This window comes from Serratia sp. DD3 (assembly GCF_000496755.2).
Genome location: NZ_AYKS02000014.1, coordinates 1 through 57,671, shown reverse-complemented (window position 1 = coordinate 57,671; position 57,671 = coordinate 1). Strand labels below are relative to the sequence as shown.

At 47.7% G+C, this 57,671-nt stretch carries 54 protein-coding genes and 1 pseudogene (1 of these 55 running past the window's edge); 30 read left to right on the top strand and 25 right to left on the bottom strand.

The annotated features are described in order from the left end of the window. The 5 genes from rssA to IO95_RS01475 form a co-directional block, all read left to right on the top strand. Positions 1–489: the 3' portion of a patatin-like phospholipase RssA gene (gene rssA, locus IO95_RS01495; RefSeq protein WP_023491639.1), read on the top strand. 426 nt of this gene lie to the left of the window's left edge; the window shows 489 of its 915 coding nt (coding positions 427–915); the start codon falls outside the window, past its left edge; its stop codon occupies positions 487–489. 104 nt (positions 490–593) lie between these two features. Continuing rightward, entirely contained in the window at positions 594–1,607 is a 1,014-nt protein-coding gene (rssB, locus tag IO95_RS01490; RefSeq protein ID WP_037383487.1) for a two-component system response regulator RssB, read from the top strand. 287 nt (positions 1,608–1,894) lie between these two features. After that, positions 1,895–2,812: a UTP--glucose-1-phosphate uridylyltransferase GalU gene (galU, locus tag IO95_RS01485; RefSeq protein WP_023491641.1), complete on the top strand. Its 918-nt coding sequence runs from the start codon at positions 1,895–1,897 to the stop codon at positions 2,810–2,812. A gap of 42 nt (positions 2,813–2,854) precedes the next feature. Further along, on the top strand, positions 2,855–4,198 hold the full coding sequence (locus tag IO95_RS01480) for a UDP-glucose/GDP-mannose dehydrogenase family protein (RefSeq protein WP_023491642.1): 1,344 nt from the start codon (positions 2,855–2,857) through the stop codon (positions 4,196–4,198). An 8-nt stretch (positions 4,199–4,206) separates the two neighbouring features. After that, positions 4,207–5,217 carry an NAD-dependent epimerase gene (locus tag IO95_RS01475; RefSeq protein WP_023491644.1) on the top strand — a complete coding sequence of 337 codons (1,011 nt, stop codon included), beginning with the start codon at positions 4,207–4,209 and terminating at the stop codon, positions 5,215–5,217. 140 nt (positions 5,218–5,357) lie between these two features. Here IO95_RS01475 and hns read toward each other — a convergent pair whose 3' ends face one another. Then, on the bottom strand, positions 5,358–5,765 hold the full coding sequence (hns, locus tag IO95_RS01470) for a histone-like nucleoid-structuring protein H-NS (protein WP_023491646.1): 408 nt from the start codon (positions 5,763–5,765) through the stop codon (positions 5,358–5,360). Between the two features lie 916 nt (positions 5,766–6,681). Here hns and IO95_RS01465 point away from each other — a divergent pair. The 4 genes from IO95_RS01465 (at position 6,682) to rluB (ending at position 9,969) form a co-directional block, all read left to right on the top strand. Then, positions 6,682–7,266: a thymidine kinase gene (locus IO95_RS01465; protein ID WP_037383473.1), complete on the top strand. Its 585-nt coding sequence runs from the start codon at positions 6,682–6,684 to the stop codon at positions 7,264–7,266. A 58-nt stretch (positions 7,267–7,324) separates the two neighbouring features. After that, positions 7,325–8,221: a PHP domain-containing protein gene (locus tag IO95_RS01460; protein WP_023491648.1), complete on the top strand. Its 897-nt coding sequence runs from the start codon at positions 7,325–7,327 to the stop codon at positions 8,219–8,221. 57 nt (positions 8,222–8,278) lie between these two features. Continuing rightward, positions 8,279–8,899, top strand: a complete 621-nt coding sequence (locus IO95_RS01455; protein WP_023491649.1) for an L-threonylcarbamoyladenylate synthase — start codon at positions 8,279–8,281, stop codon at positions 8,897–8,899. 173 nt (positions 8,900–9,072) lie between these two features. After that, positions 9,073–9,969, top strand: a complete 897-nt coding sequence (gene rluB / locus IO95_RS01450; protein WP_023491650.1) for a 23S rRNA pseudouridine(2605) synthase RluB — start codon at positions 9,073–9,075, stop codon at positions 9,967–9,969. 41 nt (positions 9,970–10,010) lie between these two features. On the opposite strand, the gene cobO is transcribed toward rluB, so the two are convergent. Further along, positions 10,011–10,601 (bottom strand): cob(I)yrinic acid a,c-diamide adenosyltransferase, encoded by a 591-nt coding sequence (gene cobO / locus IO95_RS01445; protein ID WP_023491651.1) that lies wholly within the window; start codon positions 10,599–10,601, stop codon positions 10,011–10,013. A 13-nt stretch (positions 10,602–10,614) separates the two neighbouring features. Further along, entirely contained in the window at positions 10,615–11,376 is a 762-nt protein-coding gene (locus IO95_RS01440) for a YciK family oxidoreductase (protein WP_023491652.1), read from the bottom strand. Positions 11,377–11,577: 201 nt separating this feature from the next. On the opposite strand from IO95_RS01440, the gene sohB reads away from it, so the two are divergent. After that, positions 11,578–12,624, top strand: a complete 1,047-nt coding sequence (gene sohB, locus IO95_RS01435; protein ID WP_023491653.1) for a protease SohB — start codon at positions 11,578–11,580, stop codon at positions 12,622–12,624. 90 nt (positions 12,625–12,714) lie between these two features. Here sohB and IO95_RS01430 read toward each other — a convergent pair whose 3' ends face one another. After that, positions 12,715–12,966: a YciN family protein gene (locus tag IO95_RS01430; RefSeq protein WP_023491654.1), complete on the bottom strand. Its 252-nt coding sequence runs from the start codon at positions 12,964–12,966 to the stop codon at positions 12,715–12,717. Between the two features lie 546 nt (positions 12,967–13,512). Here IO95_RS01430 and topA point away from each other — a divergent pair. Beyond that, entirely contained in the window at positions 13,513–16,110 is a 2,598-nt protein-coding gene (topA, locus tag IO95_RS01425; RefSeq protein ID WP_023491655.1) for a type I DNA topoisomerase, read from the top strand. A gap of 397 nt (positions 16,111–16,507) precedes the next feature. Beyond that, positions 16,508–17,482 (top strand): HTH-type transcriptional regulator CysB, encoded by a 975-nt coding sequence (cysB, locus tag IO95_RS01420; protein WP_023491656.1) that lies wholly within the window; start codon positions 16,508–16,510, stop codon positions 17,480–17,482. A gap of 94 nt (positions 17,483–17,576) precedes the next feature. Here the strand turns inward: cysB and ribA are convergent, their stop codons facing one another. Next, positions 17,577–18,170: a GTP cyclohydrolase II gene (ribA, locus tag IO95_RS01415; RefSeq protein WP_023491657.1), complete on the bottom strand. Its 594-nt coding sequence runs from the start codon at positions 18,168–18,170 to the stop codon at positions 17,577–17,579. 427 nt (positions 18,171–18,597) lie between these two features. Here ribA and pgpB point away from each other — a divergent pair, with 427 nt between their 5' ends. The 3 genes from pgpB to lapB all read left to right on the top strand — a co-directional run bounded on the left by pgpB (position 18,598) and on the right by lapB (position 21,049). Beyond that, entirely contained in the window at positions 18,598–19,383 is a 786-nt protein-coding gene (pgpB, locus tag IO95_RS01410; protein ID WP_023491658.1) for a phosphatidylglycerophosphatase B, read from the top strand. A 184-nt stretch (positions 19,384–19,567) separates the two neighbouring features. Beyond that, a complete protein-coding gene (locus IO95_RS01405; protein ID WP_023491659.1) occupies positions 19,568–19,870 on the top strand; it encodes a LapA family protein in 303 nt (100 codons plus the stop codon). 6 nt (positions 19,871–19,876) lie between these two features. Continuing rightward, the gene (lapB, locus tag IO95_RS01400; protein ID WP_023491660.1) at positions 19,877–21,049 is read left to right on the top strand and encodes a lipopolysaccharide assembly protein LapB; all 1,173 of its coding nucleotides are present in this window, start codon (positions 19,877–19,879) and stop codon (positions 21,047–21,049) included. A gap of 40 nt (positions 21,050–21,089) precedes the next feature. Here lapB and IO95_RS01395 read toward each other — a convergent pair whose 3' ends face one another. The 3 genes from IO95_RS01395 to IO95_RS01385 form a co-directional block, all read right to left on the bottom strand. Beyond that, positions 21,090–21,362 (bottom strand): Arc family DNA-binding protein, encoded by a 273-nt coding sequence (locus IO95_RS01395; RefSeq protein ID WP_023491661.1) that lies wholly within the window; start codon positions 21,360–21,362, stop codon positions 21,090–21,092. A 157-nt stretch (positions 21,363–21,519) separates the two neighbouring features. Beyond that, positions 21,520–21,780, bottom strand: coding sequence for a YdgH/BhsA/McbA-like domain containing protein (locus IO95_RS01390; protein ID WP_023491662.1), 261 nt, complete (start codon positions 21,778–21,780; stop codon positions 21,520–21,522). Positions 21,781–22,096: 316 nt separating this feature from the next. After that, positions 22,097–22,978 carry a LysR substrate-binding domain-containing protein gene (locus IO95_RS01385; RefSeq protein ID WP_023491663.1) on the bottom strand — a complete coding sequence of 294 codons (882 nt, stop codon included), beginning with the start codon at positions 22,976–22,978 and terminating at the stop codon, positions 22,097–22,099. A 105-nt stretch (positions 22,979–23,083) separates the two neighbouring features. Here IO95_RS01385 and IO95_RS01380 point away from each other — a divergent pair, with 105 nt between their 5' ends. From IO95_RS01380 to yciH, 3 genes are all read left to right on the top strand, one after another. Continuing rightward, the gene (locus IO95_RS01380; protein WP_023491664.1) at positions 23,084–24,499 is read left to right on the top strand and encodes a pyridoxal-dependent decarboxylase; all 1,416 of its coding nucleotides are present in this window, start codon (positions 23,084–23,086) and stop codon (positions 24,497–24,499) included. 235 nt (positions 24,500–24,734) lie between these two features. Then, on the top strand, positions 24,735–25,487 hold the full coding sequence (gene pyrF / locus IO95_RS01375) for an orotidine-5'-phosphate decarboxylase (protein ID WP_023491665.1): 753 nt from the start codon (positions 24,735–24,737) through the stop codon (positions 25,485–25,487). Then, entirely contained in the window at positions 25,474–25,800 is a 327-nt protein-coding gene (yciH, locus tag IO95_RS01370) for a stress response translation initiation inhibitor YciH (RefSeq protein ID WP_023491666.1), read from the top strand. The genes pyrF and yciH overlap by 14 nt, the downstream gene beginning before the upstream one ends. Before the next feature lie 86 nt (positions 25,801–25,886). Here yciH and osmB read toward each other — a convergent pair whose 3' ends face one another. The 5 genes from osmB to IO95_RS01345 all read right to left on the bottom strand — a co-directional run bounded on the left by osmB (position 25,887) and on the right by IO95_RS01345 (position 32,320). After that, positions 25,887–26,102, bottom strand: a complete 216-nt coding sequence (osmB, locus tag IO95_RS01365) for an osmotically-inducible lipoprotein OsmB (protein ID WP_023491667.1) — start codon at positions 26,100–26,102, stop codon at positions 25,887–25,889. Between the two features lie 208 nt (positions 26,103–26,310). Continuing rightward, on the bottom strand, positions 26,311–27,414 hold the full coding sequence (locus IO95_RS01360) for a hypothetical protein (RefSeq protein WP_023491668.1): 1,104 nt from the start codon (positions 27,412–27,414) through the stop codon (positions 26,311–26,313). A gap of 768 nt (positions 27,415–28,182) precedes the next feature. Then, positions 28,183–28,932 (bottom strand): DNA-binding transcriptional regulator YciT, encoded by a 750-nt coding sequence (locus IO95_RS01355; RefSeq protein WP_023491671.1) that lies wholly within the window; start codon positions 28,930–28,932, stop codon positions 28,183–28,185. 48 nt (positions 28,933–28,980) lie between these two features. Continuing rightward, entirely contained in the window at positions 28,981–31,413 is a 2,433-nt protein-coding gene (locus IO95_RS01350; protein ID WP_023491672.1) for a formate C-acetyltransferase/glycerol dehydratase family glycyl radical enzyme, read from the bottom strand. Between the two features lie 4 nt (positions 31,414–31,417). After that, complete coding sequence (locus IO95_RS01345) at positions 31,418–32,320, bottom strand: glycyl-radical enzyme activating protein (RefSeq protein WP_023491673.1); 903 nt, start codon at positions 32,318–32,320, stop codon at positions 31,418–31,420. Positions 32,321–32,477: 157 nt separating this feature from the next. Here IO95_RS01345 and fsa point away from each other — a divergent pair, with 157 nt between their 5' ends. Next, on the top strand, positions 32,478–33,143 hold the full coding sequence (gene fsa / locus IO95_RS01340) for a fructose-6-phosphate aldolase (protein WP_023491674.1): 666 nt from the start codon (positions 32,478–32,480) through the stop codon (positions 33,141–33,143). A 55-nt stretch (positions 33,144–33,198) separates the two neighbouring features. On the opposite strand, the gene IO95_RS01335 is transcribed toward fsa, so the two are convergent. From IO95_RS01335 to pspF, 7 genes are all read right to left on the bottom strand, one after another. Next, positions 33,199–35,133 (bottom strand): exoribonuclease II, encoded by a 1,935-nt coding sequence (locus IO95_RS01335; protein WP_023491675.1) that lies wholly within the window; start codon positions 35,131–35,133, stop codon positions 33,199–33,201. 184 nt (positions 35,134–35,317) lie between these two features. Next, a complete protein-coding gene (gene sapF, locus IO95_RS01330; protein ID WP_023491676.1) occupies positions 35,318–36,130 on the bottom strand; it encodes a putrescine export ABC transporter ATP-binding protein SapF in 813 nt (270 codons plus the stop codon). Between the two features lies 1 nt (position 36,131). Continuing rightward, a complete protein-coding gene (gene sapD, locus IO95_RS01325) occupies positions 36,132–37,124 on the bottom strand; it encodes a putrescine export ABC transporter ATP-binding protein SapD (RefSeq protein WP_023491677.1) in 993 nt (330 codons plus the stop codon). Beyond that, positions 37,124–38,014, bottom strand: a complete 891-nt coding sequence (sapC, locus tag IO95_RS01320; RefSeq protein WP_023491678.1) for a putrescine export ABC transporter permease SapC — start codon at positions 38,012–38,014, stop codon at positions 37,124–37,126. Before sapC ends, sapD begins: the two co-directional genes overlap by 1 nt. Further along, positions 38,001–38,966 carry a putrescine export ABC transporter permease SapB gene (sapB, locus tag IO95_RS01315; protein WP_023491679.1) on the bottom strand — a complete coding sequence of 322 codons (966 nt, stop codon included), beginning with the start codon at positions 38,964–38,966 and terminating at the stop codon, positions 38,001–38,003. The genes sapC and sapB overlap by 14 nt, the downstream gene beginning before the upstream one ends. Continuing rightward, on the bottom strand, positions 38,963–40,630 hold the full coding sequence (sapA, locus tag IO95_RS01310; RefSeq protein WP_023491680.1) for an ABC transporter substrate-binding protein SapA: 1,668 nt from the start codon (positions 40,628–40,630) through the stop codon (positions 38,963–38,965). The genes sapB and sapA overlap by 4 nt, the downstream gene beginning before the upstream one ends. Positions 40,631–40,772: 142 nt before the next feature. Beyond that, positions 40,773–41,774 carry a phage shock protein operon transcriptional activator gene (gene pspF, locus IO95_RS01305; RefSeq protein ID WP_023491681.1) on the bottom strand — a complete coding sequence of 334 codons (1,002 nt, stop codon included), beginning with the start codon at positions 41,772–41,774 and terminating at the stop codon, positions 40,773–40,775. A gap of 317 nt (positions 41,775–42,091) precedes the next feature. On the opposite strand from pspF, the gene pspA reads away from it, so the two are divergent. The 7 genes from pspA to ycjG all read left to right on the top strand — a co-directional run bounded on the left by pspA (position 42,092) and on the right by ycjG (position 48,785). Further along, positions 42,092–42,757: a phage shock protein PspA gene (gene pspA / locus IO95_RS01300; protein ID WP_023491683.1), complete on the top strand. Its 666-nt coding sequence runs from the start codon at positions 42,092–42,094 to the stop codon at positions 42,755–42,757. 59 nt (positions 42,758–42,816) lie between these two features. Next, on the top strand, positions 42,817–43,044 hold the full coding sequence (gene pspB, locus IO95_RS01295) for an envelope stress response membrane protein PspB (protein WP_023491684.1): 228 nt from the start codon (positions 42,817–42,819) through the stop codon (positions 43,042–43,044). Further along, on the top strand, positions 43,044–43,484 hold the full coding sequence (gene pspC, locus IO95_RS01290; RefSeq protein WP_023491685.1) for an envelope stress response membrane protein PspC: 441 nt from the start codon (positions 43,044–43,046) through the stop codon (positions 43,482–43,484). Before pspB ends, pspC begins: the two co-directional genes overlap by 1 nt. A gap of 148 nt (positions 43,485–43,632) precedes the next feature. Next, positions 43,633–45,030 (top strand): YcjX family protein, encoded by a 1,398-nt coding sequence (locus tag IO95_RS01285; protein WP_023491686.1) that lies wholly within the window; start codon positions 43,633–43,635, stop codon positions 45,028–45,030. Next, positions 45,027–46,088 carry a YcjF family protein gene (locus IO95_RS01280; protein WP_023491687.1) on the top strand — a complete coding sequence of 354 codons (1,062 nt, stop codon included), beginning with the start codon at positions 45,027–45,029 and terminating at the stop codon, positions 46,086–46,088. Before IO95_RS01285 ends, IO95_RS01280 begins: the two co-directional genes overlap by 4 nt. A 145-nt stretch (positions 46,089–46,233) precedes the next feature. Beyond that, positions 46,234–47,817 carry a transcriptional regulator TyrR gene (gene tyrR, locus IO95_RS01275; protein WP_023491689.1) on the top strand — a complete coding sequence of 528 codons (1,584 nt, stop codon included), beginning with the start codon at positions 46,234–46,236 and terminating at the stop codon, positions 47,815–47,817. A gap of 2 nt (positions 47,818–47,819) precedes the next feature. Next, on the top strand, positions 47,820–48,785 hold the full coding sequence (gene ycjG, locus IO95_RS01270; RefSeq protein ID WP_023491691.1) for an L-Ala-D/L-Glu epimerase: 966 nt from the start codon (positions 47,820–47,822) through the stop codon (positions 48,783–48,785). A gap of 22 nt (positions 48,786–48,807) precedes the next feature. Here the strand turns inward: ycjG and mpaA are convergent, their stop codons facing one another. After that, complete coding sequence (gene mpaA / locus IO95_RS01265) at positions 48,808–49,515, bottom strand: murein tripeptide amidase MpaA (RefSeq protein ID WP_023491692.1); 708 nt, start codon at positions 49,513–49,515, stop codon at positions 48,808–48,810. Positions 49,516–49,680: 165 nt separating this feature from the next. Here mpaA and IO95_RS01260 point away from each other — a divergent pair, with 165 nt between their 5' ends. From IO95_RS01260 to IO95_RS01245, 4 genes are all read left to right on the top strand, one after another. Then, on the top strand, positions 49,681–51,315 hold the full coding sequence (locus IO95_RS01260; RefSeq protein ID WP_037383461.1) for an ABC transporter substrate-binding protein: 1,635 nt from the start codon (positions 49,681–49,683) through the stop codon (positions 51,313–51,315). Positions 51,316–51,484: 169 nt separating this feature from the next. Next, positions 51,485–52,819, top strand: coding sequence for a VWA domain-containing protein (locus IO95_RS01255; protein ID WP_023491694.1), 1,335 nt, complete (start codon positions 51,485–51,487; stop codon positions 52,817–52,819). Positions 52,820–52,918: 99 nt separating this feature from the next. Then, the gene (locus IO95_RS01250) at positions 52,919–54,433 is read left to right on the top strand and encodes a cell wall metabolism sensor histidine kinase WalK (RefSeq protein WP_023491695.1); all 1,515 of its coding nucleotides are present in this window, start codon (positions 52,919–52,921) and stop codon (positions 54,431–54,433) included. A gap of 31 nt (positions 54,434–54,464) precedes the next feature. Then, the gene (locus IO95_RS01245; protein WP_023491696.1) at positions 54,465–55,166 is read left to right on the top strand and encodes a response regulator transcription factor; all 702 of its coding nucleotides are present in this window, start codon (positions 54,465–54,467) and stop codon (positions 55,164–55,166) included. A 148-nt stretch (positions 55,167–55,314) separates the two neighbouring features. Here the strand turns inward: IO95_RS01245 and IO95_RS01240 are convergent, their stop codons facing one another. From IO95_RS01240 to IO95_RS25490, 4 genes and pseudogenes are all read right to left on the bottom strand, one after another. Next, positions 55,315–55,539 (bottom strand): helix-turn-helix transcriptional regulator, encoded by a 225-nt coding sequence (locus IO95_RS01240; RefSeq protein WP_023491697.1) that lies wholly within the window; start codon positions 55,537–55,539, stop codon positions 55,315–55,317. Positions 55,540–55,549: 10 nt separating this feature from the next. Further along, positions 55,550–56,143: a DUF2975 domain-containing protein gene (locus tag IO95_RS01235; RefSeq protein ID WP_235186723.1), complete on the bottom strand. Its 594-nt coding sequence runs from the start codon at positions 56,141–56,143 to the stop codon at positions 55,550–55,552. Positions 56,144–56,783: 640 nt separating this feature from the next. Next, positions 56,784–57,191 carry a VOC family protein gene (locus IO95_RS01225; RefSeq protein WP_023491700.1) on the bottom strand — a complete coding sequence of 136 codons (408 nt, stop codon included), beginning with the start codon at positions 57,189–57,191 and terminating at the stop codon, positions 56,784–56,786. A gap of 234 nt (positions 57,192–57,425) precedes the next feature. Further along, positions 57,426–57,671 (bottom strand): annotated as a pseudogene (locus IO95_RS25490) (hypothetical protein); the annotation flags it as partial.

The following is a 57,671-nucleotide window of genomic DNA, read 5'->3' as shown; positions in this document are numbered from 1 at the left end:
TTATCACCGGTGTGGCTTGATGGCTATTGGTTGGTTGATGGTGCGCTGGTGAACCCGCTTCCCATTTCGCTGACCCGGGCGATGGGAGCCGATATCGTTATTGCTGTCGACTTACAGCATGATACACATTTGAGGAAGAATGAGCTGTTTTCAATGCATAGCGATAACCTAGAAACTGATAATATGGCTCATAACGATGAGGCAGGGAACTGGCGCGAACGTTTGCGTGAACGTATCAATAAAGTGACACAGAAAAAAGTCAATGTGACCCCCACTGTCATGGAGATCATGAGCGCGTCCCTCCAGATGCTGGAGAACCGGGTGAAGAGAACCCGTATGGCAAACGATCCCCCTGATGTGCTGATCCAACCTTATTGTCCACAAATCTCAACGTTGGATTTTCACCGCGCCAGTGAGGCGATAGAGGCGGGCAAGCTGGCGGTAGAAAAGCAGATAGAGATGTTGGCACCATTAATAAAAAATAAATAATTACCGGCCCTTGCGGTGGAATGGTGCTGTTTCGGATATTTCTGCAAGCACAAGTGACTATTATGAGCCACTATTACAATATGAAAAAGGAAGAGGCTCGGCCGATGGTACAACCACTGATTAACAAGCGCATCTTGATTGTTGAGGACGAGCAGGTGTTTCGTTCCGTGCTGGTTGGTTATCTTGAGTCTTTAGGCGCGCAGACCTATGAAGCGGAAAATGGTTTGCAGGCGTTGGCTGCTGTCGAAAAGGAAAAGCCAGAGCTGATACTCTGCGATCTTGCCATGCCCGAAATGGATGGCATTCAGTTCGTTGAACATTTACGTTTGCAAGGTATACAGACACCGGTGCTGGTCATCTCCGCGACCGATAAAATGGCGGATATTGCCAAGGTATTACGCTTGGGCGTTCAGGATGTCCTGTTGAAGCCCTTGAACGACCTAAATCGTTTGCGGGAAACGGTACTGGTGTGTCTCTATCCCAAGATGTTCACTTCTCAGGCTATTGAAGAAGCAGAATTATTTCACGACTGGGGCGTGCTGAGCCAAAATCCTTCTGAAGCGGCGAGATTGCTCAAACAGTTACAACCACCAGTACAGCAGAACATAGCGGGTTGCCGTATTAACTATCGCCAATTGACCGTCGGTGACAACCCGGGTTTAGTGTTGGATATTGCTGCATTGTCGGAGAAAGATCTGGCTTTTTATTGCCTGGATGTGACCCGTGCCGGTGAAAATGGTGTCATGGCTGCATTGTTATTGCGTGCTTTATTTAATGGTTTGTTGCGCGACCATCTGGCGAATCAGCAGCAGCGCCTACCGCAAATGTCAGCGTTATTGCGGCAGGTTAATCAGTTATTACACCAAAGTAAATTAGAAGGTCAATTTCCAATATTGGTTGGTTATTATCATGCAGAAGATAAGAACCTGGTTTTGATTTCTGCGGGTTTGCATGCCAATGTCAATACAGGTGATAACCAGATTCAATTAGCTAACGGTGTGCCCTTAGGAACATTGGAGTCGACTTACATGAATCAGATCAGTCAGCACTGTGAGGCTTGGCAATGCCAGGTTTGGGGGAGTGGCGGGCGGTTACGTCTGATGCTGACCAGTGAATGAGAAGTTAATAGTGTCACTGCCCCCCTATCAAAGGTGATCGCTCAGGCGGTCACCGAACTCAATGATAGTCGTCACTGTTTTTTCCTTCTGGTCGTGTGACTGTTTTTAAATAATCCATACCCTTAGAATTCGCGTTGTCCTCTTATTCAATTCTGTAACAATTTGCTGTGAGAGGAGGATATTTGCACTTAAGCTGATGCTCAATCGATTTAACCTGATATACTTCGCAGGTTTTTTTTGATTGCAGAATAAGCTCATCATTTGAGCTCGTATTGAGAGAGGAAGATATGTCTGCTTTAAATACCAAAGTCAGAAAAGCGGTTATCCCGGTTGCCGGCTTAGGAACAAGGATGTTACCTGCGACCAAAGCGATCCCCAAAGAGATGCTACCTTTGGTTGATAAACCGTTGATTCAGTATATAGTCAATGAGTGTATCGCTGCAGGGATCAATGAAATTATATTGGTCACCCATTCCTCTAAAAATTCTATTGAGAACCATTTTGACACCAGTTTTGAGCTTGAAGCGATCCTGGAAAAACGTGTGAAGCGTCAGTTGTTGGATGAGGTTCAATCTATTTGCCCGAAAGGTGTGACAGTGATGCAGGTACGCCAAGGGGTGGCTAAAGGGCTTGGTCACGCCATTCTCTGCGCTTATCCGCTGGTTGGGGATGAACCGGTTGCTGTCGTGTTACCTGATGTGATCCTTGATGCATACAGTGCGGATCTGGAAAAAGAGAATATGCATGAGATGTTGCAGCGCTTCCAACAGTCAGGCATCAGCCAGATTATGGTTGAACCGGTGCCGCATCATGATGTAGGAAATTACGGAGTCATTGATTGCCAAGGTTATGCGCTCCAGCCGGGTGAGAGTGCACCTATGGTGGGCGTGGTGGAAAAACCGTCGCCAGAACGAGCGCCTTCTAATTTAGCCATTGTTGGTCGTTATGTGCTTTCTGCCGATATCTGGCCCCTACTGGCCAAGACGCCAACTGGGGTAGGCGATGAAATTCAATTGACTGACGCTATTGATATGCTGATGCAGAAAAAGCCTGTTGAAGCCTACCATATTAAGGGTAAGAGCCACGATTGCGGGAATAAATTAGGCTATATGCAGGCTTTTGTTGAGTATGGCATGCGACACGCTACCCTGGGTAAAGATTTTTCTGCATGGCTGCAACAGTTATTGGCACGTAAAGAGAAGTAACTGCATAACCTTTTGTTAAATTTTTAGAGCTAGGATTATCTAATGAAAGTGACAGTTTTCGGTATAGGTTATGTTGGCCTGGTGCAAGCCGCCGTTCTGGCGGAAGTAGGGCATGATGTAATGTGTATAGATATTGATGAAAATAAGGTTGAAAATCTCAAAAAAGGCAATATCCCGATCTTCGAGCCAGGTTTGGTGCCATTGGTCCAGCAAAACTATGAAGCCGGCCGTTTACGTTTTACCACCGATGCCAAGCTGGGGGTTGCTCATGGCGCTATCCAGTTTATTGCTGTAGGAACACCACCGGATGAAGATGGTTCTGCAGATCTACAATATGTCACGGCGGTGGCGCGAACCATAGCCGAGTATATGACCGAGCCTAAAGTGGTCATCGATAAGTCCACTGTTCCGGTGGGTACAGCGGATAAAGTGCGTGAAGTGATGAGTGAAACACTGCGTAAGCGTGGCAGTAATATTACGTTTGATGTGGTTTCAAACCCTGAATTTCTTAAAGAAGGGGCCGCTGTTGCTGATTGCATGCGTCCTGAGCGAATTGTTATCGGTACCGATAATAAAGATGTTATTGAGCCATTGCGTGAATTGTACGAACCCTTTAACCGCAATCATGACCGCATGATCCTGATGGATATCCGCAGTGCCGAGCTAACCAAGTATGCCGCGAACTGTATGTTGGCGACAAAAATCAGCTTTATGAACGAAATTGCCAATCTGGCGGAGATGCTGGGGGCAGATATTGAAAAGGTTCGTAAGGGTATAGGTTCTGATTCGCGCATTGGTTACCACTTTATTTATCCTGGTTGTGGTTATGGTGGATCCTGTTTCCCGAAAGACGTCCAGGCGTTGATTCGAACTGCGGAGCATATCGGTTATCAACCGAAACTGTTGCAGGCGGTAGAGCAGGTTAATGCGCAACAGAAATACAAGCTGACTCAGTTTATCCAACATCATTTTTCTAATGATGTGAAAGGTAAAACCTTTGCCTTGTGGGGATTAGCGTTTAAGCCTAATACTGATGATATGCGCGAGGCTTCTAGCCGGGTGTTGATGGAAACCCTGTGGGAACTTGGGGCTAGTGTCCAGGCCTATGACCCTGAAGCCATGGCGGAAGCACAACGTATCTATGGTCAGCGTGCTGATCTAACATTGATGGGTACCAAGGAAGCCGCATTACAAGGCGCGGATGCCTTGGTGATTTGTACCGAATGGCAAAATTTCCGTGCCCCTGACTTTGATATCATCAAGCAATCACTAAGACATCCGGTGATTTTTGATGGGCGCAATCTGTATGATCCTGAACGCCTGAAAGCTCGTGGTTTTACTTATTACGGTATTGGCCGTGGTGCATCGATTAAGCCGGTTATTTAGAGGTGAGCATGAAATTCCTGGTTACAGGCGCTGCAGGATTTATTGGTTATCACGTAACGGAGCGTTTGTTGTCAGCCGGGCATCAAGTTGTTGGTATAGACAACCTTAATGATTATTATGATGTCAGGCTTAAGCTGGCTCGTCTCGATTTGCTGGCCAATAAGCCAGCATTTCAGTTTATAAAATTGGATTTAGCGGATAGTAATGGCATCGCGCAACTTTTTGTCGAGCACCAATTTGAGCGTGTTATTCATCTGGCCGCTCAAGCCGGGGTGCGTTACTCATTAGATCATCCTTTAGCTTATGCCGACTCGAACCTGATAGGCCATTTGAACATTCTTGAAGGGTGTCGGCGGAATAAAGTCGGACACTTGTTATACGCTTCTTCCAGTTCGGTATATGGTCTTAATCGTAAGTTGCCATTTTCGACGGAGGACTCGGTTGATCATCCCATTTCATTGTATGCCGCAACCAAGAAAGCCAATGAACTGATGTCTCACAGCTATTCACACTTATATGGCCTGCCGACCACCGGCTTGCGCTTTTTCACCGTATATGGCCCTTGGGGCCGTCCTGATATGGCGTTATTCAAGTTTACTAAAGCGATGTTAGCGGGTGAACAAATAGATGTATATAACTACGGTGAAATGTATCGTGATTTTACTTACATCGATGATATTGCCGAAGCTGTGGTGTTGTTACAAGCGATAGTGCCTAAACCTAATCCTCATTGGACTGTGGAACAGGGTTCTCCAGCGACAAGTTCTGCGCCGTACCGTATTTATAATATCGGTAATAGTACCCCAGTGAAACTAATGTCATATATTCATGCTCTCGAGGCTGCTCTTGGAATCATTGCTCATAAGAATATGTTGCCAATGCAACCTGGTGATGTAATGGATACTAATGCAGATACTGAAGAACTCTATCAAGCTATCGGCTTTAAGCCGGCAACGAGTGTGGAAGAGGGTGTTAAGCGTTTTGTTGAATGGTATAAGACATTTTATAATATTCTGTAAGTAAACGATTAAATCGGGGGCATGTTGCCCCCTTTCTGTGGTTGCCGTCCGCTGGTCGGATTATTTGAGCATTGTCAGGCGAGCTTTTGCTAGATGTAAAAAAGGCTCCGGTGGGAGCCTTTTGAGTAACCTAATAGCTATTACAGCAGGAAATCGTCAAGAGATTTGCCTTGCTCTTCGATAGCTTTTTTGATTACAGCTGGGGTACGGCCCTGGCCAGTCCAGGTTTTCATTTCACCGTTTTCATCTTTATATTGGTATTTTGCAGGGCGTGCAGCGCGCTTAGCTTTACCAGACACTTTAGTTGCCGCTATAGTTTGTAGCAACTCGTTCGGATCAATACCATCAGCAATTAGCATCTCACGGTATTGTTGCAGTTTGCGCGTACGCTCTTCAATTTCTGCTTGAGCTTGGGTATCTTCTTCACGACGCTCGTTAACAACTACTTCCAGTTTTTCGAGCATCTCTTCCAATGTTTCCAAGCTGCACTCTCTTGCTTGTGCACGCAGAGTACGGATGTTGTTCAAAATCTTTAATGCTTCGCTCATTGTCCTAGTCTCAAATTATATTAGTGGGGGGCATTAACGTAATAATAGAGTGCTATTTTCTTTTCTGCAATAGCCAAATGAACATCAGTTACTAAATTTATCTTTAAAAAAGCAATAATGATAACTGAACACCTAATATAGTCTGAGAATCTGACAATTCCTCGACATATTGTTGAGTCAAATTTACAACACTCAAGCGCAGGTGTGTTGTGGTAAAAGTCGTTTTGTTCGTACATCTCAATTCCATATACATATCATGTCGCAAGTAACATATGTGGTGTGACCTCTGCACAACAGGCTACGGGCTTTCCTTTGTACAGAGAAGGTGTTTTATGTGGTTCTAATATTAATCGTTATAGATTTAACTCACTATTTAACGAAATCACTATCCTGTTAGTCACCGGGGATTTGTTGCTCTCCTATTATACTTACAAATAATGGTTGTGGCCGGAAGGACACTGGCGGGTCATCCATTAGTGAAGGTTGGTAACAGAGTGCAGAACTGGCGGGGTGCAGTTAACAGGTAAGTCACTTGAGGTATGATAAGAATATACTCACGATGCCTAAGTTGTAGCTGTATCGACGCAATGTCCTCAAGTCAGCACATTGTTGTCTATGAGATTGAGCATTCATTAGATTCTTGCCTACTTGTGCCTCGAATTATTTAGAATATGCATAACTATTAATGAGTTTGATTAATCAATAGGAATTATTAGTTGTGACATGAGGACCAGGTCATCCTGAAAATAGTCGGGGGATGAGCTTGGATGATAAGGGCTTCTTCTGAAAATCTGATGAGTGACTAATGTGAAGATAATGAATGGGTCATAAGCTGAGTATATCAGTCAGATATGATAGACTATCGGTCTGTATCTTTGACCAATATCTCATATTTCTACTGCCGGGTTTCGATTTTATGGCTCAACTTTATTTTTACTACTCCGCAATGAATGCAGGAAAGTCTACAGCACTATTACAATCTTCATATAATTATCAAGAACGTGGTATGCGCACACTGGTGTTTACCGCCGAGTTCGACCATCGTTTTGGTGCTGGGAAAGTGAGCTCCAGAATTGGGCTCTCGACACCTGCCTTACTGTATAATAAGAGCACTCAGTTGTTTACGATGATCAAGCAAGAGCATCTGCACCAACCCGTGCACTGTGTTTTGGTTGATGAGAGTCAATTTCTGACCAAAGAGCAGATTGCCGCATTGTGTAAAGTCGTTGACCAGTTAGATATTCCGGTATTGTGTTATGGGCTACGTACCGATTTTCGCGGTGAATTATTTATTGGCAGCCAATACTTGTTGGCTTGGGCTGACAAGTTGGTTGAATTAAAAACTATTTGTCACTGTGGTCGCAAAGCCACGATGGTTTTGCGGTTGGGGGCGGATGGCAAAGTGGTGCATACAGGGGAACAAGTGGTTATTGGTAGTAATGAAAGTTATCTATCGGTCTGTCGCAAGCATTATCAGGAAGCGATAACCGGCCAAGAGTAATGCCGCTATTGCTGCGCAGGCGAATCTGAATATTGCTCAAAATCACAGGATATCTCTTTTGACAGACATTAACCCACCAACATGTGGCTTTCATTTATATGACCTACACAGCCATACCACTGCTTCGGATGGTTATTTAACACCCACGCAATTGGTTCGGCGGGCTGTTGAAATGAACGTCAGTGTCTTGGCGATTACCGATCACGACACTACCGATGGATTGGCAGAAGCAAGCGCTGCGATTGTCGAACTCTCGCTGCCGTTGCAGTTAATCTCTGGGGTCGAAATTTCCACAGTATGGGAAAATCACGAAATCCATATTGTTGGGTTAGGGGTTGAAGTTGGACATGCTGCGCTAGTACAACTGCTTGCCGAGCAAACAGCACGACGTCATCGACGTGCACATGAAATTGGCCAGCGATTAGCCAAGGCAAATATTAAGGATGCTTACGCTGGGGCTCAAGAACTGGCGGGAACAGGGGCGGTTACTCGTGGCCACTTTGCTCGCTATCTGGTGCAAACTGGCGTAGCGGATAACTTGGCTCAGGTCTTCAAGCGGTATCTGGCAAAAGGGAAGACCGGTTATGTTCCACCACAGTGGTGTACAATAGAACAGGCGATTAATGTTATTCATCAATCAGGGGGGCAAGCGGTATTGGCTCACCCTGGACGTTATGATTTAAGTGCTAAATGGCTTAAGCGCTTGTTGGCCTATTTTACTGAGAGTGGTGGTGATGCCATGGAGATAGCTCAGTGCCAACAAGCACCTAATGAACGTATATTGTTGGCAAAATATGCACAGGACTACCAACTGCTGGCCTCTCAGGGGTCTGACTTTCATCAACCCTGTTCTTGGATTGAACTTGGGCGTAAGCTATGGTTACCCGGTGGTGTAGAGCCGGTGTGGCGTGACTGGTCACCACCTCAACAGGGCAGATTCAACAGGGCAGAGTAGTATGTTGATTTCATGCGGACTGGTTATGCGTGAGAGTATTATTTTCAGGAGCAACAGATGGGCCAGTTATTTTATATTCACCCGGATAACCCGCAGCCGCGTTTGATTAATCAGGCGGTGGATGTACTGCGCAAGGGGGGGGTGATTGTCTATCCAACCGATTCTGGTTATGCATTGGGTTGCAAATTGGAAGAAAAGACAGCAATGGAACGTATCTGTCGTATTCGGCAATTGGATGGCAACCATAATTTTACCTTAATGTGTCGCGATTTGTCTGAGCTGTCGACTTATGCTTATGTGGATAACACGTCATTTCGATTGATCAAAAATAATACGCCTGGGAGTTATACCTTTATTTTAAAAGCGACCAAAGAGGTGCCGCGTCGCTTGATGAGTGATAAGCGTAAAACCATTGGGTTGCGTGTGCCCTCTAATCCGATTGCCTTGGCCTTATTGGATACGCTGAACGAGCCCATGATGTCGACCACATTGATGTTGCCTGGCAATGATTTTGCTGAATCTGATCCAGAAGAGATCAACGACTATCTTGGTAAACAGGTAGATCTGGTGATCCATGGTGGTTTTCTTGGTCAGCAGCCGACGACGGTGATTGACCTGACCGAATCTTCACCACAAGTGCTGCGCGAAGGTGCCGGAGATGCGTCACCGTTTCGCTAAACAGCCAGATGAAGCCAGTACCAACGGTGAATAAAATCTGTATACTGGTCGCAGTTTGTGGGCCCGAATAGCATAGTTTATTTTGAGCAAAAGATAATCTTTGTCGCCATTTTCCGATAAATGTGGTGACAAAGCCCCCCGACGCCTGTGAAGGCGACATTAGAGGTTGTTTAATGAGCGAGAAGCTACAAAAAGTATTAGCGCGGGCCGGACATGGTTCGCGCCGTGAAATCGAAACCATAATTGAGGCTGGGCGTGTCAGTGTTGACGGAAAAATCGCCAAGCTCGGTGATCGTGTTGAATTGAGTTCTTCACTGAAAATTCGCCTTGATGGCCATCTTGTCTCGCTCAAGGAATCTGAAGCGGCGGTTTGCCGAGTGCTGGCTTATTATAAGCCAGAAGGTGAACTCTGTACGCGTAGCGATCCAGAAGGGCGCCCGACGGTATTTGAACGTTTACCAAAGTTACGTGGGTCACGTTGGGTTGCGGTAGGGCGACTGGATGTTAATACGTCAGGTTTATTACTCTTTACTACAGACGGTGAGCTGGCTAACCGCTTGATGCACCCTAGCCGTGAAGTTGAGCGTGAATACGCTGTGCGCGTATTTGGCCAGATTGATGACGATAAAATCAAACAATTGAGCCGGGGCGTGCAACTGGAAGATGGCCCAGCCGCATTCCGAACCATCAGTTTTCAAGGTGGAGAAGGGCTCAATCAATGGTACAACGTCACGCTGACTGAAGGGCGGAATCGTGAAGTCCGTCGTCTATGGGAAGCGGTAGGCGTGCAGGTTAGTCGCTTGATTCGTGTACGTTACGGTGATATTGACCTGCCAAAAGGGTTACCTCGTGGTGGTTGGGCCGAACTGGATTTAAAAGCAATCAACTATTTGCGTGAACTGGTAGAGTTGAAACCAGAAACCGTCAGCAAGTTGCCGGTAGAGCGTGAACGCCGTCGAGTAAAAGCTAACCAGATCCGCCGCGCAGTAAAACGCCATAGCCAAGTGGCGAGTGGTAACAGGCGTGGTGGTTCCAGCAGCAAATCAGCTCGCCCGAGCAAACGAAGCTAATGTTAGTAACCGTGGCCTGATCTCAGGTCACGGTTTCCACTCTACCAGTCAATACCTTGCTGAGCTTTTATCCCAGCATCAAATGCATGTTTCACAGGACGCATCTCGGTTACGGTATCTGCCAATTCCAGCAAATCTCGATGGCAACCGCGCCCGGTAATGATCACTGTCTGATGGGCAGGACGTTGATGTAAAGCCTGTACCACCTCCTCCAAGGCTAGATACCCATAGCTGACCATATAGGTCAGTTCGTCCAGCAGCACGATATCAAGGTGACTATCTGCCAGCATACGTTTACCCTGTTGCCAAGTGGCCAGACAGGCGGCGGTATCACTCTCTTTATTCTGTGTTTCCCAAGTAAAACCCGTGGACATAATCTGGAATTCTACGCCATGTTGCTGTAACAGGTTTTTTTCGCCATTAGGCCATTGGCCTTTGATAAATTGGATCACACCCGCTTTCATACCGTGGCCCACTGCGCGGGTGAGGGTGCCGAAAGCAGCGGTGGTTTTACCTTTGCCATTACCGGTGAACACCAGCAATAAACCGCGAACTTCCTGGGCGGCGGCAATACGGGCATCCACCTGTTCTTTAAGGCGTTGTTGACGTTGTTGGTGGCGATCTTCAGCCATGATAGTGGGTTCCTTATTCGGCAGCACCGGGTTTGCGATTGGGTTGGGCATCAAAACTTATGCCATTCTGACTTTGGCTATCTTCGCCCATAAGATACAGATAGAGTGGCATGATATCGGCAGGGGTCTTTAGTTTGTCTTTATTTTCATTGGGGAAAGCAGAAGCGCGCATTTTCGTGCGTGTTCCTCCGGGATTAATGCTGTTTACCCGCAAATTCGTGTCTTTGTACTCGTCAGCCAATACCTGCATCATGCCCTCGGTGGCAAACTTGGATACGGCATAGGCTCCCCAGAGAGCTCGCCCCAAACGACCCACACTGGAACTGGTAAAAACCAAAGAACCAGCAGGAGATTTCAGCAACAACGGCAATAGCACCTGGGTCAGCATAAAGGTGGCATTAACATTAACCTGCATGACTTCTTGCCATTGGGTTATTGACTGCTCTGCCATGGGGGCGATGTCTCCTAATAAACCGGCATTGTGCAGCACACCATCAAGGCGAGGCACTTTGTGTGCTAATTCGTGAGCCATCTCCTGACACTGTTGTGAGGTGGTATGCAGCAGGTCGAGCGTAATAATGTGTGCGGGGGCACCGCCGTTGGCGATAATGTCTGCTCGCACTGCCTGTAATTTACCCTCAGTACGCCCCAACAACACCAACTGTGCGCCAAAGCGAGCATAAGTTAATGCTGCCTCTCGACCAATGCCGTCACCTGCGCCAGTTACCAGGATAATATGTTGCTTCAGTAAGTCCGGTTTAGGTTGGTAATCCACTATAGTTCCTCACACAATGTTATTTGGTTTTGGGACGAACAGTGAATATACCCAAGTTCTTTTCAGTTGCAATCAACCTTACGTTACCTCGGTGGTTATACGAAGAAAGCAATGAATGTTCATTTGACCGCGACAGCGATGGTATCGATTGGCTAAAATAGGCAGGATCATATTAACAAACTGTAAATATAGGCGGGATCTGTGGAGTTTATATCTGTTTATGGCCTGTTCCTGGCCAAAGTTGCCACGGTAGTGATAGCGATTGTTGCACTGGCGCTGCTCGCAGTGACCCTAAGGCAGAGCAAAGGCCAGCAAAAAGGGGAATTACAGCTTACCGATCTGGGTGAGCAATATCGTGAAGTACAGCGTGAAATGCGCCTGGCACGAATGGGAACTGCGGAGCAAAAAGTATGGAGTAAACAGTTTAAAAAACAGAACAAGAGTGACGAAAAGCTCAAAAAGCAGCGGGCTAAGTCGGGGGCGGTAGAAGCCAGTAAGTCTTATCTGTATGTGCTTGATTTCAAGGGCAGTATAGATGCACATGAAGTTACCTCATTACGTGAAGAGATATCCGCTGTTCTTGCGGTGGCCACGTCCAAGGATGAAGTCTTGCTACGCCTGGAAAGTCCCGGTGGGATGGTACATGGTTATGGTCTGGCGGCTTCACAACTGGAACGGCTGCGTACGGGGGGCATCCGCCTGACGGTGGCGGTGGATAAAGTGGCAGCCAGTGGGGGTTACATGATGGCTTGTGTCGCTGATCGCATTGTGGCGGCTCCCTTCGCCATTATTGGTTCTATCGGTGTGGTTGCGCAGATCCCTAACTTTCATCGTTTACTGAAAAAGAATGACATTGATGTTGAACTACACACAGCAGGGCAGTTCAAGCGCACATTAACACTGTTTGGCGAAAATACGCCGCAGGGCCGTGAGAAATTCTGCGAAGATTTGAATGAAACTCATGAGCTATTCAAACAATTTGTGCACCAGCAACGGCCTTCTCTGGATATTGATAGTGTGGCAACGGGCGAACACTGGTTTGGCATTCAGGCAAAGGATAAGGGCTTGATTGATGCCGTGGGTACCAGTGATGACCTGTTGATTGCCGAGATGGAAAATCATGAAGTCGTCGGGGTGTGCTATACCCGTCGTAAGCGTCTTATCGACCGTATCACCGGTAGTGCGGCAGAGAGTGTTGATCGCCTGTTGTTACGTTGGTGGCAGCGCGGTGAGAAACCGTTGATCTAATCATCATATCAATCATGACACGGGGCACTGGCCCCGTGTTATTGAGCATGTATTGGTCAGTGGCAATCCAAATGAGACTAAGTACAGTATTTAATCGACCAGGTGGTATTTTTCAGAAAACAGATGTGCCAAATGCTTAAACATATTAAACACTGCCGTGGTCTTTGCGGTCGGTAATCCATCCGGATCTAAAAAAAACTCACCGCGGAAAACCAGCACATTACCTTTTTGTGCTACATCGTTTGCTACCATTCCCTGCAAATAGTCTTCATGTTGGCGGATGACGTTATTGGCTTCAACAAGTAGCGTTTGGCGTTCGATGGGTTGGGTATTTGTTTGCATCTGTTCTCTCCTGACAAAAAATATTAACAATATTCTATCGCGGGTTCGCTTTTATCTGCAAACCAGCCAAAACTTAGATCGCACTTTAACGGATGATTGACGTTTTTTAGACTGTAACAGGGGGTGGGGTACCGGGCTTATCAATCCGTCTGTTCCTGCTGTGATAACGGTATTGGTCAGGGGGTTGTCATAGTGTTTTCCGTGCTAATTGGTTTTTTATCAGGTAGAGTGTGGCGTTTTGTGGTCCTGAGTAAAAGGGATTTTTATATCATACCGGGGCGAAAGGGGCCTGGTTTGACGGATCTGAAAATTTTTTAAAGCCAGTAAGTAGAGATATGTATTGGTTGTCAGAGCGCTAACCCCAAGTATTTTGGTGTGATATGGCTCTCATCATTGAGAGTATGGGTTGGCCTGTCAGGTCGGTCATGGGAAAAAACGGGTTGATCTCCTGCCAAAGTGTCGCAATATAAAAAAGAGAGACGAATTGCCGCGGTACGGCAAGACGAATGGCTTCTTTTTAAAGAAATAGATTAGGTAAAGGTAAATATGGGCAAAGCTCTCGTAATAGTTGAGTCCCCGGCAAAAGCCAAAACGATTAATAAATATTTAGGTAGCAGCTACGTGGTGAAGTCCAGCGTCGGCCATATACGTGATTTGCCGACCAGTGGTTCAGCCAACAAGAAAAGTGCTGACGCAGCCGAAGACAAAGCTAAAAAGAAAGTCAAGAAAGATGAAAAAGTGGCCTTGGTCAACAGGATGGGGGTCGATCCTTACCACGGCTGGCAGGCGAATTATGAAATTCTGCCGGGTAAAGAAAAGGTTGTCGCAGAGTTAAAATCCTTAGCTCAAAACGCGGACCACATTTACCTTGCAACGGACCTTGACCGCGAAGGGGAAGCCATTGCGTGGCACCTGCGGGAAGTGATTGGTGGGGATGAGAAGCGCTTTAGTCGTGTGGTGTTTAACGAAATCACCCAAAACGCCATTCAACAGGCGTTTCAAGCACCGGGTGAACTGAATATCGCTCGGGTCAATGCACAACAGGCACGTCGCTTTATGGACCGCGTTGTGGGTTACATGGTATCACCGCTGCTGTGGAAAAAGATCGCTCGCGGCTTATCTGCCGGTAGAGTGCAGTCCGTTGCCGTGCGGCTGGTGGTAGAACGTGAGCGTGATATCAAGGCTTTTGTGCCAGAAGAGTATTGGCAACTGCATGCTGACTTACAGGCAACTGACGATACGATGCTGCAGATGGAAGTCACCCATGCTCACGATAAACCATTCAAACCGGTTAATCGTGAGCAGACCTACGCGGCGGTTACCGCGTTGGAAAACGCGCGTTATCGGGTGCAGGATCGGGAAGACAAACCCACCAGCAGCAAGCCAGGTGCTCCGTTTATAACGTCTACACTCCAGCAGGCTGCCAGTACCCGCCTGAGTTTTGGTGTGAAGAAAACCATGATGATGGCGCAACGTCTGTATGAAGCGGGTCACATCACCTATATGCGTACTGACTCTACCAATTTGAGTCAAGATGCACTCAATATGGTGCGCGATTATATTGGCGATAATTTTGGCGATAAATATCTGCCGAAAGCAGCTAATCAGTATAGTAGCAAAGAGAATTCTCAAGAAGCCCACGAGGCCATTCGTCCTTCTGATGTCAATGTATTGGCAGATCAGTTGAAAGACATGGAAGCGGATGCACAAAAGCTGTATCAACTTATCTGGCGCCAGTTCGTTGCTTGTCAGATGACACCTGCGCAGTACGATTCGACGACGCTAACGGTGAAAGCGGGTGATTTCCAATTACGCGCCAAAGGTCGCACATTGCGTTTTGATGGTTGGACCAAAGTGATGCCTGCATTACGCAAAGGTGATGAGGATCGCACATTACCGTTTGTCGAAGTGGGTACTGATTTATCGTTGCAGAAGTTGCTACCAAGTCAGCATTTTACCAAGCCAGCAGCACGTTACAGTGAAGCGTCGCTGGTTAAAGAGCTGGAAAAACGTGGTATTGGGCGTCCATCAACCTATGCCTCGATCATCTCAACGATTCAGGACCGTGGTTATGTCCGGGTTGAGAACCGCCGTTTCTATGCGGAAAAGATGGGGGAAATTGTTACCGACCGTCTGGAAGAAAACTTCCGTGAGCTGATGAATTACGACTTTACTGCACGCATGGAAGATGAATTGGATCAGGTTGCCAATAACCATGCTGAATGGAAGGCGGTGCTGGACGAATTCTTTGTAGATTTTAGTGCACAGCTGGAAACTGCGGAAAAAGATCCGCAAGAAGGCGGTATGCGCCCCAACCAGATGGTAATGACCAGTATCGATTGCCCGACCTGCGCCCGCAAAATGGGCATTCGCACCGCCAGTACCGGGGTGTTTCTGGGCTGTTCGGGTTATGCATTGCCGCCTAAAGAGCGTTGTAAAACGACGATCAACCTGGTACCAGAAGCCGAAATTCTCAATATCCTCGAAGGTGATGAGGCGGAGGCAAATGCATTACGTGCTCGCTGTCGCTGCCAGAAATGTGGCACAGCGATGGATAGTTATCTCATTGATAACCAGCGTAAACTACATGTTTGTGGTAATAATCCGGCCTGTGACGGTTACACCATTGAAGAGGGTGAGTTCCGCATAAAAGGCTATGATGGACCGATAGTTGAGTGTGAAAAATGCGGCTCTGAAATGCATCTTAAGATGGGGCGTTTCGGGAAATATATGGGTTGTACCAACGAAAATTGCAAAAATACCCGCAAAATTCTACGCAATGGTGATGTTGCTCCTCCTAAAGAGGATCCAGTACCCTTACCTGAACTGCCATGCGAAAAATCAGATGCTTACTTCGTATTGCGTGATGGTGCCGCAGGGGTATTTTTAGCGGCCAATACTTTCCCGCGCTCACGTGAAACTCGTGCGCCGTTAGTGGAAGAATTGGTGCGCTTTAAAGATCGTTTGCCTGAAAAACTGTGCTATCTAGCTGAGGCACCAGTTGCTGACCCTGAGGGTAACAAGACACTGGTCCGCTTTAGTCGTAAAACCAAGCAACAATATATCTCTTCAGAAAAAGAGGGAAAGGCCACCGGTTGGTCAGCTTTTTACGTTGACGGCAAATGGGTGGAAAGTAAGAAGTAAAATTGTGCTTATGTAGGCGATCTTTTCATCATGATGTATTGAATCAATACCTAAAAACCAGCCAACAGGCTGGTTTTTTGTCGGTTCCATGGCGTGTAAACAGGATATTTTCCCTGTTGTCCGGTTTTGCAGCACAGTGGTTGATAATAAAGAGCTGTCCGGTGAGGCAACGTTTTAGTTAATGCTGCTTCATTATAGAATGGTTATATAAAATATTTTTTTATCTCAAAAATTCATTAGTGATGGCGATTATTTCAGCTTTCCATGATAAGGTTGGCGCTATTCAAACTCAGTATTACCCTGCCGTTTGAATAACGATGGCTATAGCATATCAGGTGGACGCAGAGATACCTGGCTGCGGATAAAACCGCAGGTTTAACCTTGGATGGTATAAGATATGAAATTGCAACAACTTCGTTACATTGTCGAGGTGGTTAATCATAATCTCAATGTCTCTTCTACAGCAGAAGGTCTCTATACCTCGCAGCCGGGTATCAGTAAACAAGTCAGAATGCTGGAAGATGAGTTGGGCATTCAGATTTTCGCCCGCAGTGGTAAGCATCTTACTCAGGTAACACCTGCAGGCCAGGAAGTTATCCGCATTGCCCGCGAAGTTTTGTCCAAAATTGATGCCATTAAAGCTGTGGCTGGTGAACACACTTACCCAGATAAAGGGTCATTGTATGTTGCTACTACCCATACACAGGCTCGCTATGCGTTACCCAATGTGATTAAAGGTTTTATTGAGCGTTACCCGCGTGTATCTCTGCATATGCATCAAGGCTCACCTACGCAAATAGCAGAAGCGGTTGCCAAAGGGGGCGCTGATTTTGCCATAGCGACAGAGGCTCTGCATCTGTACAGCGATTTAGTGATGTTACCCTGTTACCATTGGAATCGGGCGGTGGTTGTGAAACCCGATCATCCATTAGCGGGCAAGGACCATATCACCATTGAAGAGTTGGCTGCTTACCCCATCGTCACTTATACCTTCGGTTTTACCGGCCGTTCAGAGTTGGATGTGGCCTTTAACCATGCGGGGTTGACGCCGCATATCGTATTTACTGCCACCGATGCGGATGTGATCAAAACCTATGTGCGTTTGGGGCTTGGCGTGGGGGTTATCGCCAGCATGGCTGTGGACCCGGTGCTGGACCCTGACTTGGTTACCGTGGATGCGCGGGATATTTTCACCTACAGTACAACCAAGATCGGTTTTCGTCGCAGTACCTTCCTACGTAGTTATATGTACGATTTTATTCAACGGTTTGCACCCCATCTGACACGAGATGTGGTTGATAGTGCGGTGGCATTGCGGACTAACGATGAGATAGAGGCGATGTTTAAAGATATCAAACTGTTGGTCAGGTAGTTTTACTTATTACAGCCCGTTAATTTCAACAGGAGGTGTTCCCTCCTGTTTGGTCTCAAGTCATACCGGCGATGTTATTGGCGGTTATTGACGGTTATTGGCGGTTAAGCAAGTGCCCCATCTTACTGGCCTTGGTTTGGAGATAGTGTTCGTTTTTCGGGTTACGGCCAACAATCAACGGGACACGCTCAGTGATATTAATCCCTGCTTCGCTGAGGATTTTGACCTTTTCCGGATTATTAGTCAGCAAACGAACTGCACTCACACCTAATAGTTTGAACATATCCGCACACAGGGTGAAGTCGCGTTCATCTGCGGCAAAACCGAGTTGATGATTGGCTTCCACGGTATCCGCCCCTTTATCTTGTAAAGCATAAGCGCGGATTTTGTTGAGTAGACCGATATTACGGCCTTCTTGTCGGTGATAAAGCAAAATACCTCGACCTTCCTCAGCAATTTGTGCCATTGCTGCTTCCAATTGGAAACCACAGTCACAACGCAGGCTGAAAAGGGCATCACCGGTTAAACATTCAGAATGGACTCGTGACAGGACCGGCGTTTCATCGGAAATATCACCGAATACGAGTGCCAAATGATCGTGTCCGGTTGCCAGTTCTTCGAATCCCACCATCAGAAACTCCCCCCATGGTGTTGGCAGTTTGGCCTCGGCTACACGTTTTAGCTGCATATTACTCTCCAAAACCTATTCGGTAAAATCACTACGAGCATCCTACGTCTGGAACAGGAAACTGACCAGAACTATCCTCATAATACTGGAAACTGCCGTGTCGTTGGCCGCATATGTTTACTTTCAATATTGATCGGCAACTTGAATGGACCTGGATATAAAATGGCAATGAGTAGATGTGGTTCATTCATGTTGAGTATTTTGCCACAACTTTCAGCCAAGGGATGCTCAGCAAAGCAGCACCTAGCCATTTACCTCGCTATTTTTGCTTTAGATTTCTTGAGAGCATCGTGATGCAGGACGATAATAAGTGACGGTGTAACAAGATGGCCGGATAATTGCTTGTGCTATCTACTTAATTTAATGGGTGTTGTTGCGTTCATAAGATTGTTACACTGCCGGATAAAGCGAGTGGAAGGATAATTAAATGTTAGCGATTATTAAACGTACTCTTGGCGGCGGTGTTTTACTGCTGTTGTTGCCACTGGCAGTTTGGTTTTCAGGCTGGCAGTGGCAACCTGGCGGTAATGAAAAAGTTCTGAAAGTGCTGTACTGGGTGACAGAAACGGTCTCGATACCCTGGGGAATATTGACCAGCCTGCTTCTTGGCGGTTGGTTTCTTTGGTGTTTGCGTTTTCCCCCCAAAGCGTCAATCGGCATTTTTATGCTGCTGATGATGGCGATGCTCAGTGGGCAGGGCATTAAGTCAGTGATGAAAGAGTGGAAACAGGAGCCCAGGCCATTTGTGGTGTGGTTAGAGGCTAACTACCACATTGATGAAAAAAGCTTTTATTCACTACCAAGAAAAGCGCGCAGTATGTTGGTAAAAGAGCAGTTGCAGGATCAACAGGATGTGCCCGTATGGTTAATGAACCATTGGCAATCTGAAACTGGCTTTGCTTTTCCCTCAGGGCATACGTTATTTGCATCCACTTGGGCTTTGTTGGGTGTCGTGATGCTTTGGCCACGTAGACGTTATAAAACGGTGGTGCTACTGATGCTTTGGGCAGGGGGTGTGATGGCCAGTCGTTTGTTACTGGGCATGCACTGGCCAAAAGATTTGATGATGTCGGTTGTTATCAGCGGGCTACTTGTGGCAATCGTCGGCTTTTTGGCCTTACGCTGGTTTGGTCCATTCAGCGAACATGAGAAGAAACGGCATCTGTGTGTGCAGCCATGCTTGATGATGGCAGTAGTTGATAATCAAGGGTGATTTTTCTGCCAGATCGTATACAGATATCGGGTATTATGGTGTAGCAGGCTTTCCTTGCCATGATGGGAAATGCTACCTTAAAGCTAATAAAGGGAAATGCCTGATATTGCTGACTGCGCATGGGATAGTCAGCAAATATTGAGGTTAAAGTTCATCCGATTGACTCGGCACAGCGGGGAATAGTGTGAAATATTTACTGATTTTTATATTGGTTCTGGTGATCTTTGTAATCTCAATTACATTGGGGGCGCATAATGATCAAATCGTGAACTTCAACTATTTAGTGGCACAAGGCGAATATCGCCTCTCCACGTTGCTAGCTATCCTGTTTGGCAGTGGTTTCATGCTGGCATGGCTTATTTGCGGGTTATTTTACCTGCGGATACGTATTGCACTGGGGCGGGCTGAAAGGAAAATTAAGAGGTTGGAATTACAACTTGAGACACCTGCCGAGCCAGTGTCTTTACCTGCTACCAGCAAGGAATAATCTTTTATGTTAGAACTGCTGTTTCTGTTGCTACCTGTAGCTGCCGCTTACGGTTGGTACATGGGGCGCAGAAGTGCTCAGCAGGATAAAGAGCAGGAAGCTAATCGTTTGTCACGAGAATATGTGGCGGGTGTTAACTTTCTGCTTTCCAACCAGCAGGATAAAGCGGTCGATCTCTTCCTCGATATGTTGAAAGAGGATAGTAATACCGTTGAAGCCCATCTGACGCTGGGTAATCTGTTCCGCTCGCGTGGTGAAGTTGACCGTGCCATCCGTATTCATCAGGCACTGATGGAAAGTGCTTCACTCTCCTTTGAACAACGTCTTTTGGCTGTTCAGCAACTAGGCCGTGACTATATGGTCGCCGGGTTGTATGACCGCGCCGAAGATATGTTCAGTCAGTTAATTGATGAGGAAGACTTCCGTGTTTCAGCATTGCAACAATTGTTGGTGATCTATCAGGCGACCAGTGAGTGGCAGAAAGCCATCGAGATGGCGGAAAAACTGGCAAAACTTGGTAATGATAAGCAGCGTATCGAGATTGCTCACTTTTATTGTGAATTGGCACTGCAAGCGTTAGGCGGAGACGATTTAGACAAGGCGATGACTTTGTTAAAGCGTGCGGCTGCGGCCGATAAACAATGTGCTCGTGTGTCGATCATGTTTGGGCGCATCTATATGGCGCAAGAGGAGTATGCCCAAGCGCTAGATGCTTTGACGCCTGTTCTGGTTCAAGATAAAGAGTTAGTCAGTGAGGCATTGCCTATGCTGCATGAGTGCTACTCGCATTTACCACAGCAGCAGCAAGAGTGGGTGGATTATCTTAAACGTTGTGTTGAGGAAAATAGCGGTGCCACAGCAGAATTGATGCTGGCTGAGGTGATCGAACAACGTGATGGGCGTGATGTGGTGCAGGCCTATATCAATCGCCAATTACAGCGCCACCCGACAATGCGGCTGTTCTATCGCTTGATGGATTATCACCTGGCGGATGCAGAAGATGGCCGTGCCAAGGAAAGTCTGCTGTTGTTGCGTGACATGGTAGGGGAGCAGATCCGCACCAAGCCACGTTACCGTTGCCATAAATGCGGCTTTACTGCGCACTCACTGTACTGGCATTGTCCTTCATGTCGTGCTTGGGCTTCTGTTAAACCGATACGTGGGCTTGATGGACAATAAAAAACGGGATAGCGAATTATCCCGTTCTATCTGGACTGTTCTACTTCTTTTTATTGCTTTTGATGCCCATTTTCAGTAATTGGCGTAACTTTTTTAGTTCTTTTTGACTGAGTGGTTGCTCAATTTTTTCTACTGTGTCCTGATTATCAATATCCTCATGCTGTGGCAGTGATTTTACTGACACAGTAAGGCTATCTTCCAATCGTTGACAAACCTCTGCACTGAGGGAAAGTTGGTTCTCCAGAGCGATGGCTTTAATTTTTTCTTTCAGGTCGAGAGGGATCTTGATTGTCAGTGTTGATATTTCGTTCATGTCATTGCCTTTTTCGCTAGTGTTTCTTTTAAATTAAGGCAGTCAGGCAACCGTGTCCAGTGTGTCATAAAAAATTTATAAAAAGTGTGGTGTTGTCCGAAATAATAATGAGAGATAAGGCGAAAGAGCCCGAAATCACGGGCTCTTGGTGTCATGCTTATTTATAGATCTCGGCACTGCCGTATAATAAATCGTTGCCACCTGCGGCGATAATACGGTAGCTAGTGGCACCTTGTGCTGCGGCTTTTGCTGCCAGTTGCTGTTCTAGAGTGTCCAGCGTGCTAGCCTGACCAGCAGAAACCACGCCGGCTTTGGTGAGGTTCATTGATTGTTGTTGGTTGACTGATTCAGCAGCAAAACTGGTGAATGTGGCCATTGATAGTACAGCAGATAAAGCAATATATTTGATGTTATTCATGATGTTCTCCAATTTCATTTTAGATTCGAAAGTGTTTTTTCTTTCGATTGATTTAATGATAGCTTGTTCTGGCTATTTAGAAACCGGACAACCCTGACCTAGATAGTCAAAATATTTGATTAACAATTTACCTATCTTTACTACAGCTGACTTATTATGGACTAAGAGAACGAAAATAATCTGACATTGCATGACAAATAGGCGTGAAATCTGCTGTAAACTCCTTGCTAGTTAGAGATCGTGGTAGTCAACATTGCTGCTACTTGCATGACGACGGATATATCATCAGGTTAATAATCAAAACAATAACCACGGTTTAATCAGAATTAGCCAGTTGTTGTTGAAGCCAGCCCAATAATGTTTCAACCGATGGCGTTAATCCTGTTATTTTCCGCCATATCAGGTAAATATCATTATCATCAAGTTTTGTTGCTGCCGCTAAAGAGACCAGTCGTCCCTCAGAAATAGCATCTCTAGCGAGTACAGATTTAACTAACGCAATGCCAAATCCTTGTTCTGCAGCTCGCACTAGCAATCCGGCATCATTAAATAATGCCAATTGACGACCGTAGCGTGTTTGGTGATGGGCTTGAAACCATTGTGACCAAGGTGTGGCCTCGTGCTCTAGTAGTGGCGTCGCATCGTTTCCAGCCGCAAAGGCGAGTTGCCATTTATTGCTTATTTCTGGTGAGGCGACAGGCATGACCTCTCCAGAGGCAATAAGCTGCTTTTGTACCCCCGGCCATTGCCCATTGCCAATACGGATAGCCGCATCAAGTCCTTCGCGCTCTAAATCACGCACCACGAGCGAAGCCTCAATATCTAACACTATTTCTGGATAAGTTCGCTGAAACTCTGCCAATCTGGGTAAGAGCCAGTAGTGGGCAAATGAGGGGACCACGCTAATACGCAGGGTTCTACATGTGGCGATACGTCTACTTTGACTAATTGCTTGTTGTAAACTGACTAAAGCGGGCTCAGTGATGGCTAATAATTCACGACCTGCAGCGTTGAGTTGTATTCCGCGGCCATTACGTTCAAACAGCGGATAACCGATGGCCTGTTCAAGCTGCTTAATTTGTTGACTGATAGCACCATGAGTCAGATTAACCTGTTTAGCGGTTGCACGTAGATTCTCTAGCCGAGCAGCGATGACAAAGGTGGGTAAAAGATGGAGAGGGATACGATTATTTATCATTGGTTAAAATATCTATCCAATAAGGTTACTTTTTATCGATAGTATCACTGAAATCAATAAATTATAGTGCCATGTAACATTTAACGGATAGAAAGGAAATAACCTATGCATTGGCGCCTACAACAGGATCTTGATAATTATCCCGAAATACTCAATTGTGCAACTCAGTTAGCTCAAAATTTTCTTTCCGGATTGGATCGACGTTCGGTCTGTCCGCCATTGATGGATCAACAGATCAAACCAGATGATCAACAATTGTCACCAGAAGGAAAGGGGGCTGTGGCTGCATTAGAGTACTTTTGGCACCATTATGCCGCTGGATTATCCGCCAGTGCCGGACCACGCTATTTTGGCTTTGTCACCGGGGGCGTCACACCTGCAGCCTTGGCGGCTGACTGGTTGGTTAGCACGGTTGACCAAAATAGCCTATTGAGCCATGACACAGTCGCGGCAGCTATTGAATTGGCGACTATTGAACAACTAAAAATATTGTTGGGTTTACCCGCGCAGTTCAGCGGCAGTTTTGTTAGCGGCGCAACAATGGCCAATTTTGTGGGTATTGCGATTGGCCGCCAGTGGTTAGGGCAACAACAAGGGGTTGATATCGCGCAGCAGGGGGTGACTGCTTTAGGGCCTATTCAGGTGCTGTCTGCTAATGCTCATTCCAGTAGTGTAAAAGCGCTCAGCATGTTGGGGCTAGGACGCGACTCATTAAAAGTCATCGCCAGACAAAAAGATTCAGAGGTCATTGACACCGTCGCGTTGGAACAGCACCTTGCGGTGACGCAAGGCATACCGACAATCGTGCTGGCAAGCGCTGGAACAGTCAATACTGCGGTTTTCGATGATTTACCCCGTTTATTGGCGCTACGTGAGCGCTATCCATTCTGGTTGCATGTCGATGGCGCTTTCGGCGGGGTTGCTGCCTGTTCCCCTATTCATGCTCATCTATTAGCAGGGTGGGAACAAGCTGATTCAATTACCGTTGATGCTCATAAATGGCTGAATGTGCCTTATGATTGCGCCATTCAATTTACGCGTCACCTGGCATTACAACTGCAGGTATTTCAAAATCATTCAGCTTATTTAGAAGCGCCGACATTGCGTCCTGATAACTATTTGCATTTGACGCCAGAAAACTCACGACGCTTTCGCGCTTTGCCGCTATGGATGGCACTGAAGGCCTATGGTCGTCATGGTGTGCAGGAGATCGTCGAGCGTAACGTGACATTAGCGAGGCAGTTAGGTCATCAATTGGCGGCAAGTGAAGGGTTTTGTCTATTAGCGCCGGTGAACCTGAACGTAGTCTGTTTTGCCCTTAAAAATATTTCGGGTGATGCGGCGATGACTCGTGATCGTTTTCTTTCATATTTGGACCAACAGGGCATAGTCCGCTGTACACCCACTCAGTATAATGGGCAGCCCGCCATTCGTGCGGCATTAGTGAACTGGATGACACAAGAGCATGACATCCAGTTGGCGCTGGAATCGTTGCTGGCTTGTCGGGCGCAGATTGATTAACCCGCTATTGTTCCTGCCACTGGGATTTGTGTGGGTTGGCAGGTAGAATGCGGCGGTCAGTTTTTCTGGCAGAGCATTTATGTCTATCCACTAAATAATTCGAGTTGCAGGAAGGCGGCGACGCAGAGAATCCCCTGGAGCTTACACCGGTAAGTGACTGGGGTGAGCGAGGAAAGCCAACACACATGCAACTTGAAGTATGACGAGTATATCCACATTACAGAAGGCAGAAGCAATGCACTCTAAAAATAATATGAATAACAATAAATTAAAATCCTCTCCAATTATTGTTGCCTTGGATTACGCTGATAGAAATGCTGCCTTGGCTTTTGTTGATCGTATTGATCCACAAGATTGTCGACTCAAAGTGGGTAAAGAGATGTTTACCTTGTTCGGGCCAGAGATGGTGCGCGACCTTCATCAGCGTGGGTTTGATGTTTTCCTCGATTTGAAATTTCACGATATTCCTAATACCACAGCTCATGCGGTAGCGGCAGCAGCAGAACTGGGGGTATGGATGGTGAATGTTCATGCCAGTGGCGGTGCTCGTATGATGACCGCAGCAAAAGAGGCCTTGCAACCTTATGGTGCCGAAGCGCCTTTACTGATTGCGGTGACGGTATTGACCAGCATGGAGGCAGATGATCTGCGTGCTATTGGTATTGATCTAACCCCGGCAGAGCAGGCAGAAAGATTGGCGCGTTTGACGCGAGATTGTGGCTTGGATGGGGTCGTGTGTTCTGCGCAAGAAGCGACGCGTTTGAAAGCCGCCTGTGGCCATCAATTTCAATTGGTCACACCGGGTATCCGCCCTGAGGGCAGTGCAACAGGTGATCAGCGCCGTGTAATGACACCGGTACAGGCGGTTGCAGCTGGCGTAGATTACTTGGTAATTGGCCGCCCGATTACCCAATCAGCTGATCCTGCCGCCACACTGAGTGCTATCCGAGCCTCACTGAGGTTAGGGGGGTCGCATGAAGGAGAGTAATAGCCGCTTGGTCTATTCCACCGACACCGGGCGCATCAAGCAGGAAGAAATCAAACAACAGCGAGCGATTGGCGATGGCATTGTTCGTATTCAGCGCCAGACCAGCGGGCGTAAGGGCAAAGGGGTTTGTCTGATTACTGGTATCACTCTTGATGATACTGAGTTGGATAAACTGGCTGCTGAGTTGAAGAAGAAATGCGGCTGTGGCGGCGCGGTAAAAGAGGGCGTGATTGAGATTCAAGGTGATAAGCGCGAACTACTTAAACAGTTGCTTGAAGCCAAGGGAATGAAAGTTAAACTGGCGGGTGGTTGAAAAACAGCCATGCCGCAGTGGTTTGCTGCGGCATGATCAAGAGAGCTTAAAAAGTCCCCTTAGTTTAACAGTGAATAAATTCAGGTTTATTTGCTCACTTGATGGCCAATAATACCGCCGACAGCGGCACCACCAAGAGTTCCTAATGTGCTCCCATTGGTCAGCACTGCACCACCAACTGCGCCAGCACCTGCCCCTATGGCAGTATTACGTTGCTGTTTTGACATATCTGCACAGGCGCTTAAGGAGAGGGCAAGCGTGATGCTAAGTGCGACAGTCACTAAACGTTTATTCGTCACCATAATATTTCTCCTGATAGGTTACACCAGACAGTTACCTAAAGTGGAATATGAATTGCTGTGGCCTATTATAAATAAGTATTGTCCACTAACTTTTTTCTGTATAGCTGGGAAGTGAAAAATGTTGCAGGCGGTTTGTTCGCCTGCAACGGGAATATCGAAGAGAGGGTATTCAATAGGCCATAGACTGAAATAGCCAGTTTAATGATTATTACTTAATTTTGCTGCCTAGATCCTGCACCTCACGCCTCAGTTCGTCTATCTGACCGAGTTTATTGTCCAACTGATCGATTTGACGTTTCAGATCGTTGATCTCACCAAGCTTGTTATCTAACTGATCGATTTGACGCTTCAGGTCGTTTATTTCACCCGATTGGTTGCTTGGTTGGTCGACTTTACGTCTCAGCTCACTGATCTCACCAAGCTTATTATCAAACTGATCGACTCGACGCTTCAGATCGTTAATCTCGCCAGATTGATTGCCTGACTGGTCGGCTTTGCTTTTTAGTTCATTGATTTGACTAACTTTTGTGCCTAACTGTTCGACTTGCCGTTTCAGATCGTTAATCTCGCCAGATTGATTGCCTGACTGGTCGGCTTTACTTTTTAGTTCATTGATTTGATTAACTTTTGTGCCTAATTGTTCGACTTGCCGTTTCAGCTCGTTAATCTCAGCAGATTGATTGCCTGACTGATCGGCTTTACTTTTTAATTCATTGATTTGAGTAACTTTTGTGCCTAATTGTTCGACTTGCCGTTTCAGCTCGTTAATCTCAGTAGATTGATTGCCTGACTGGTCGGCTTTACTTTTTAATTCATTGGTTTGATTAACTTTTGTGCCTAATTGCTCGACTTGCCGTTTTAGATCGCTTATCTCGGCAGATTGATTGTTTGGCTGGTTGACTTTACGCTTCAGCTCGTTAAGTTCGCTGAGTTTATTGTCTAACTGGTCAACTTTATGCTTTAGTTCGTTTAACTCAGCGGGCTTCTTATCTGGTTGACCCAATTTATTCTTAAGTTCGCCAATTTCACGGTCTTTTGCTTTGAGATCTTCCTTTAATTTATCGAATTGGCTGGTCATTTCTTGGAGTTTCTGCTGACTTTCTTTTGCCAGTTTGTCAGTTTTTTCTAATTTATCTAACGTATAATTTGAGATGATATAGCCTGAATAGTGCGTATCCCAAAGGAGTAGGGTATTTTCACCGTTTGTCGGCCCTGATCTGCCTGGCTGTAATTCTCCAGCAGCATTGACGTTGCTCATCATTACTAAACTAAGAGTTGCAGATGACAATAACAAGCTAATTGGTTTTTTCATATGTAATCCTTTTACACTAACCAACTGAATACTCCCTCGGCGAATAAGATCGCGAGGGAGAACTATACCAAAGTTCAATGAAGTTGCAGGACAAAACGCATTGCGTTTTGAACAGCGCTTGCGCTGGCTCCGAAGGAGCGAGACCCGAATGGGGCGAGTAACGCGGCAAGGGAATCCCGATGAGTTCACTTGGGTAAGTGATTCGGGTGCACGAGCGTAGCCAACACCGCTGTATCTTCATTGGGATGGGTATATGCGCTAAATAATTCGGGTAGGGGCAGTGGCTTCATCAACTGCAAAGGCCATCGTCGTGCCGCTGAAAGCTAAATCAGAAGCGATAAATAAAGCAGTCAATTTACGCATAACTATTTCCTAAAGTTCGCCTTTTATTTGGAGCGTTGTCTGTAAACATCGCTCACCAACGATACAACGATATACACGTTTATAATTCAGGAAAGCTCATGGGGATGTTGTCGTGAAGTAATAATATAGCGCCGAATATAGAGTAATTTTATGGAGTGTAAATATTTTAAAATCAAAAATCACTTTATCGGTCAATTATGGATAAATTATGAATAATGTGTGAGTTATTAGGCTGTTTTTATACTCTAAATAATTCGAGTTGCAGGTAGACTGCAAGTTCGAGACAAATGGGTCAGAAACCGATATGAACGCCGGTGGTGGCGGCCCGTAGGGGATGAGTCTCATGGATGAGACGAGTAACCGCAGCTAATACCCATGCAGCTTGGCGGATGACGAGTATAAAAGTCATTCATTGACCAGATCGACTTTAATTCCTTGACGTTCTAACAATTGCTGGTAGCCAACTGATAGACGTGCATCGGTAATTACGCGTCCAATATTATTATTCGTGGCAGTTAATGGGTTAGGTTGAATTTGACCGAATTTTGATGAGTCGGTCAATACAATACTTTCTACACCTTTGGCCAAGATGGCATTGGCAATGTCAGCACGCATCATATCGCGGCCAGTAAACCCGGTTTCTGGATGATAACCATCCACCCCAATAAAAGCCTTACTGAAGTGGACTTGCTGTATACAAGCGCGTGTTAACGGGCCGACAACGGTTTCACTTTTTTTCTGGTATAACCCACCGAGCACGATGACATCACAATCAGTTTCTTTCAATAAATGAGCAATATAGTAACTGACGGTGATCAGGGTGACACGCTTGTTTTCAGCCAGATAGCGGGCCAGTAGCGCATTACTACTCCCGCTTTCGATAAAAATGGTTTCGCCATCGTTAACCAATGAAGCGGCATATTGCGCCAGTTTTTGTTTGAGCGCGAAGTTAGACATCATGCGGGCATCGACATCATCACTTTCTAAAGCAATGGCAGAGCCATGAACACGTTTAAGGTAGCTACGTTTTTCCAACAGGTTGAGATCCTGGCGAATGGTTACCTCAGAAACACCGGCAGCGCGGGCCAGTTCGCTGACGCTAATGCGGCGGCGGTCATTCACCAAATGTAGAATGGTTTGTTGTCTTGAGTTCATAGTAGCCTGATAGGCGGCCACCTGGCAGTGGCCGCAATGATTTACTGATTAAAGAGTATGCTCTGTTCGCGCAATAATATCATCCTGCGCATCAGGAGATAATGCGGTAAAGAAGGCAGAATATCCAGCTACACGTACCACTAAATCACGATATTGATCAGGATGCTGTTTGGCAGCCAACAGTGTTTCCCTAGAGACAATGTTGTACTGTACATGCCAGCCATGGTAAGACTCAAAGAAGGTGCGCAGCATCAACATCAGTTTTTCGCGGTCACGTGGATTTTCCAGTGTTGATGGGTTCAGCTTCTGGTTGAGTAACACCCCACCTAGAATCGCCTCGGTGGGCAATTTTGCCAGCGAGTTAAAGACAGCGGTAGGGCCAAGGTGGTCGGTCCCTGATGCCGGGCTGGCACCTTCCGCCAATGGGGTATGGGCTTTGCGGCCATCCGGGGTTGCCATGGTTGCGGCACCAAATGGCACGTTAGCCGAGATAGATGAGGTTCCTGCATAGTAAGTTCCGCCAATCGGGCCACGACCAAAGCGGGTATTGTGGTATTGCTTCAGTTCATCGATATAGGTCTGATAGGCACGTACCAGCAGTTGATCAACATCATCAACATCGTTGCCGTACTTAGGTGCTGCGTTGATCAGGCGCTGGCGTAGTTGCTCGCCATCCAGACCGGCAAAGTCGTTCGCCAGTGCTTGTGCCAATTGCTGTTGGCCAATAATCCCCTGATCGAATACCAGTTTACGCACCGCCTCCAGGCTGTTGCCAAGGTTAGCGATCCCCACTTGCAGGCCAGAAATCCAGTCATACTTGGCGCCACCTTGCTTGATGCTCTTGCCACGTTCGATACAGTCATCCACTAATGCGGAGCAGACGATATCATGAGCATTTTCTTCCAGCACGGTATCGACCACACACTCAATCTCGATGGATTTACGGGTGTAATAGCGGATCTGTGTATCCCAGGCAGCCAGTACCTGGTCGAAATGGCTAAAGTTGTTTTTGGATAGCGACAGTTCCTGTGGCAGGAAAATTTTACCGGAGGTAGCATCACGGCCTTCCTCTAAGGCGGCCAACATGACACGAGCAAAGTTAATAAAGCTCATCCCAGTGCAACGATAACCCCATTTGCCACCAACAGCAGTTTCGATACAGCCGATAGCAGCATAATCGTAGGCATCCTGTGGTTCTACCCCCAGTTTAATAAACTCAGGGATAACGATTTCATCATTGTTGAAGGCTGGCATACCGAAACCGCAACGGATCACTTGCACACAGGAATCAAGGAAGTCATTACTCATCCCGGCGTGATAACGCACACTCAGGTTTGGCTGCGTTGAACGCAGGCGGCCACAGGACTCCAAAATGGTATAGGAGAGCGGGTTAACGGCATCGCAAGGTTGACCATTGACCAACTTCTGTCCACCAATGGTCACGTTCTGGTACAACGGGCTACCCGCAGAGGCCTTAGAGTGCGAACCAGAACGGATTTTGTTGACTTCCAGCAGCTTTAACCAGCAACTGTGCAGCATCTCAATGGCTTTTTCACGGGAGAGAGTCTGTTCCAGTTCAACATCACGGCGATACCAGGGATAGAGATATTGGTCGAGACGAGCAAAGGAGACGGAATGGCCATTAGACTCAATCTGTAGGAATAGCTGGATGAAGTAACAGAGTTGCAAGGCTTGCCAGAAAGTTTGTGGCGGCTGGTGAGCGATCAGTTCACAGTTATTTGCCATGGTCAGCAACTCTTCGCGCCGCCAGGTCCGTTGTTCGGTCTGTGCCATCTCTCGAGCCAATTGGGCAAAGCGTAGAATATGGTCACTCAGCGCCGCCAGAGCAATATCAATGGCTTTAAGGAACTGCTCCTTATGCAGGTCATCCCAGTCGGTAAGCTGAAGGCGTTCACGGCGTTCAGATACCTTCTCACGTAGGCCATCCAAGCCTTTCGCCAGTAACAATGGGAAGTTAACCGCCAAGTGAGCATCACCGGAGGTCATATTACCTTCTGCTTTGATGATCCCGGTTGCCAACAGGGCTTTTTGCTCATCAGTGAACATCCCGTAGCAGCGATCCTGAACGGTTTGACCACGCCACCACGGGCATAAGGCATGTAATACTTGTTTGTTCTCTTCGCTCACCGAGAAGCCCGCACCGGGGCGATCTGCCAGTTCGTCAATCTCACTTTCAATCCAACTGACGGTATATTCCGGGAAAATTGGCGCGGCACGTAACTGACTGGCCTGATTACCGATAATCAACTCATCGTTTTTGATCCAGATGGTGCGTTTAGCCAGGTGATTTGCCAGTGCTAGCGCACGTCTGATCGGCAGCGGTTTATCTTGTTGCTGCTGGTAGACTTCCGTGTAATGTTGCGCACGTTCGGTGCAGACCGGGGGTTTAACGATATGAATCAGCGCGAGTTTATGTGCCCGAATGCGTTCGGTCAGGGTAGTCAGGTCGAGTGTTGTCATGGTGTTATCCTCGTAAAATAGCAGTCAGACCTTTGTCGTTGGCATAATTTTCGGCATAGGCCAGCAGTTCAGGATCATCAAGAGGGGTACGGGAAGCGTAATAAGGTGCGCCGAGCAGATGGTACTTATTGATACCTAAGGTGTGATAAGGCAAAAAGTGGATTTCTTTGACACCCACCTCGTCAGCGGCAAAGTCGGTAATGGCACGGATAGAGTCGCGGTCAGCATTGAAATCAGGGATCAGCGGGACACGTATGGTGATCTGAGTACCTGCCGCCGCCAAACGGCGGAAATTGTCCATTACGCGCTTGGCTGAGCCATCTGTCCATTGCTTGAAACGCACTTCGTCCACATGCTTGAGGTCTGCCAGCATCAAGTCTAGCCAAGGTAAAGAGGGCGCAATATAGGCCCAAGGGGTGTGCAAGCAAGACTCTACCGCGGTATGGATCCCGGCTTCGCGCCCACGTTTGAGCAACTCAGCGGCGATCTCGGGTTGCATAAAGGGTTCACCGCCTGACAGCGTTAGGCCGCCGCCGGTACGTAAATAGTAAGGCTTGTCTCGCATGACTTCAGCCATAACGGCATCAATGTCGATGAGCGAACCACAGACGCTTAACGCACCGGTTGGGCAGCAATCGGTTAATGCCTCATAATCAGCCACAGTCAATTGTGTACGTTGTAACGCTAACGATGTTTCGTCAAGGCGGGTAATGGCGTGGGGACAGCACTCACTACAGAGTGTGCATCCCGCAAGGCACAAACGCTGATCGAACAGTAATTCCTGTTGCCGAGAACGGCTCTCCGGGTTTTGGCACCAGCGGCAACCCAGCGAACAGCCTTTCAGGAATACCACACTACGGATGCCTGGGCCGTCATGGGTTGAATAGCGCTGTAGATTAAATAGCATGGGACACCTTTATGAATGTAGGTCGCTTGGGATTTTCTTACGTAAATTTAATATCTTTCGAATGAAAGTTGGTTTGATTTTAATCAACTAATGAGAGGTTATTTCCATTATCATGTCCACAGCTTGAATTCATCCACAAAAGACTCAGGAGAACGATATGGAGCTTTATCTGGATACCGCTGATGTGACAGCGGTTAAGCGTTTGGCGCGTGTGTTGCCGTTGCACGGTGTAACGACTAACCCCAGCATTGTTGCCAAAGCGGGTAAACCTATTTGGGAAGTTCTTCCGGCACTACGTGATGCCTTAGGTGGCACCGGTAAGTTATTTGCTCAAGTGATGGCAAACAATGCAGAGCAAATGGTTGCGGAAGCCGTGCTGTTAAATCAGCGTGTATGCGGTTTGGTGGTTAAAATACCGACCACCGCGGAAGGGTTGGCAGCTATCAAACAGTTGAAATCCATGTCGATTCCAACACTAGGCACCGCGGTCTATGGTGCCGGGCAAGGATTATTAGCCGCGCTGGCTGGGGCTGAGTATGTCGCGCCTTACGTTAATCGCCTGGATGCTCAAGGGGGTGATGGTATTGAAATGGTACATGAATTGCAGCAGTTACTGACACTGCATGCGCCTCATGCCAAAGTCTTGGCTGCGAGCTTTAAAACTCCCCGTCAGGCGCTGGAGTGTCTGCTGGCTGGTTGCCAGTCCATCACTTTACCGGTGGATGTGGCGGAACAATTCATTACTACACCTGCAGTGCAAGCGGCAGTAGAGAAATTTGAGCAGGATTGGCAAGGGGCTTTTGGTTCGATGCAACTGGGTTAAATAACCTGACAATCAGGGCGCTGTGTAGCGCCCTGATTGTCAAACGACAGGCCTGTCAGCTGACAGGCTTGGCAACAACGCTGCGGGTTTCCATACGGACTTCAGCAATCTTGACCTGTAAGGTATCACTCTGGCGATAAATGACTTCGCCTTTTACCTGAACCGTGCCAGCTTCCTGGCTACAAACCATTTCATCGCGTACTGCGTGAATAAAAGAGGCGGGAATAAAGGCAACGGCCCCGTTTTCCAACAGACGTACACGCAGGCCACCACGAGTCACATCGATAATTTCCGCATTGAAACGCTGGTCACTACCGGCTTTATCTTTCAAAAAGCGTGCATATAACCAATCACCCACATCACGTTCAGCCATGCGGTTCAACCGTCGACGCTCGGTCAACTGGGCGGGTAGTTCATCTTGTGGTTTTTCAGTCACTTGTTCAGTGATAATACTTTTCAGCAAACGATGGTTGATCATATCGCCATATTTACGGATTGGAGAGGTCCAGGTGGCATAGGCCTCCAAACCTAAACCGAAGTGCGGTCCTGGTGTGGTGGATATCTCGGCAAAAGTTTGGAAGCGGCGGATACGGCCATCAAGAAACTGCGTTGGTTGTGCATCAAGTTGGCGACGCAGTTCGCAGAAACCTGTCAGGGTAAGCAGTTTTTCCCCTTCAGCGGCAATATTATTGGCCTGCAGAACCGTGACCGCTTGCTCGACCAGGGCAGGGTCAAAGCCGTTATGGACGTTATAGATACCAAAGCCGAGATGATCACGCAGGACTCGCGCGGCACAAACGTTGGCCGCAATCATGCACTCTTCAACAATCCGGTTGGCGGTGCGGCGTTGCTCACTGACAATCTCCAATACATCGCCTTTCTCGCCTAAGACGAAGCGATAATCTGGATGATCTTTGAACACCAGGGCGTGTTGATGGCGCCAGCTATTACGGCGATCACACACCTGCTTTAGCAAGGTGACCTGCTGGGTAATCGCTTCATTAGGTGGTTGCCAGCCAGCAATACTATCCAGCCAGTCGGAGACTTCGTCATAGACCAATTTAGCTTTGGATTCGATCTCAGCAGCGAAGAAGCGGATATCATCACACAATGCGCCATCTGCGGCTATTGTGACACGGCAAGCCAGCACTGGGCGACGCTGGTTAGGGCGCAGTGAGCAGAGATTGTCTGACAGATCCCGTGGCAACATGGGAATATTGAAACCTGGCAGGTAATTGGTGAAAGCGCGCTTGCGGGCGATATCATCCAGAGGACTGCCTGGCTCGACATAAGCGGTAGGGTCAGCAATGGCGATAGTTAATTGCAGTGATCCGTCACCGTTATCCTGTACCAATAACGCGTCATCCATATCCTCGGTACTGGCGCTGTCAATGGTAACAAAGTTCAGTGCGGTCAGATCTTCTCGTGGCAGTGTGCGGTCATAATCACCGATGGCGACCATTTCTGGTGCTTCTTTTTCAAGATTATGACGCGCCAGCGTGACCCACCAAGGGGCGAAGTGGTCTTCACCGTCAGTGATAAATTGGGTTATATCTGCGTAAAAACCCCGATCACCTCTTAGCGGGTGACGGCGCATCTCGGCTATTACCCAGTCACCGGTTTGCAAATTATGCGTCAATTCACGTACTGGACGGCACTGGATGGCTTCTTTCAACAACGGGTGGTCAGGGATGATAGAGAGGCGATCATCTTTTTTCTGTATCCGACCAACAAAGCGCGACAGGAAAGGTTCAACCAGTGTTTCCGGTTCGGCGATTTCACGTTCTTTTTCCGTATGTAAAGTGGCGACAATACGATCACCGTGCATCACTTTTTTCATGTGCGGTGGCGGAATAAAATAACTTTTTTGGCCATCAGCTTCTAAAAAGCCAAAACCTTTCTCAGTCCCTTTTACTACGCCTTCAACACGTGGGGTTTGAGAGTGAAGTTGCTGTTTAAGCTGCGCCAGCAGCGGATTATCTTGAAACATATCGTCCAGTAGATAGGTTGTAAGTGGCAATATTTGCGGCAGACATTTTTACGCGAATCATCAGCTGCGGGCAAGTTTAACCTGTCGGTTTTCTCATGTTAATAAACAGACGGCAAAACCGACTTAACCGTTCATTTAATGGTGTTGGCAAAGGCGTGCGGTGACCACGCCTGAAATGCCGTATTTAAAACCGGGCGCCATCACGCCGCCAGGCATCTGCCGTTAATGCCTCACCAAAATGACCGGCAATCAGTCGCTTAGTAAGATCGTGTAACGGTGCAGCCAAGACTTCGGCGGTGCTACCACGCTCTACCACTTCACCTTCATGCATCACCATCACCTGATCACTGACATGCTTCATCATTCCAAGATGTTGCGTAACATAGATATATGAAATCCGATGTTTTTCTTGCAGTTCCAGCATCAGGTTAATGATTTGCGAACGCATCGACATATCTAGCGAAGCCAAGGCTTCATCGGCAATAATCACTTTAGGTTGTAGGATCAGGGCCCGGGCCAGCGCCACACGCTGTTTCTGCCCCGAGGCGAGCATATGCGGATAATAGTAGGCATGATCGGGCAACATGCCCACTTGACGCAAAGTTTGATTGATACGCGCCTCGCGTTCGATGGCATCAAACTCGGTATTCAAACGTAATGGTGCATCAAGGATTTGGCTGATACGCTGGCGCGGGTTGAGCGAAGTACTGGGATCTTGGAAAATCATGCGGATCCGCTGGCTACGGTAACGATAATCACCAAATTCCAGCCGGTGGTCATCAATCAGCAATTCACCGGAAGAGGGCTCAACCATACCGGAGAGCATTTTTGCCAGAGTGGATTTACCGGAACCATTCTCTCCAATAATCGCCAGCGTCTGGCCTTCACGCAGCGTAAAACTGACCGGTTTGACGGCTTCAACATGTTGGCGGCGGAATAACCCGGTGCGGTAACGATAGGTTTTTGCCAGATTGCGCACTTCCAATAGTGTTTCCATATTACTGCTCCTCCATGTTCAATGGAAAGTGGCAAGCAAAGAGACGACCTCTTACTGAGCGCAGGCTGGGGGTTTCAATACATTTTTTTTGTGCGTAAGGGCAACGAGGCCCGAGTCGGCAACCTATTGGCAAGTGCTCCAGCGAGGGAATAGCCCCTGGCAAGGTGTTCAGGCGACTTTTATGAGGCAGTGAACGGCCAAAATCTGGCATGGCACGGATCAGGGCTTGTGTATATGGGTGATGCGGCGCAGCAAGCAAGTCTTCGCATTGCGCGCTCTCAACGGTTTGACCGCAGTAGAGCACATTGACCCGATCCGCCCATTTACTCATCATCTGCAAATCGTGACTGATCAACAAAATGGTGGTGTTATTGTTCTGATTCAATCCAGCCAGTAGGCGGAAGATCTGTGCCTGGGTCGTTGGCTCCATGGAGTTGGTTGGCTCATCGGCAATCAGCAATCTGGGTTGATTGGCTAACGCGATGGCGATCATCACTTTTTGGCATTCACCTTCGGTTAACTCATAAGGAAAACTCCCCATAATATCTTTATGGTCCTTAATACCTACACGATGCAGCAACTCAATCGTCCGGCGTTTACGCCAGTTAAACCGTTGCCACCAACGGCCCTTATAAGTCCAGCGTGGGATCGCCTGCGCTATCTGGCGACCAATGCTTTCAGAGGGATCGAGACAGGATTGGGGTTCCTGAAAAATCATCGATACATCGCGGCCAACCAGCTTGCGTCTTTCCCGCGGAGTGAGTTTCAACAAGTCGATATCGTTAAAGCGAAAGCGGTCGGCAGTAACGTGCCAGTTATCATTGGTGACGCCGCAAATTGCTTTGGCGATCAAACTTTTTCCTGAACCGGATTCCCCGACCAGACCGCGGATCTCACCTTCGGCCAGTGTTATGCTGATGCGATCAACCGCTTTAACCGGCCCTTCAGCCGTCATAAATTCGATGGTTAAATTGCGAATATCAAGCAGCGCCATTATTTCACCCCCGCATTAATTGCACGGCGCATACCGTCACCCAATAGGTTGACCAGCAACACACTGAGCATAATAGCGGCACCCGGTAACATCACGGCCCAAGGAGCCACGTAGATGAGCTCCAGGGAATCGCCTAACATTGCCCCCCACTCGGGGGAAGGGAGTTGCGCACCGAGATCAAGGAATCCCAGCGCGGCAATATCGAGAATAGCCATCGATAGCGCACGGGTGAATTCAGTTGTTAGCACAGCGGCAATATTCGGCATAACGGCATACCACAGGATTTGTAATGTGGAAGCGCCATCTAAACGTGCAGCCACCACATACTCTTTTTCCAACTCATCATGCACGGCGCTGTAGATGGTACGTACCATGCGAGGTAACAGCGCCAGCCAAACCGCCAACATGGCGTGCTCAAGCTTTGGCCCGATAAATGCGACTACGATAATTGCCAATAGTAAGGAAGGGATAGACAGTAGCGTATCAAGGATATGGTTCAATACTGCTGAGAGCAGGCCACGGGTCACCCCAGCGAAAACCCCCAGAATAACGCCAACCACAGCGGCGGCGAGCGTGACCAACAATGCGGAGCCGAAAGTGGCAGCGGCACCATTTAGCAAGCGGCTGAGAATATCGCGCCCCAAATCGTCGGTACCCAGAAAGAACGACACATTGCCGTAACGGGACCAAGAGGGCGGCAACAATTGAGAACCTAAAAACTGTTGATCCAGCGCATAAGGTGCCAACAGGCTGCCAAACAGGGAAAGCAGCAACAGGCTAATCACGCCATACAAACCAATCATCGCCAAGGTATCAGCGTAAAAAATCCGCCAAGTGTAAAGCGCCGGGCTCGGCATTTTCTTTTCGCGATAGACATTATCGAAGGGCATACCATTCCTTATGTTTTAGCGGGTTGGTGGCAGCACCAAGAATATCGGCCAGCACATTGATGGTAATCACCAGTGTACCGATAACCATCACTCCAGCAGAGATAGCCGCAAAATCTTGTTGGCGGATAGCGCTAATCAACCAGCGGCCCAAGCCAGGCCAACTGAAAACGACTTCGGTGATCATAGCCAGTGTGAGCATGGTAGAAAACTGCAATCCAAGTTGTGGAATGATGGGGGGCAAAGCATTATGCAGAACATGACGATGAATAATGGTAAACCGCGATAGCCCACGAGTTGCCGCAGCTTTGATATAGTTTTGGCCGAAAACACTGTCGGTACTGATGCGCATCAGACGGATCACTTCGGTAATCGGCGCAACCGCCAGTGCGGTAATCGGTAACACCATATGGCGCAATGCGCTGGCGATCATCTCGCTGCGATAAGGTGAATCGGAGAGCCAGGCATCAACTAGCGCCAAGCCAGTGACATGATCTACCTGATAGAGCATGTCAAAACGCCCAGAAACCGGCAACCAACCCAGGTGTAGTGAAAAGTACAGCATTAACAGCAAGGCCAGCCAAAATACAGGGATTGAAAAACCCAGTAGTGCAAAGGTACTGATGGCGGTATCTTGCCATTTGCCACGCATCACCCCTGCAATAAGCCCCAAAGGGATCCCGATGAACAGTGCCATGGTAAAGGCCAGAAAACACAATTCCATGGTGGCAGGGAACACTTCTCTTAATTGCTCGCTGATGGCCTGACCATCGATGCTGGAAATACCGAAGTCGCCATGCAGCAAGCTGGATAAATAGAATTGATAGGCATCCAGCAGAGCAGCGCCATTAAGTGGCGCTCGCGGGGTAAAATAGCTTAGGCTGAAGCTGACCAAGGTCAGTAAGAATAAGGTGATCAACAGCAGCAACAGGCGGCGTAAGATAAAGATTATCACTTTTTCACCTCTTCCGTTGTTGACTCACGGTATACCCCAGCAAATGACGCATTACCAAATGGGCTCAATACCAGGCCTTTAATGTCATAACGGTAGGCTTGTAGACGTAAAGAGGAGGCCAATGGCAGCACCGGTAATTGCTGCTCAATAATTTTTTGCGCCAATTGGTACTTGTCGATACGTTGCGACAGTTGCTGTGATAGCAATGCTTGCTGGAGTAATTCATCAAAACTGGGGTCGCACCAATGAGCGTAATTGGTCTGTGAGCGAATTGCCGCGCAACTGAGCAATGGGCGGAAGAAGCTGTCTGGGTCATTACTGTCAGTGGACCAGCCTGTCAGCGTCAGATCGTGATTCATCTCCATCAGACGAGCTTCCTGAAAACGACCTTCTATCGGCACAATAACCAGATTAATACCCACCTGGGCCAAATCTGCCTGCAACAGTTCTGCCATTTTTAATGGGCTTGGGTTGTAAGATTGAGAGGCAGTGGGGACCCACAGTGTCAGATCCAGCGACTCAATGCCTGCTTCGCGCAATATTTCACGCGCCTTGGCTGGGTCGTATCCGGTTATATGGGTATCGTTATTATATGCCCAGGAGGCTCGCGGCAAGATGGAGGCTGCGGCTTCCGCGGTGCCATAGTAAATTGACTGCATCAAACGCTGATTATTGATGGACAAGGCAATCGCCTGGCGAACTTTCAGATTGTCGAGTGGCGGTTTGCGGGTATTAAAAGCCAAGTAGGCGATGTTCATACCGGGTCTCAGGGTCAGGCGCAGGCGAGGGTCGTCACGCAGAATTGACAACTGACTGGCGGCTGGGTAAGCCAGTACATCACACTCACCGGTGAGTAACTTGGATAAGCGGCCAGTCCCCCCCACACCGGTATCGATCACCACCTGGGACATCCGAGGTTTCCCTTTCCAGTAGAGATCATTGCGTGCCAGACGGATGTATTGCCCGGAGCGGTACTCACTCAGCAGAAAAGGGCCTGTACCAACAGGTTCACGGTCAATCATACCGGGTGTATTGTTCAACATCAGTTTTGTGGCATATTCCGCTGAGAGCACTGGGGCATAATGGGTTGCCAGGTGCCAGAGGAAAGAGGCATCAGGGGCTCGCAGGCGGAATTCGACGGTATAGTCATCCAGTTTCTTTACGCTTTGTACCGAGTCCACAAACTGCAAACTGTCGAAATAGGGGTATTCACCGCCATTGACGTTGTGGAAGGGATGCTCAGGGTTAAACACCCGCTCAAAGCTGAACACCACATCGTCAGCATTCATTTTACGTGTCGGTTGGAACCAGGCTGTGGTCTGGAAAGGCACGTCTCTACGCAGATGAAAACGGTAGGTTGCACCGTCATCCAGTATCTCCCAGCTCTGTGCCAGCTCCGGGATCAAACGATAGGTATAGGGGTCAACGCCTAATAACCGGTCATATAATTGGGCGGCTAGAGTATCAACGGTCAAACCGCTACTGGCCATCTGGGGGTTAAAGGTATTCAACACCCCGTTGACACAATATACGAAACCGCTCTGGCGGATATCCGCTGGCGCTAACGCTGATGTTGTTGCTGGTGTTGTTGCAAAAGCAGCGGTTGCAAAAGCAGAAGTTGCCAGGCAACTCAGCGACATTATCCAAAGAGGCAAAGCACGCATAGACGTTTCATGGGTTATTAAGCAATAGTGTTATTGTATCGCACTATGGCGAACAGCCCAAACCCTTGAATAAAATGGTTGCGATTTCTACGACATTAAACGTGAGTATGAAACGCGCCCAGTCCTCAGGCTGGTATCGTTATCAGGTAGCTTCGTTACACTGTAACAATGCATGTTTTTTTAAAAGGCCACGCAGTTGGTGATAAGTTAACCCGAGCAGGTCGGCCGCTTTGCGCTGGTTAAAACGCGCTTGTTTCAATGCCACTTCCAGCATGGTTTTTTCTTGCTGATGTTGCCAAGTCTTCAAGTCCAATGGTAAGGCGGGTAAATCAGCGGTTGGTTGAGCCGTCATGTTATTAATCCGTTCCGCACGCTGAGCAAAGGGGTTGATAATGATCTCATTGAGCTCATGTTCACTTGAACTGTGCCGATACACTGAGCGCTCCACCACGTTTTTCAATTCACGCACGTTACCCGGCCAGGGGTAACCCAGCAGCACGTTACGCGCATGTTCACTAAACCCAGGGAACAGAGGTAGCGACAGTTCGCGACACATCTGAATAGCGAAATGCTCAGCCAATAACATGATATCTTGCTGGCGCTGACGTAATGGGGGTAATTGCACTACGTCGAATGCCAGGCGATCCAAGAGGTCAGGGCGGAATTTACCGGCTGCAGCCAGAGCAGGGAGATCATCATTAGTGGCGCAGACCAGACGCACATCCACATGCAGCGACTGACTGCTACCGACCCGTTCCAGATGACCATATTCGATCACCCGCAGTAGCTTTTCCTGTACCAGCATCGGTGCAGTCGCCAATTCATCAAGGAATAGGGTGCCCCCGTCAGCTCGCTCAAAGCGACCAAGATGGCGTTTCTGTGCGCCGGTAAAGGCACCAGCCTCATGACCAAAAAGTTCAGAATCCAGCAAATTTTCATTGAGGGCGGCACAATTGAGCGAAATAAACGGCCCTTGCCAACGATTGGACAGGTAGTGCAGGCGGTGTGCAATCAACTCTTTACCGGTCCCCCGCTCGCCAATCACCAGTACAGGTTTGTTGAGTTTCGCCAATTGCGAAACTTGCTCTAGCATCTCAACAAAGGAGTTTGCCTCGCCTAGCAGATTCTCTAACGCGTCACTCATGATTAAATTGACCAATATTTAGTGAAAATACTCACTTTACAGTAAATCCAAAGAGAGTCAAAAATAAATAATCATTACTTTTCAATAAATTAAAAGTTGGCACGTATCTTGATAATACAATGAGGTAAGACAGTAATGAGGCAAGACAGTAATGGGGCAAGACTGTAATGGTGCAAGACAGAATTGGATCAATACAGTATGGAAGCCATGTCGTATCAAGGTAATTATGTTTTATGGCGAGTAATTTGACTTAACTCGGCGCGTTATGACCCTAGTTGATGCAAATTTAAGCCAACAACCCGAAGAGGACGTAAATTATGAGTATTTTTTCTCGTTTTGCTGACATCGTGAACGCCAACATCAATACGTTACTGGATAAAGCTGAAGATCCACAAAAGTTGGTGCGTTTGATGATCCAGGAAATGGAAGATACATTGGTTGAAGTGCGCTCCACTTCAGCGCGCGCTTTGGCAGAAAAAAAGCAGTTGCTGCGTCGGATTGAGCAAGGAGAAGCCCAACTCAATGAGTGGCAAGAAAAAGCTGAGCTGGCACTGCGTAAGGATAAAGAAGATCTGGCGCGTTCGGCGCTGATTGAAAAGCAAAAAGTTTCGGGATTGATGACTAAGTTACGTCAGGAAGCAGAGACGATTGACGAAACGCTGGCACGCATGAAGAGTGAAATTGGTGAGTTGGAAAATAAACTGACTGAAACTCGCGCACGTCAGCAGGCATTGACCTTGCGCCATCAAGCTGCTTCATCTTCTCGTGATGTGCGTCGCCAACTGGATAGCAGTAAGTTGGATGAAGCCATGGCGCGTTTTGAACAGTTCGAGCGCCGTATTGATCATATGGAAGCTGAGGCAGAGAGTATGAGCCTGGGTAAAAATAAAACGCTGGACCAGGCCTTTGCCGAACTCAAAGCAGACGATGCCATCAGCGAGCAGTTGGCAGCCTTGAAAGCCAAGATGAATCGTTCTGAATAATTTGCTAATGCGGTTATCTTTGTATGGCCGCACTTACTGGTCAACAAGAAGGAATTGAAATGAGCGCGCTATTACTGGCCATTCCATTGACAATTTTTGTGCTGTTTGTCGCCCCGATTTGGCTGTGGCTGCATTACAGCAATCGGCAACAGAGTGGTATCCAATTAAGTCAGCATGAAATGCAACGTCTGGCACAACTGGCGCAAGATGCTACGCGTATGCGTGAACGTATTCAGGCGCTGGAAGATATTCTTGATGCGGAACATCCCAATTGGAGGGAGTCGTAATGAGAAAAAATCAAGAAAGAAGGAATTATGACCAAGGGAGTGACTACCAAGCCGGAACCTCTGGTGAGAACCGCTGGCAGCAGACCGGCGCAACAGGCAATAAAAAATTATATCGCGTTCCTGAAGAAGGGATGGTGAAAGGGGTTTGTGCCGGTTTGGCTCACTATTTAGGGGTGCCGGTACTGTTGATCCGCGTGATTGCTGTGCTGTCAGTGTTTTTTGGTTTGTTTGCTTTTACCGTAGTTGCCTATATCGTTCTGACCTTCACGTTGGATGAAGCCCCAGCGAGTAGCTATCAGGAGGCACAAACCGCTACACCACGCCAGTTGCTTGATCAACTGACGTATCAACTTGGCAGTGGGGAGCAGCAACTCCGCCAAATTGAGCGCTACGTCACCTCTGACACCTTTGGTGTACAGAGCCGTTTTCGCAAACTGTAACCTTTTATACCCAAGTTCAATGGAGTTGCAGGTAGGCGGCAAACGAGAACGTCCCGATGAGCTTACTCAAGTCAGTGATTCGGGTGAACGAGCATAGCCAATACTGCTACAGCTTCATTGATGACGGGTAAATATTCGTTGGAGAGCAATGAAACGATTGCAACATGAGCTTACTTCGCTGCTCAACCGGGGCATGGACCGCCATTTACGTTTGGCGGTAACCGGGCTGAGCCGCAGCGGTAAAACAGCGTTTATCACCTCGTTTGTCAACCAACTGCTGAATATTCACAGCGGCGCTCGTCTACCCCTATTTTCGCCAGTGCGAGAAGAGCGCCTGCTGGGGGTTAAACGCATTCCTCAACGAGACTTCGGGATCCCGCGCTTCACTTATGACGAAGGATTGGCACAGCTCTATGGTTCACCGCCAAGCTGGCCAACACCAACGCGCGGCGTCAGTGAAATCTGTCTGGCGTTGCGTTACCGCTCAAGTGACTCTCTGTTACGTCATTTTAAGGAAACCTCGACGCTGTATCTGGAGATTGTTGATTACCCCGGTGAGTGGTTGCTGGATTTACCGATGTTGGAACAGGACTATCTGGCGTGGTCACGGCAGATGGGGGGGTTACTGCAAGGGGATCGGGCCAAATGGGCGCAACCTTGGTTAACCTTGTGCCAAGCACTTGATCCATTACAACCAGCTGATGAAAACCAATTGGCAGAGATTGCTCAGGCCTATACCGATTACCTGCTACAGTGCAAGGCACAAGGGTTGCACTTTATCCAGCCGGGTCGTTTTGTATTACCCGGGGAATTGGCTGGCGCGCCTGCGTTGCAGTTTTTCCCTTGGCCAAATATTGCCGAGCTGGAGGACCCTCGCTTAGCGCAAGCGGATAAAAACAGCAATATAGGGATGTTACGCGCGCGCTTTAATTATTATTGCCAGTCGATCGTCAACGCCTTTTATAAAGAGCATTTTGTTCGCTTTGACCGCCAGATTGTCTTGGTAGACTGTTTGCAACCTCTCAACAGTGGTCCACAAGCGTTTAATGATATGCGCTTGGCACTCACCCAACTGATGCGCAGTTTCCACTATGGTAAACGGACCCTGTTTCATCGTCTGTTTTCACCGACCATTGATAAGCTGATGTTTGCTGCCACCAAAGCGGATCACATTACTGCTGATCAGCATTCCAATCTGGTTTCATTGTTGCAGCAACTGGTGCAAGAGGCTTGGCAGAACGCCGCATTTGAAGGTATCAGTATGGATTGCCTCGGCTTGGCTTCGATACAGGGGACAGAAAATGGCACTGTTGAACACCATGGGCAACGAATGGCTGCACTGAAAGGCCACCGGCTAAGTGATGGTGAACCATTGACGGTATTCCCCGGTGAGGTGCCAGCCCGTTTACCTGGCCCGGCATTCTGGCAGCAACAAGGTTTCCAGTTTGACCAATTTCGCCCTGGTGTGATGAGCATTGAGAGTCCATTGCCGCATATTCGCCTAGATGCCGCGATGGAATTTTTATTGGGAGACAAATTACGATGAGTGAACCGCTAAAACCGCGTATTGATTTTGAACAGCCGTTGCAGCCGCCACAAGAGCCAGTGCTGCGCGCCAGTATGGCATTTGATCAACAACAGGCTGAGAATTTTTACCCTACCTCGCCGGAGCTGGAACAGGAAGAAGAAGAGGGGCGCGCGGAAGGGATCATCAATGCGGCATTGAAACCCAAGCGTAGTCTATGGCGCAAAATGGTGAATGCGGGCTTGCTGCTGTTCGGCATCAGTGTGATAGCCCAAGGTGGGCAGTGGTTGCATAGCTCTTGGGTTCAGCAAGATTGGATTGCCCTCGGTGGGGGCGTCGCCGGGGGATTAGTGGTATTTGCTGGTATTGGTTCGTTGGTGGGCGAGTGGCGGCGGTTATATCGTTTGCGCCAACGAGCGCAAGAGCGTGATGAGGCCCGCGAATTATTACACAGCCATGGCTTGGGTAAAGGGCGCCAGTTCTGCGAACAGTTGGCGCAGCAGGCGGGGTTGGCAGCAGGTCACCCAGCATTACAACGTTGGCAGGCTTCACTGCATGAAACCCAAAACGATCGAGAGGTGGTGGTACTGTATGCCAAGCTGGTACAACCGGTACTGGATAGCCAGGCGCGGCGGGAAATTAGCCGTTCGGCCGCCGAGTCAGCACTGATGATTGCTGTCAGCCCACTGGCGTTGGTGGATATGGCATTTATTGCCTGGCGCAATATTCGGCTGATTAATCGTATTGCGACCTTGTATGGCATCGAACTGGGGTATTTTAGCCGAATACGGTTATTCAAGCTGGTGTTACTGAATATCGCTTTTGCTGGCGCGTCTGAATTGGTGCGGGAAGTGGGGATGGATTGGATGTCACAAGATATTGCGGCTCGTCTTTCAGCACGGGCAGCACAGGGGATTGGTGCCGGACTGTTAACGGCGCGCTTAGGTATTAAAGCGATGGAACTTTGCCGCCCTTTGCCTTGGCTGGAGGGGGATAAACCGAAACTTGGCGATTTCCGTAAACAACTTGTCACACAGTTAAAAGAGACGATGAGCAAAAGTGGCTCTCGGCCGCAATAAATCCTGGTTCAATCGCTTTTTGGTCACCGCTGGAATAAGAAAACAGAGTTCTGTCAACTTCTGCTGACAGATGACTTCTTCTGTTCGGAGGGAGGGAGTATCATGGTGAGATATTCCCGCACCTGCAGAGATAAGGTCAATACTGATGCGTTTGGAAGTATTTTGCCAAGACCGTCTCGGTCTTACTCGAGAATTACTCGATCTTTTAGTATCCCGCGGCATCGATTTACGTGGTATTGAAATTGACCCCATCGGCCGTATTTATCTGAATTTTTCCCAACTCGATTTTGATGTTTTTCGTGCCTTGATGGCTGAAATCAGGCGAATCGATGGGGTCACTGATGTGCGCACTGTCAACTTTATGCCTTCAGAACGTGAACACCGGGCATTACGCGCGCTATTAAAATCAATGCCGGAACCGGTATTTTCCATTGATATGAAAGGCAAGGTAGAGCTTGCCAATCCGGCTGCACAGATATTGTTTAATTTCAGTGAAGATAAAATCCGTCATCAGACCGCCAGTCAGCTGATTAGTGGCTATAACTTTGGCCGTTGGTTGGAGAGCGAGAATATCACGTCCCATTCCGAGCGTGTGGTGGTCCACAGTCAGGATTTCCTGATGGATATCACCCCCATTTATCTGGAAGATGAGCAGCAGCAGGGGGCCCCGGTGGGTGCCGTGGTGATGCTAAAATCGGCTGCGCGTATGGGGCGCCAGCTACAGAGTCTGGCAGTCAATGATGACAGCGGTTTTGAGCAGATTGTCGGTGTCAGCCCGAAAATGCGCCAGGTACTGGAACAGGCGCGTAAATTGGCGATGCTGGATGCGCCGTTGCTGATTGTCGGCGACACCGGAACGGGTAAAGATATCTTGGCACGTGCCTGCCATCTGCGTAGCACGCGCGGAAAGCAACCTTTCCTGGCATTAAACTGTGCGGCATTACCCGACGATGTGGTTGAGAGTGAACTGTTTGGGCATGCTCCTGGGGCTTATCCCAATGCGTTGGAGGGGAAAAAGGGTTTCTTTGAGCAGGCGAATGGCGGCTCAGTGCTGCTGGATGAGATTGGCGAGATGTCGCCACGCATGCAAACTAAACTGCTACGTTTCCTGAATGACGGTACTTTCCGCCGTGTAGGGGAAGAGCATGAAGTGCATGTGGATGTGCGGGTGATCTGTGCAACTCAGAAAAATCTGGTTGAGCTGGTGCAGCGTGGAGAATTCCGTGAAGATCTCTATTACCGCCTTAACGTATTGACGATATCTATTCCTCCTTTACATCAACGCCCACAGGATATTTTGCCACTGACGGAACTGTTTGTGGCGCGCTTCGCCGATGAACAAGGGGTACCCAGACCGAAGCTGGCGAGTGATCTGAACAGTTTCCTCATCAAATACAGTTGGCCGGGTAACGTTCGGCAGTTGAAGAATGCCATCTACCGTGCTCTGACACAGACGGATGGCTTTCAACTGCGCCCGCAAGACATCATCTTGCCGGAATTTGAAGTGGAAATGTCATTGGCGGATGAAGTGTTGGATGGGTCGTTGGATGATATCAGCAAGCGTTTTGAACGCTCGGTGCTGACACGTCTTTATCGTACTTACCCCAGCACACGTAAACTGGCCAAACGCCTGGGGGTTTCACACACCGCCATCGCCAACAAATTGCGTGAATATGGGCTGAGTAGCCGTAAGCTCACTGATGACAGTGAGGATGTTATTCAGGAGTAACGATGAGAAGCATGCATTTTCATGCTGAATCCTGGCCGTTGCATACCGCTTTTGTGATAGCGCGGGGTAGTCGCACACAAGCCAATGTGGTGGTGGTAGAGATTGAACAGCAAGGCCACTGTGGCATCGGTGAATGCACGCCTTATCCCCGTTATGGTGAGAGCGAAATTTCAGTAATGGAACAGCTTGCTGCGGTCGCTGATGCTGTAGCACAAGGGGCAACGCGGCAAGATTTACTGCATCTGATGCCTGCGGGTGCAGCACGCAATGCTGTTGATTCTGCGTTATGGGATTTGGAATGCCATCTTACTGGTCGCGACCGCTGGCAGCTTAGTGGTGTGGTGGCACCAACCCGTGTAGTGATGGCGCAAACAGTCAGTATCGCAGCACCTGAAGCCATGGCATTAGCGGCTAAAACGTTGCAGCAGCAGGGCGCCACCTTACTGAAAATCAAACTGGATAATGATTGGGTTGATGAAAGGATGCGGGCGATCCGTAACGCTGTGCCACAGAGCACATTAATCGTCGATGCTAATGAATCTTGGCAAGAGCAACAATTAGAATCTCGTTGCCATTTGTTGGCAGAGTTGGGGGTTGCCATGCTAGAGCAACCGTTACCTGCCAATAATGACCGTGCTCTGCAAAATTTTGTCCATCTATTGCCGATTTGTGCTGATGAAAGCTGCCATACCACGGCTGACCTGCCGCGTTTGGCGAATCGTTACCAAATGATCAATATCAAGTTGGATAAGACGGGGGGCTTGACCGAAGCACTGAAACTGGCTGCACAGGGGCGAGAGCAGGGGTTTGATATCATGCTCGGCTGCATGTTGTGTACTTCTAGAGCGATCACTGCGGCATTGCCGTTGGTACCAGGCTCACGTTTTGTTGACCTTGATGGCCCAACCTGGCTGGCAAAAGATGTGGAGCCAGGTCTGGCCTTTGAGTGCGGAGCCATTGCACTGTAGGCATGGAATTGTAGGTACTGAATCAATCACCATAGGTCAGTAATTCCACCATGGCATCCAGGTAAGTTTCACTGGCGGCATCAGCAGAGATGGGTGGCAATTCAGCGGTGATACAGGGTAAGGATAAATCCGCACACCAACTGCCAAAAGAACCGGGTGTTTCATAACCGACGCTGGTGACCAGTGGCAGAGCAAACTTATGTGCAAGCCACTCTCCTAATCTGGACTTTTGCGGGTCTTCCATGCAGGCCAGGGGTTCATGGAATGACACCACCCAAACTGGCTTTAAGCGATAAATGAGATGGCATAATCCCTGGGTCTCAGGTTCGGAACCGGGCCTCCCGCCGGTAGATAGCCGCACATCGCGTGTTTTGGCGCTACTGTTCCAACGATAAACCGTCTCCCCGGAACGCCAATTGGCGGCTGGAAAATTGCGGTTTAGATCAACACCATTGGCATTGGCGCGTAGCCCAAGCTGGCAACCATCGGGGTTGACCGCCAGGATCACATGATGACGCAACTGATTAGGCTCAATACTACGTAATGCGCAGGATAGGGTGACCACCGCAGCAGTTTCATCACCATGGGTGCCTGCTATCACCAATCCGCTGTTCGGGCCCTGGATGGCCGCGGGGAAGTAGAGTAACGGTGCACCTAGCACTGATTTGCCATACTGCTCACCAGCAGTGGTCAGTTGGCCTCGTTCACTCCGTGGTCGGTGTTGGATCATGCTGTGATTCCTTCATGCCAAAATAAAGAAGCTGTGGTGATGCTCAGTGTATTATGCTTTAACTTAATTTTCACAGTCTGTTAGGCGAATAAAGCGCTTCTGGCCGTCTTGCGGCTTGAAAGGCGATAGGAATGCATGATAAAAATTTTGCATGGTTAATCAATAATGGCGGGAAGAAAAATGCAGCAGAGTTTTCGTTTGGCACTTTGTGCGCTGGCGATCAGCGCAGTGATGGGTAATGCAATGGCCGCCCAGGTTCCTGCTGGTACTTTGCTGGCGGAAAAACAAGAAATTGTCCGTCATATTAAAGATGAACCGGCATCACTGGATCCCATTAAAGCCGTGGGGTTACCAGAAGCGCAGGTGGCGCGTGACCTGTTTGAAGGTCTGGTGAATCAGGATGCACAGGGCAATGTGATCCCTGGTGTTGCGGTGAGTTGGCAAAGCAATGATAACCAAACCTATATTTTTACCTTACGTAAAGATGCCCGCTGGTCAAATGGTGACGTTGTCACGGCAAAAGATTTTGTTTATAGCTGGCAACGGCTGGTTGACCCCAAAAATACATCGCCATTTGCCTGGTTTGCCCAGTTGGCAGGTATCCAAAATGCCGAAGAAATTATTGCTGGCAAAATGCCAGTGGATAAACTCGGGGTAGTGGCGTTAGATGACCATACGCTGAAGGTACAGTTAAATAAACCGGTACCTTATTTTGCTAGCCTGACGGCGAATTTCAGCCTGTTCCCAGTGCCCAAGGCCACCGTTGAAAAATATGGCAGTGACTGGACCAAAGTCGGTAATTTGGTGGGGAATGGGGCGTTCAAATTGCAAGACCGCGTGGTAAACGAAAAGTTGGTTCTGGTACCCAATGAGCATTATTGGGATCACGCACAGACGGTACTGACTAAAGTCACCTTTGTACCGATTAATCAGGAATCCAATGCCACCAAACGCTATTTGGCTGGGGATATCGACATCACAGAATCCTTTCCAAAAACCATGTACCAAAAGTTGCTGAAAGATATTCCTGGTCAGGTCTATACACCGGATCAACTGGGCACTTATTACTACGCATTTAATACCCAACGGGCACCTACCAACGATGTCCGGGTACGCCAAGCATTGTCATACGCGATTGATCGGCAAATTATTGCCGAAAAAGTGCTGGGTACTGGTGAAAAACCTGCCTATCATTTTACACCGGATGTCACCGCTGGCTTTAAACCACAAGCTAATCTATTGCAACAACAGACCCAGGAAGAGCTGAACGCTCAAGCCAAGGCATTGATGCAGGCAGCGGGTTATGGTCCGAATAATCCGTTAAAACTCACTCTGCTCTATAACACGTCCGAGAGCCATCAGAAGATAGCGATTGCGGTGGCCTCAATGTGGAAGAAAACATTGGGTGTTGATGTCCAATTGCAGAATCAGGAGTGGAAGACCTATATCGATAGCCGTAATACCGGTAATTTTGATGTGATACGCGCTTCCTGGGTGGGGGATTACAATGAGGCTTCGACTTTCCTGTCGTTACTCACCTCTTCCCATACTGGTAATATCGCCAAATTCAAAAATCCGCAATATGACCAGTTACTGGCGCAGGCCAGCCGTGAAACAAATCCGACGCTGCTCACCGCCGATTACAATAAAGCGGAACAGATGATTGCGGAAGAAGCACCAATAGCGCCAATTTATCAATATACCAATGGTCGTTTGATTAAACCGTGGGTGAAAGGCTACCCAATCACTAACCCGGAAGATGTCGCTTATAGCCAGCAGATGTATATCTTGAAACATTGATTTACTGTGCTGTTGATACTCTCAATCATTCGAGTTGCTGTTTCTGCAACTCGAATGATTCAGCAGGAGAGTAACTTTTACGATTTTTTGACATCTTTATACAGCAGAAAGACATCTTGTTGTTCAAGATAGGCAAGAATGCATTGGATTATTTTACTGGAGTATCACCATGAATCTAAAATGTATTCTTGCGCTATTCGCGTTATCGGTATTGCCTTGGGGGGCCCAGGCTGAGAGTACGGCCCCAAATAAAGTCATCGTCAAATCTCAAGTGGCTTCTCCCGTTGTTCTGGAAAACAGCCAAGAGAAAAACTACCTGAAAATTTCGCTGGTGGGTTACCCGCAGGCCATTGCACAGCGTCACCCGATTAATCTGGCGCTGGTGATTGACCGTTCGGGATCAATGGACGGTGAGCGGATCATCAATGCCAGAGATGCGGCCATTACGGCAGTTAATATGCTCGACAGTAATGATACCTTGTCGATAGTGGCTTATGACTCTGAAGCTGAAGTGATACTGCCAGCGACGAAAGTAAAGAATAAGCAGCAGATAATTAATGCAATAAGACGTAGCATTGAATCAGGCGGCAGTACCGCCTTGTTTGCTGGGGTTAGCAAAGGGATCCAGCAGGTGAGCCGTCATCTGGATAAAGAACAGATAAACCGTATTATTCTGCTTTCTGATGGTCAAGCCAACGTCGGGCCAACCTCCAATAGTGAATTAGCCGAGCTGGCCAGAGTCGCTGCCAAAAAAGGTATCGCCATTACCACCTTTGGTATTGGTGAAGATTATAACGAAGATCTGATGACCACCATTGCCAGCTATAGCGACGGAAATCATGTGTTTGTGAAAAATGCCAATAATCTGGAAGGAATATTGGCCCATGAATTTAATGATGTGATGTCAGTGGTAGCACAAGATGTCGAGGTGGTTATTACCACCCCGGAGCAGGTGACACCCGTACGTTTGCTTGGCCGCGATGGCACCATCAGCAATAACAAGGTGAAGGTAAAACTTAACCAACTGTATGCCAACCAGGAAAAATATGTCTTGTTGGAAGTGGTTCCAGCAAAAGGGCAGCATGCGGAAACCAAACTGTTGGCTGATGTGAGTGTCAGTTATGCCAACCTCAGTAGCAAACGGGTTGATACGGTTGATGAAAAGGTGAATGTCAGTTACAGCCAGTCCTCACAAGAAGTGAATTCAGCCCAAGTGGATGATGTGATTGTTGATTCAGCTATTCAGAAATCAGCCATTGAAAATGAGCGCGCGATACAGTTGATGGATAAAGGGCAAATGGAAGAAGCTAAAGCGGTCATTAGCGGCAATGCAGCGGAATTACAAAGCTTGAAACTCAAAACACCGGAAGCCAGGCAGAAAGCGGAATCCAGTGCGCAGATGAACAAGAAGATGGTGGAAGAGTTAGATAATGAAAGCAAGGCTTCATCGCGTAAGGCGGTAAAAGAACAAAATTTCAATATTAAAACGCAAAAGAATCAATAATCGTTTTGATTGCTGGCTGCAGGCAGTTGCAGCCGGCATCAACAGAGTCTAAAGCAGAATTCCATTGGTGACGGTGTCACCAACCCTCCTAGGAGCCAGATGTTCAAGCGCAGAAGTTTAATCATTTTTGTCATGATGACGCTGGTGATTTTCAGTTTGATCACTTATCTGGGTGTGCGCACCATCGAGCACGAGGTATTGCAGCGTCACTACCAATCCAAGATATTGGCACAGACGCGCGCCGCGCAGATGAGCACCAGTATCATGGATATTCTCCAGCAGAAAGCGACACGTCTGGACGCCATTATGGATTATGTCCAGCGCGATGATGACTCCTTTAAAAAGCTGATTGAGCAAGACAGTGATGTTAATGCAGTTTTTGTATTGCAAAAAGGTCACTTGCTGTATCCCAAGGATAATGAGCCACTGAGTCAACAAGAGCATGCCTGGTTGCAGATGATCGCCCCCCTGGTGGATGACCCTTCCTTGCTTTACAGCCACAGTCTAAAAAACGAGCATGCGGCGCCACAATCAGGCTGGTTTATCGGCGGAGAGCTTCAGGATGCGCTACTTATTTATTGGCGTAATAAAGGTAGCGACACGCTAGGATTTCGCGTTTCTTATATCAATTTACTTTCTGATGTCATCAATGCTGCCCAAGTGGATTTTGGCAACGATACGTTGGTCGTCAGAGAGAATGGGCGGGTGCTGTATCAGAGCAACCCCTATCGGCTATTAGATGAAAAACGACTACTGGAACAGCAAAACCTGCCATATCCACTTTCGGGCTGGCAGGTTAGTTATTATGGTCAGGCAGTCAACACATTGGCGGTATACCTCTGGGGTGGGATATTTATTCTGCTAATGCTGGCCAGTATTGGGTTTATTCTCTTCCGTCTATACCGTGAATATACGCAAAAAACACGCTTGGCACGTCAACAGGTGAATTTTGTTAGCCAGGTATCCCATGAGCTGAAAACCCCACTGACCAATATCACACTCTATGCTGAGCTACTGAAAGAGGAATTGACTGATCAGCATGGTGGTCAGCTAGGCTATTTGAATGTGATTATTGGCGAGAGCCAGCGCTTATCCCGTCTGATCCAGAATATTCTCACGTTTACGCGTGAACCCAAGTTGTATCTTCAGTCAGTGGATGTCAGCCAATTAGTCACACAGATTGCTCATACTTTTACACCTTCCCTGCAGGCTAAGGGAATGGCGCTGGTTGTCACAGTGGCTGAAAATGCGCTGGTGAATTCTGATGTAGACCGTTTGACGCAGATTATCAACAACTTACTCAATAACACAGAGAAATATGCCGCTACAGGGAAGCAAGTTGACTTACAAGTGGTTGCCCATGCGGACTATGTCGATATTCATGTACGGGACTATGGGCCAGGTATCGCAGATAAAGAGTTCGAAATGATTTTCATGCCTTTTTACCGGGTAAAATCAAACATTACTGAAGGGGTCTCAGGCACAGGTATTGGTTTGACGATCGCTCAGCAACTGGCACACAGTTTAGGTGGCAAGATCTCGGTGACAGCACTGTCTCCGGGGGTGCGTTTCACACTACGGTTGATGCGCCAAGCGCCCGCTACGGCGGCATAACGCTCCATCGCGATAATCCCAAGGGAGAATGATGAAAATACTGGTGGTTGAAGATGATACCAATATTCGCCAAGGACTGGTTGAAGCGCTTTCCCGCGAGGGATACACACTGATTGCTGCGGAAAACGGCAAAGTGGCGCTGGAAAAATACCAGCAGCAAAAACCAGACTTTATGATTCTGGATATCATGATGCCAGAGATGGATGGTTATCAGGTATGCCGTGAAATCCGCAAACAGGATGAAGATATCCCGATTATTTTTTTATCGGCCAAAGATGAAGAGATTGATCGTGTGGTGGGGTTAGAACTGGGTGCCGATGACTATATCAGTAAGCCATTTGGCATTCATGAAATTCGCGCCAGAATTAAAACCATTGCTCGGCGTTGTTTGCGTAGAAATAACCCTCAACCGGATACCCGTTTCTGCTTTGGCGACTTGACCGTCTATCCCAATGAGTTGTGTGCACTACGCCAGACAGAACGTCTGGAGTTATCGCTGCGTGAGATAAAAATTCTGGTTTGTCTTTATCAGCATAAAAATCAAGTGGTAACTCGGGAAATGTTGTTCGACGCAGTCTGGGGTTATGACTATTTACCCAACAGCCGTACACTGGATCAGCATATTTCTAAACTACGCAAAGTGATTGAACAGGATCCCAACAACCCATTATTGATTCGCACGGTACATGGGGTAGGCTATCGTTATCAAGTGACGTCAGATTCACCGCGATAACCCCACGTCAAGACGACATCTAGTGGAATAGCGGGGGAATGGCAGTTCGTTGGTATTCTGTTGGGGATTAAGAAACCTCATCCCTGAGGTTCTCACTTGCTGATAAAACGGACGAACCATATTTATGATCTAGCTGCTCTCGCGGCAGCTATTCATTGTCTGGCTTTGTTTCATCAGAATAAATTAATATATCTCCGGGCTGACATTCTAAATAGCGACAAATTGCATCCAGAGTAGAAAAACGTAACCCTTTCACTTTACCTTGTTTTAGCAGAGAGACGTTTTGTTCTGTAATACCAATGACTGACGCTAAATCTTTAGACTTCATTTTTCGCTTGGCTAACAGCACATCAAGTTTCACGATGATTGTCATAGTAATACCTTTAAATAAACTCTTGATTTTCTGTGTATATCATACTTGCCTGTTGCAATATGTGAGCAATGATGGTGATGCAAACAGCGAGGAATAAGGCAACAACATCTTGTACGGTGAAACTAAACGAGATGAATTGCTGACCTTCAGGCGCTTGCATGGTCAACCAAATGCTCAGTAAAGGCTCACAAATAAAAGTTAACAGCGTCCAGATGGCAATAGATTTACCCACTCGTCCCAAATGTTGTGCGGCAGTGACGGAAAAATAGGCTTTTTGTGCATAGGTTTGAAAAAGCAGACGCAACTGATAGAGCCCAAACACCAGTGCAAGCAGTGGAATGCTGGATAAAATAATAGCGCCGGCAATTTGCCATCCTGGCAGGGAGGCTACATTAACTTTGCTGTCACTGATAAAGGTCTCCGTCAGAGAAAACCCCAAGCCATGCCCGGCAATATTACCAGGAAATAACCAAGCGACCACGTTCAGTAAGATCATCATGATAAGAAAAGCGAGAGTGATGGTAGCCATCCGTTTGCTTAGGACTGAAATACGTGTTGTTGACATAAGAACCTCTGTTTTATGTGTGTCAGGAAGTGCGATCATGCCAATAAAATTATCGTAAAACAATAATAATTTAATGTTTAACGTTGTTTTATTATTGTTTTATTTAAATTCAAAAGCTTATCTTTTGATGAGCAACACCAAAAGGTCATCAGACTTGGCGATTGATGTGAATAGCGTGTCGCTTGGCAAGCCCCCCAGTCTGTAAGGCCAGATTTTTGCCAACAACATAAGTTCACTGGTCATCTGTTATCAATAGGAAGAACAAATTTCCCATAACCAAAGAGAATGTTTTACTCTGGTTAGCCAAAGTCACTACGACAGTATGGGTATGTTTGCCCAATCACATGTGGCCCTGATGGGCGGTTGCTTGTGGTTGAAGCGTACGGCGAGCGGGTTATAAGCAAAATTCTTACGGAAAAGGTCATTTAAATTGAGCAGCATCAACATATTTTTATTATAAATGCGGCATGCTTTTAAGCGCAGGTGAATGCAACGTTGAGCGATGGGCGTTGCGCTCCATAATTGTTTTATTTTAGAATTATGCACATAGCAGATTTGATTCAATAATGCCGGTTTAATCACCGGCATTTTTTTATCGATATTTCTTTGAGTGGTGCAGAGCTAGCCAACGTTTTATCAGTATTACTGTGGCAAGACAGGGTGGCTGAATGGCCAAGCGCTAGCAGCAGCCGGCGACACTTTCGTTCCAGAAACTGGCTTCTATTTTGTGGCCATCCAAGTCACGAACAAAACAGCCATAATAAGCATCACCATATTCAGGGCGAAGGCCTGGTGCGCCTTCATCTTGTGCCCCTGCGGCCAACGCCTGCTGATAAAATGCATCAACTTGTTGTTTACTGGTGGCAAAAAAACCAACATGAACGCCATTGGCGGTGCCAGCAGGTTTACCATCTATAGGGATTTGCAGCCAGAACTCTGGGTACTCATGGCCATAGCCAATGGCACCGGGGAAATCATGCACTCTCCGGCAACCTAGCGCACTGAGTACCTGATCATAAAATTGTGCGGCAAGATCAAATTTATTGGTTCCTAACGAGACATGTGAAACGCAAGGGGTAATATCCATCAGTTATCTCCTATTTACTGTATAAAAAAACAGTAATACATGGAGTTCATGATGTCAGGTAGCCAATGCGATAAGTGTGATCAGGTTCACAACCAAAATAGGGTAGACAATCGTAAAGGCGTTAAATCGATGGGCTTGCCCTGTGCATCTTCGTCAGAAGTATTTCAATCAAAGATTGAAAAACTAATGACAACAATGGGATAGTCCCTTGTTGTCATTAGATAAATGAAAGGATCAGAAAATAAACAGGTTTTCTTCAATATTAACGATTGCAACTCCTCGCAGAGTAATCTGGCTGTCAAAATAAGACACTATCGTGTCGTTATTCACCGCCTTGAAGTGCAGATCGTCAAAGCTCAAAGCTGAGTTGCTGAACAATATCTTGTCATCTTTAACATTGAAGTCCGCAATAATGTCCTTACCCGCACTGTCGCTGAAAATAAACAGATCGTTGCCCGTGTAGCCGTATAAGGTATCATC

Coding starts and splice junctions, on each gene's coding strand:
- rssB (WP_037383487.1), top strand. CDS start 594: ATGGTACAACCACTGATTAACAAGCGCATCTTGATTGTTGAGGACGAG.
- galU (WP_023491641.1), top strand. CDS start 1,895: ATGTCTGCTTTAAATACCAAAGTCAGAAAAGCGGTTATCCCGGTTGCC.
- IO95_RS01480 (WP_023491642.1), top strand. CDS start 2,855: ATGAAAGTGACAGTTTTCGGTATAGGTTATGTTGGCCTGGTGCAAGCC.
- IO95_RS01475 (WP_023491644.1), top strand. CDS start 4,207: ATGAAATTCCTGGTTACAGGCGCTGCAGGATTTATTGGTTATCACGTA.
- hns (WP_023491646.1), bottom strand. CDS start 5,765: ATGAGCGAAGCATTAAAGATTTTGAACAACATCCGTACTCTGCGTGCA.
- IO95_RS01465 (WP_037383473.1), top strand. CDS start 6,682: ATGGCTCAACTTTATTTTTACTACTCCGCAATGAATGCAGGAAAGTCT.
- IO95_RS01455 (WP_023491649.1), top strand. CDS start 8,279: ATGGGCCAGTTATTTTATATTCACCCGGATAACCCGCAGCCGCGTTTG.
- rluB (WP_023491650.1), top strand. CDS start 9,073: ATGAGCGAGAAGCTACAAAAAGTATTAGCGCGGGCCGGACATGGTTCG.
- cobO (WP_023491651.1), bottom strand. CDS start 10,601: ATGGCTGAAGATCGCCACCAACAACGTCAACAACGCCTTAAAGAACAG.
- IO95_RS01430 (WP_023491654.1), bottom strand. CDS start 12,966: ATGCAAACAAATACCCAACCCATCGAACGCCAAACGCTACTTGTTGAA.
- topA (WP_023491655.1), top strand. CDS start 13,513: ATGGGCAAAGCTCTCGTAATAGTTGAGTCCCCGGCAAAAGCCAAAACG.
- cysB (WP_023491656.1), top strand. CDS start 16,508: ATGAAATTGCAACAACTTCGTTACATTGTCGAGGTGGTTAATCATAAT.
- ribA (WP_023491657.1), bottom strand. CDS start 18,170: ATGCAGCTAAAACGTGTAGCCGAGGCCAAACTGCCAACACCATGGGGG.
- pgpB (WP_023491658.1), top strand. CDS start 18,598: ATGTTAGCGATTATTAAACGTACTCTTGGCGGCGGTGTTTTACTGCTG.
- lapB (WP_023491660.1), top strand. CDS start 19,877: ATGTTAGAACTGCTGTTTCTGTTGCTACCTGTAGCTGCCGCTTACGGT.
- IO95_RS01395 (WP_023491661.1), bottom strand. CDS start 21,362: ATGAACGAAATATCAACACTGACAATCAAGATCCCTCTCGACCTGAAA.
- IO95_RS01390 (WP_023491662.1), bottom strand. CDS start 21,780: ATGAATAACATCAAATATATTGCTTTATCTGCTGTACTATCAATGGCC.
- IO95_RS01385 (WP_023491663.1), bottom strand. CDS start 22,978: ATGATAAATAATCGTATCCCTCTCCATCTTTTACCCACCTTTGTCATC.
- IO95_RS01380 (WP_023491664.1), top strand. CDS start 23,084: ATGCATTGGCGCCTACAACAGGATCTTGATAATTATCCCGAAATACTC.
- pyrF (WP_023491665.1), top strand. CDS start 24,735: ATGCACTCTAAAAATAATATGAATAACAATAAATTAAAATCCTCTCCA.
- yciH (WP_023491666.1), top strand. CDS start 25,474: ATGAAGGAGAGTAATAGCCGCTTGGTCTATTCCACCGACACCGGGCGC.
- osmB (WP_023491667.1), bottom strand. CDS start 26,102: ATGGTGACGAATAAACGTTTAGTGACTGTCGCACTTAGCATCACGCTT.
- IO95_RS01360 (WP_023491668.1), bottom strand. CDS start 27,414: ATGAAAAAACCAATTAGCTTGTTATTGTCATCTGCAACTCTTAGTTTA.
- IO95_RS01355 (WP_023491671.1), bottom strand. CDS start 28,932: ATGAACTCAAGACAACAAACCATTCTACATTTGGTGAATGACCGCCGC.
- IO95_RS01350 (WP_023491672.1), bottom strand. CDS start 31,413: ATGACAACACTCGACCTGACTACCCTGACCGAACGCATTCGGGCACAT.
- IO95_RS01345 (WP_023491673.1), bottom strand. CDS start 32,320: ATGCTATTTAATCTACAGCGCTATTCAACCCATGACGGCCCAGGCATC.
- fsa (WP_023491674.1), top strand. CDS start 32,478: ATGGAGCTTTATCTGGATACCGCTGATGTGACAGCGGTTAAGCGTTTG.
- IO95_RS01335 (WP_023491675.1), bottom strand. CDS start 35,133: ATGTTTCAAGATAATCCGCTGCTGGCGCAGCTTAAACAGCAACTTCAC.
- sapF (WP_023491676.1), bottom strand. CDS start 36,130: ATGGAAACACTATTGGAAGTGCGCAATCTGGCAAAAACCTATCGTTAC.
- sapD (WP_023491677.1), bottom strand. CDS start 37,124: ATGGCGCTGCTTGATATTCGCAATTTAACCATCGAATTTATGACGGCT.
- sapC (WP_023491678.1), bottom strand. CDS start 38,014: ATGCCCTTCGATAATGTCTATCGCGAAAAGAAAATGCCGAGCCCGGCG.
- sapA (WP_023491680.1), bottom strand. CDS start 40,630: ATGCGTGCTTTGCCTCTTTGGATAATGTCGCTGAGTTGCCTGGCAACT.
- pspF (WP_023491681.1), bottom strand. CDS start 41,774: ATGAGTGACGCGTTAGAGAATCTGCTAGGCGAGGCAAACTCCTTTGTT.
- pspA (WP_023491683.1), top strand. CDS start 42,092: ATGAGTATTTTTTCTCGTTTTGCTGACATCGTGAACGCCAACATCAAT.
- pspB (WP_023491684.1), top strand. CDS start 42,817: ATGAGCGCGCTATTACTGGCCATTCCATTGACAATTTTTGTGCTGTTT.
- pspC (WP_023491685.1), top strand. CDS start 43,044: ATGAGAAAAAATCAAGAAAGAAGGAATTATGACCAAGGGAGTGACTAC.
- IO95_RS01285 (WP_023491686.1), top strand. CDS start 43,633: ATGAAACGATTGCAACATGAGCTTACTTCGCTGCTCAACCGGGGCATG.
- IO95_RS01280 (WP_023491687.1), top strand. CDS start 45,027: ATGAGTGAACCGCTAAAACCGCGTATTGATTTTGAACAGCCGTTGCAG.
- tyrR (WP_023491689.1), top strand. CDS start 46,234: ATGCGTTTGGAAGTATTTTGCCAAGACCGTCTCGGTCTTACTCGAGAA.
- ycjG (WP_023491691.1), top strand. CDS start 47,820: ATGAGAAGCATGCATTTTCATGCTGAATCCTGGCCGTTGCATACCGCT.
- mpaA (WP_023491692.1), bottom strand. CDS start 49,515: ATGATCCAACACCGACCACGGAGTGAACGAGGCCAACTGACCACTGCT.
- IO95_RS01260 (WP_037383461.1), top strand. CDS start 49,681: ATGGCGGGAAGAAAAATGCAGCAGAGTTTTCGTTTGGCACTTTGTGCG.
- IO95_RS01255 (WP_023491694.1), top strand. CDS start 51,485: ATGAATCTAAAATGTATTCTTGCGCTATTCGCGTTATCGGTATTGCCT.
- IO95_RS01250 (WP_023491695.1), top strand. CDS start 52,919: ATGTTCAAGCGCAGAAGTTTAATCATTTTTGTCATGATGACGCTGGTG.
- IO95_RS01245 (WP_023491696.1), top strand. CDS start 54,465: ATGAAAATACTGGTGGTTGAAGATGATACCAATATTCGCCAAGGACTG.
- IO95_RS01240 (WP_023491697.1), bottom strand. CDS start 55,539: ATGACAATCATCGTGAAACTTGATGTGCTGTTAGCCAAGCGAAAAATG.
- IO95_RS01235 (WP_235186723.1), bottom strand. CDS start 56,143: ATGATCGCACTTCCTGACACACATAAAACAGAGGTTCTTATGTCAACA.
- IO95_RS01225 (WP_023491700.1), bottom strand. CDS start 57,191: ATGGATATTACCCCTTGCGTTTCACATGTCTCGTTAGGAACCAATAAA.